Source organism: Saccharopolyspora shandongensis (genome assembly GCF_900106995.1).
Lineage (GTDB): Bacteria > Actinomycetota > Actinomycetes > Mycobacteriales > Pseudonocardiaceae > Saccharopolyspora > Saccharopolyspora shandongensis.
Window position 1 is genome coordinate 1 of record NZ_FNOK01000045.1, and the last position, 57,671, is coordinate 57,671.

Here is a 57,671-nt window from a genome sequence, read left to right on the forward strand (position 1 = left end):
ACCTGGCGAAACGGCTGAAGATCAGCTCCACCACGGCATCCAACGACGCCACTCACCTTGCAAGATCCACCACGCGGTGATCATCACCGCCGACAGCTCTCAGCATCCCACGTCACGCCGTCGTTGCAGTACTCCCTGCTCAAGGCCCCGGATGTGTCCGTGGAACGGATTGGCCCTTGCTCATGCGCAGGATCAAGGCGACCGCGTCCTCCGAGTGGACTGCCGGAGTCAGGACCTCCTGGAGGAGCAGGCCACGAATCGCGGCGATGGTGACGGAGGCCGTGGTCAGCGCTTCCTTGGCGTCGAGCCCTTCGCGTTCCGTACTCGATAACTGCGAACACGTGCTCGACAGCTGTGCAACCTCGCTGACTGTCTGCTGCGGGCGGCTCCCCGCCTTACGATCCTCGCGACGAGCCGGGAAGCGCTCGCTGTCACCGGCGAGGCCCTCTACCCGGTCCTGCCGATGTCACTGCCCGATCCGGAACGTCCCCTGCCTCCCGTCGAAGCCCTCACCCAGTACGAAGCGGTCACCCTGTTCATGGAACGGGCGGCGGCCATCCGACCAGGATTTACGATCACCGACGACAACGCAGCCGCCGTTGTGCGGTTGTGCCAACGACTCGAAGGAATGCCGCTAGCGATCGAATTGGCTGCCGCACGGCTGCAGGCCCTGTCGGTGGAGCAGATCGTCCAACGGCTCGACGACCGCTACCGACTACTCTCTGCCGGTAGGCGGACGGTGCTACCGCAGCAACAGACCCTCCGAGCCCTGATCGACTGGAGCTACAAACTGTGCAGCACTACCGAACGCGTCGTGTGGGCGCGTCTGTCGGTCTTTGCGGGCACGTTCGATCTCACCGCGGCCGAAAACGTGTGCGCCGGTGACGGCATCGACCCCGACGACATCGCCGACCTCGTGGCCGGACTGGTCGCCAAGTCCGTGCTCCTCCTGGACAGCGACTCACCGCAGCCCGGATACCGACTTCTGGAGACCATCCGCCAGTACGGTTCCGAACAACTTGCCTCCCTCAACGAGGCTGCCGCACCTCGTCGTCACCGCGACTACTACGCACACCTCGTCGCCGAAGCCGAGCACAAGCTGTTCACACCCGAGCAAACACGACTGCTGACACAGCTCCGAAGCGAATACCCCAACGTCAGAGCTGCCTTGGAATTCTGCGCCAGCACCCCAGGAGAAACCCACACCGGACTCGTCATGGCGACCGCTCTCTGGCAGTACTGGGCCGCCTCCGGCGCGGTGAGCGAAGGACGACGCTGGCTCGACCGCACGCTGGCACTCGCCCCAGAGCCTACGAACCAACGCGCACGAGGCCTGTGCGTCGCGGCATGGATGGCCATTCTGCAAGGCGACCTCACCAGCGCCGCAGACCGACTGAACCAGGCCCAGACGATCAGCCGGCACCTCGACGACGAAAAAGCGCTGGGCTACGTGGCGCTGTTCTCCGGCATCATCGAAGCTCTGCAGGGACACCTGAAGCAAGCGATGTCGTCGTACGAGCAAACCGTCGCGCACCACCAAGCAGTCCACGAGCCAATCGGCATTGCCATCGCCTCTCGCCTCGTCATCTCCCAACGCACGGCAGAAGCCCACATCGAGCACATCCTCGTCAAACTCGGATTCACTTCCCGGCACCAAATCGCAGCCTGGGCAACAGAACACCACCCAAACTGACCGATCACGGCACCTCAACAGGGGATGGCCGCCTCTGCGCGACCGGCAGAAATAACGAGTCCACCGTCACCCACGAGGCGCCCACGGCCGCGCCACCGCCTCCGCCTCCGCCTCCGCCTCCGCCTCCGAGATGAACTCCGCGCCGGGGTGCGCACCGCCACCTTTGCCGTCACCACGAACTGCCCGGCCTGCTCGGACTCGGCCACATACACCGCAGGGTGTCCCGACGTGTGCCCATACAGCCCTCGTGGCGCAAAGTCTTCGGCCGTCGGCCGCAAAGCGGGAGCAGCTCGATTCGCTCATCGAGGACCGATTCCGGGCACATCACCAAGCCGACGTGATCAAGAGCCTGCCCAGATTTGGCTCACTACTGGTAGCTGAATTCATCGCCGCAACCGGCGGTGATGTGATCTCCTTCGGTACCGCAGACCGTCTCGCCGGAGTCTCTGGACTTGCGCCCGCACCGCGCGATTCAGGCCGCATCACTGGAAACCTGTACCGCCCACAACGCTACAGTCGGCGGCTTCTGCGGATCTTCTACCTATCCGCACAACTCGGCATCCAGCACTGCGCTGCCTCGAAGACGTACTACGACCGCAAGCGTGCTGAAGGGAAACGTCATATTCAAGCCGTACTCGCACTTGCCCGACGACGCCTCAACGTCTTGTGGGCCCTCTTACGGGACAACCGCATGTACCAACCGGTGATACAGCCGGCTGTGTAATCCCACCAGGCATGTCGGGGGTGTCGGTGCTTGCACGTGTGCCAGGGGTTCTCAACGCTCTGCGTTGAGAGCTGCTGTTAGGGCCTTGTACGTCTGCTCAACTGCTCCTGCCACGCTCGGTACGACGATGGCTGCCCGCCTCATTCGGAGCACCTCGGTCAGCTGATCGTGCATGCCCGCGAGCAGCGACGGTCCACCGCTACGAGCCACGATCTCTTTGACCTGTTGGTGCCATGGAAGGTCGTCGTCCTCGCCGCGGCGGGCGAAGCGGTCCACCGACCGTTCCTTGGTATCCATCAACACAATCTCACAGAACTCGGCGCCATTGTCGTGCGCTACGGCCTCGAAGCGCTCAATCTCGCTCAACCGCCCCAGGAACTGCGGCATGACTATGTCGCGTCCAGCGCGCAGGTGCGTGCCGGCCATGCTCAGCGCAATCGGTCGCACGATCTCCCCGGTCTCCTCGAACCGATCGCGCCAACCACCAATCAAGCCTCGCAACTGATCGATGTCTAGATTGAGCACACCGACATGGTCGTTCACGTAAAGCTGCGCAAGCGTCGACTTGCCAATACCCGGCGGACCGTTGAGGTGGATGAGGCGAGGCACGCTGCGCAGTCTATGTGCGTTCGGGAATCGAACGCCACGCAGTTGACAACAGGATTGGGATTCCCCTACCTCGGAAACGATCGCGTGCTGTCAGGGCACACAAGAGTCATACTAGACCATGTGTTCGAACGGTCGGCTCGACCGCCAAGGAGTCCGGCGGCAACCGGTGCCGGAAGCCGCATGTTCCGGCCCGGGTCGACCTGGCGAAAGCGTTCCTGTATCCGGAGCCGGACGAGCCCGACGAGCCGGTAGAGCCGCTGCCGGATGGTTGGGATCTTGATGCTGCTGTCGAGGGCAAACTGCTCTGCTGGTGACGCGACACCCGGCGCCGCTGGTGGGGGAAGTGCACCTGCGCGCACGACGCGGCAAAGGTAGCGGCGGCATCTGGCACACGTGGTGGCTACTCGAACCCGCCATCACGCAGATCTTCGACCCACCAGAGCGCTGCGGCTGATCTGCATCTGACCGTGAGCGGGGGACGTTGTGCCCTCCTGTGCTCCCGGCGGGATGTCGCAGGATCGGCGTGCCGGGACACAACCCGCTGCGAGGCTCGTCCGGGGCGGAAGGGCTCAACCGCAGGTGCCCAAGGTCCGTCAGTTCACTGCCATCGACGATGACCCGCTCCGGCAAGCCCTCGATCAGAACCGCCGAACTCGGCAGGTGGGGCACGGTTGCCGTCTGGACAGGAGCGATCACCCTCGTTATCTGGAGGTCCGTTCTGGCCTCAGACACACGAGAGATCTTAGTTTCAGGTCGTGTGGCTGGTGAGTATCCGGCAGCTCTAAGGCACTGATCGCGCGGTAGATCTGGTTGTCACCCGCACCAGCCTCCGGCGGATGATCCGTTCTGAGAACAAGGCCTACTGGCCGGCCACCAGCTCGACTAGACCGTCCTTCAACGAGGACTAAAGTCCCAGGTTGGCGCCCTGCCGCCAACGGCATGCTGAGCCGTGTGGGAGGGGGTGCTCGCATGCCGTCGGCCATCTGGACCGGATACATCGCCTTCGGATTGGTCTCGATCGCCGTCCAAGTCGTAGCCGCCACCGAAAGCCGGTCAGTGACGTTTCGCCAAATCCACCAGCGCCGAACGCAAGATGCGCGACGCGCTCGCCGAGCGCGGCAAGGCCGGCGAGGACCGGCAGGCGCTGCTGGACGACCTGCTGACCATCATCACCGACACCGGAATCCCCGACGACCAGATCGGCGGCCTGATCCGGGGCGAGCGGATCGGGTGGCCACGCCTGCGGTCCGCGGTCGCACAGGCCGCGCCGCGGCTGCCGCGCGATCACGGGCATCTGGCCGCGCTCGACGGCTCCTACGGATACCTGCGCCAGTTCACCCCGCAGGTGCTGGACGCGGTGCGACTACATGCGCTCCGGCGACATGCTCACCCTCCAGGAGGCCGACCGGCTCGGCCGCAACCTTCTGGAGGGCCTGATCATGCTCAACGAACTGTTCGAGCAGGGCGTCGCGGTCAAGATCCTCGACGGCATCGCCGCCGGGGAGCACACCGAACGCAGCCTGATCCTCGACCTGGCGCTCGCACTCGCCGAGGACCGACGCCGCGACATCGTCCGCAAGACCCGCAACGGCCTCGAATCCGCCGCCCGACAGGGCCGCACCGGTGGCTGACCACGAGTCGTCGACGCCGACAAACGCTGCGCGATCCTGGCCCGCCGCGCCGAAGGCCAGTCCCTGCGCGAGATCGCCCGCGGCGTCGGCGTCAGCCTCGCCGTGGTGCACGGCGAGGTCACCGCCGCGGAAGCCGCAATCCGGCAGACGTCCTGACCGCGAAGCCTCTCGTCCGTCGTATCCACCCGATTCCCGGCGAGTACCGCGACGGCCTGGACCTCGCTGTCACATGCCTGTGGTGACGGTGACGCCCGAGGACACGCGGCGTGGTGTGGTCACGCCGGTCACCAGGTTGCCGGTGGAGGCGATCGTCGCCGTCGTGCCGGTGCCGGCCTGGTAGTCCAGCCCGATCCCGGTGCCGCTGCCGCGGATGGTGTTGGCCACCACGGCCACCGCCGCCGCGCCGTAGTTGACGCGCACCGACACGAAGGCCGACACCCCGCCCGAAGGGCCCACGACCCGGTTGTGCGCGACGGTCGACGCCGCCTCGCCCTGCGCGGAGGCCCGGATGCCGAAGCCGGCGAAGCCCTCGAGGTAGTTGTCGGAGACGCTGCTGCCGAACAGACGCTCCGCGGCGATGGCCCCGCCTGCGACGTCGTAGACGTGGTTGCGTTCGACGTACCAGCCCGCGGTGTTGTCCAGGCTGATCCCGGCGGCGCCTGCGCCGGCGATCCAGTTGTCGGTCAACTGCCAGTCGGTGACCGCGTTGCCCGGGTCCTCGACCCGGATGCCACTGCCTCCGGACTCGGCGACGTGGCACGCCGAGATCCGGCCGTTGACCTGACTGTTGCCCAACAGGGTCCCGTTCGCGGAGGGATTGGTCACCCGGATCCCGTGCCGGTTCGTCCCGAGCACCAGGACGTCCTCCACCACCGACGCCCACGACCGCAGCACAAGCCCGTCCCCGGCGCGGGGGTTGGCCTCCCGATTCCCCTCCAACGTCAACGAGCGGAGTGTGACGGGGGCACCGGTGAAGTCCGTGTCATCGAGGTAGGAATCGCTGGCCACCAACGCGGCCAGGTTCGCCCCGTCCGCCTGACGGATCACCGTCCCGGTACGGGACGTCCCGCGATAGGAGCGGTCACCGAGCAGACGAATCGTGCCGTCGATCAAACACCGCCCGGAAATCACGATCTCCGCACCGACCGGGCTGGCCCCGATCGCCGCGTTGATCCGCTCGTCGTCCGACACCATGTCCGAACACTCCACCAACACTGTGCCCGAATCGACTGGCGCGGCGGCCGCGACCGCCGGCACCGACAGGGTGAGCGCCGCCAATAGCGCCATTCTGCGCATCGAATCTCCTGGTTCCGCTGAGGTCGCCCGATGCCGAATTCGACCCGGGCAAGTCCGGACGAGCACGACGCTGCGGGTGTGCGGGCTTTCTCGACACATCCGCAGCGTCGGTTTCGGTAAATGATCACCGCTCGCCCATCGGCGTCCTAGATCGGATCAGCCGAAGGGGCATTTCCTTCATGTGCGCATCCCCCCGGGAAGCTCACCCTGGCGGCCAATCTGCCCGTCCCGCATCCCTCGAAGGCTTGGGAACATGATTCAGGGCCGCGTTCAGCAGTTGCGAATCGTCCCTGAAACGTCCTTGACGTTGCCGGAATAGATCCAGCCAGGGTCCCAACTCTCCTCACCGACCGCTTTGACGTAGTACCAGGTGTTGCCCGAATCGGGGTTGCGGTACTTGCAGATGGCCTTCAGCGTCGTGGGCACCGGCATGTCGTTCCACCCGATGAAGTTGCAGCCTGCGGCCGGCCCGAACCTGAGTCTGATCGATTTGGTGGTCGTCATCGTCACGCTGGTGGGGTCGCCCCCGGGGGTCCAGGTGCAGTCCACGCCTGCGGGGGCCTGTGGGGCGGAGACGGTATCCGGCTGAGCGGTCGCCGACGCTGACAGCAGCGTCGCGAGGGCTGCCGCGGTCGCAGCGACGGCAATCCCGAGTCTCTGGAACAGTCGCAAGGTTTCCTCCTTCATAGTCCTGCCGAAGCGTCTGCGGAGCAGGACAAACGGATGTCATCCACACATCGCGATCGACGGTGGTGGTTCACGATCAGCTCGCCGTGTGGAGAGCGCGTCATCGACTTCCATGACGCTTCGCCAGCCTGGCAAGACGGTGGGCGTGTGGCCAAGCCCTTCAGTGTGTCCCGGACGGCGATGCCAGGTCTTGCCTGGTCAGCTGGAGGTTGTCCGGTGACCCGGACAACCTCCGAACGGCCGATTCCCTCGGACTCGGATGATCCACCAAGATGAGTCGGTGAGTCGTGACCGGATCCGACCGGAATCAGCGCAGGACGCCGAGGAGTTCTCCGCGCTTCTGCGGTCGCTCAAAAAGAATTCGGGCCGCACCTTACGCCAATTGGAAGAACAAGCCGCCATACAGGGCGCGGTTCTGCCCCGCAGTACTGTCGCGGACATGCTGCGTCGTGGCGCGCTTCCCCGACCGGAATTGCTGGCGGTGTTCGTGCGCGCGTGCGGCGATGGGCAGTATTTGGCGGAATGGCTCAGCGTTCGTGAACGCTTGGCCGTGGGGCCGCATCTCGACCAGGCGCCGGCCGCACCGGCAACCGAACCTGATGCCGACCCCATCCCGCACGGGACGGAGCGACGGCGTACCTGGGTGATCACGGCGGTGCTGACGGCCGTGGCGGCGGCAGTGGCAGCCGTGGCGTGGTGGCCGAGGACCGGAATCGACAGAGGAGTCACCTCCACTTCCGTCGACACCCCCGTCCACCCCGAGGTGCTGCCGCTGCCGTCCGCGGGCAGCTGGGTCCGGATACGCCCCGCAAAGGCACCCGACCTGTGCCTGACCGAAGGCCGCGAGCACACCGGACGCTACGACTCCGCCGTGGCGGTCCTGCGCCCCTGCGCCGAGCCCGCAGGACCACGGGTGTTCCTCCAACCCGACGGCACGGAACTGGCCACAATCAAATGGGAAAGCCCCATCAACCACGTCATGGGCTGTCTCACCGTCGTGGAGACCGGCTTCATCAACGACATGCTCGAACCACAGGACAACTGCATCGCGGGCAAATCCGGGCAACTGTTCCACATCGAGCACGTCGGCGACCGGCACTACCGACTGCGTACCCCGGGCAGCGACCTGTGTATCGGGCTACGCGAGAACCTCACCGTGGTCGACACCGAAGCCCTCCGCCAACCGTGCGCCCCCCAGCCTGACCAGGAATTTCTGATCGACCTCACCTCTGGCGACCAGCCGAACCGCCCAGCGGTTCGGCTGCCTCAACTCCAACACGGAAAGTGATCAGCAGATTCCTCGCACATTCTGACCCTGTCGGGGGCAGCACCTACCCGCGCCACCACCCGCATCCTCGGCCGCTTGCGTCGAACAGCAGCTCGACGTGACCCATCGAACGAGCGGTGCTCAAAACGTTATAAATCGATCTTCGTGCGCAAGAGGTAGCCGTCTGAACAGCACGATCAGTGCTTAGCGCTGGTTTTCGTTCCGATGTTCCTCCTCATACACCGTCCAGCACTGACCGCGGCGATCGACTACATGCGGACCGGGGACATGCTCACCGTGCAGGAAGTCGACCGGCTCGGCCGCAACCTTCTCGAAGGCCTGCTCGTGCTCAGCGACCTGTTCTCCCGCGGCGATGCCGTCAAAGTCCTCGACGGCATCGCCGCCGGCGAGCACACCGAACCAACCTCATCCTCATCCTCGACCTCGACCTCGACCTCGACCTCGACCTCGACCTCGACCTCGCGCTCGCCCTGGCCGAAAACGCCGCCGCGACATCGTCCGCAAAACCCGCAACGGCCTCGACGCCGCCCGCGCCCGCACCGGCGGCCGGCCCCGCGTCGTCGACGCCGACAAGCGCCGCATCATCCTCGCCCGGCACGCCGACGGCGAGTCCATCCGCACCATCGCCCGCGCTACCAAGGTGTCCATCGGCACCGTCATCGCCGAGAAGCGCACCGCCAACGGCTGATCACCACTGGTCAGGCATATCCGCCCGATTTTCGGCGAGTACTACGGCGACGCCCACTACTAGAAACTCCGGGACCACTGCCCCACCTGATCGCTGGTCACGCTGGAGCGGTCAACGGTCATCCTCAAACCGGGCGGACAACCCAACCACTGCCCGCGATCGGACCGCAGCCACGCGAGCTGCATGCCCGCCACCAAGCGGTCGAGCTCCACCCCATGGGCATGAACGACCATCGGCACCTTGTCCGCACCCGGCCCCAGGCCCCGCTTGTACGACACCAAGGCGTCCAAGTCGATCCAGACCGGCCGCGGTGGGCTGATGCGGCGAGCCAGCATCCGATGAACACCTTCGAACACACGTTCAGTATGTATCCGGCCTGCTCCTGATCACCAGCGTCTCAGCGGCCAAGATGGCGATCTCGCTGCTTCGCTTGCGCACCGCAACCACGGAGGATTTGGATGCGAGCCCAACCGGTCCACTACGCGGCGCGCAGGTGAAGTAAAAACTTGACGTCCAGGGGTTTGTCTGGCCATGTCGTGTGGTCCGCGGTTCACGGGGACGGTAAACCAGGCTGAAGCCGGTACATTCTAACCCGTTTCGCAGGGCCGACGAGGGGCCTCCGCTTCGGCGGGGGTCCCTCGTTTAGTGCATGCGAACGAACGCTGTTTATGGCGCTGGTAGTCGTCAGTTCGTATTCACCTGAAAGTGCTTGCGTGTCACTCTGTGCAGTCATACGATCACAAGATTGTGCGAGCATAGGGACAACGAAGGGGACTTGTGGCGACTGGGGCTGGCGAGACTGATCAGGGTAGGAATATGCCCACAGGAAGCGGTGGGGTTAATTCTGAGGAGGCCGAGAGGAGGCTTCAAGAGGAGTATCGGGAGAAGGTAAAGAAGTTTGACGAAATCGAAGATGACCTGAGGGCTGCTCGGACCTTTCAGAGAATTTTCACTCTTTGCTTAGCGGGTGCAATCGTCCTGGCTTTCTTGCTGGGATATACGGTTATCGTTGGCCTATGGCGGGCGCAGCCTGAATTTACCAGATGGGCTGGCCTGGTCATTGTTATCGGGCTATGGATAGCGATGACCGTGATAATCTGGAAGAATCGAAAGAAAATAGTTGCGAAAGCAGGTGATCTTCGCAACGCACTCCAAGATCGCCAGACGGCGGCTGCTAACCTGCCTCTAGATTCGCCGTCTGCATTGCGAATCTACCGGGAGGCGTCGCTAGACCTCCCTTGTAACTGCCATGATCAAATGGCGGTTTCCTGGCGACGGGAACGCGCGGGAACGCGTGACAACCCGTCGTAACGAGGAGGAACAAGAGCCGCTGACCTGCAGGGATGCGCGAAACAGCTGGTCGGCCGCAGCGGGCCACTACCTTGACACGGTAGTGCTCACTCGTGACGTTTGTGCTGGTGACGGCATAGCGCTAGCGGGCATGGCTGTGGTGCGTTCGGTTGTCTGCCTCTGCCAGCCCAACCGGTCGACCGCTCCAGAAGCGGCCGGCGAGCCAAGGCGGTCGCGCGCCAGGTCTGTTCTTCGTGCTCCGCCTCTCGCTGATGGTGATGGGGTCTTCGCGACGTTGGGTTCTTCAGGTAGCCGGTCATGGGAGCGTGGTGCTCGAAGATCAACGTGAGGAAGCCGTAGTTGGTGCCTTTTCAGCAGAGATCGTCTGCGGACGATGGAATGCGGTGGGCTGCCTGAGGTGCGGCAGCCCACCGCGGGGCCCGGCTCTCACTGCGCTGGCTTCAACGACACCGCCCCGGGTTGGCGATGTTGCCGGACGTGGCGGGTCAAGGCGCGGGCGCGGCGCGAACCGATGCCAAGGCGTCGGCGGAGTGTGTCGGCCGAGATCGGACGGTGGTGCGAGTTCCAATGCTCGGCGTCGAGCTGACATGCCTGCTCGACCAACGGATCGTCTTCATTGCCATGCGATGTCTCCGGGCCTGCGTCTTCGCTGCAAGTGTGCTGACCAGGCATCTTGTTGACGGCCGTGCGCGGCGCTGGCACATCGTCCGGATCTGCCGGCCTTGCATCTCTTGATCGGGTCTCTTCAGCCTCGGCGCTGGTCTCGTTGGCAGTCTGGACCCGATGCCGCTTCAACGCCTGGTTCAACAGTTCGACCGACAGCAGCAACGCCAGCGGCGGGCAGGCCGCCACCGCGATCGCGAAGGCACTCAGCTCAGGAGCGGAAGCCACGTTCGCGCACAATATGACAGTTCAATTCCGAGGCTGAACGACAGCCACGCTTTCCACTGCCCGCCGTCGCGTCGGCTGTGGTCGTACTTCCATAGCTCGACCGTGGCCATTGTCAAGGCGAAGTCGGCCCGGAGCGCCCTGCCGGTGTTTCCACCGGTGGGTTTCTCCGGGCCGCTTCCCGAACCCGGCGTGCCTGTTACCAGGCACCGGGCTCTCCACACATCCCAGAGGGCGTTGGGTGTTCTCAGGCCGTGCTCGGCCAGGGCGAAGGGATCTTGGTTCCCCGGTAGGAGTAGTAACGGATCTTCACTCCTGCCGGGTTGAACAAGGTCATCTCGCCGGTGGCGGGCCACCATCCGTCGCAGGTGAATTGGCGGCGGAGTTCCTTCCAGTTGGTGCGCCGATGCTTGCGGCGAAGCCATAACCTTGCGTCTCGTCTTTGGCCGCGTCGATGAAGGCCTGTGCCATGACTGACAGGGTCCGGCGGCTGTGCCAACCCACGCCGATGACGCGGGGGTGGATCCCGCTCAGGCGCCGCGCGTGTACGTCGGCCCGCTCGGGGAGAACGGCGAGTTGCGAAACTACCGCAGCGGCGTAGCCGTGCGCTGCCAGGTCAAGCAGAGTGGCGTTGTGGTTGCTGCGGAAAACCACCCTGGACCTGTAACCGGGGCGTCCCGAGCGCGCCTCCAGGGTGTGCGGCGTCCGCAGGTGCGCATACGACATGAGCGGTAGGTCGGGGTAATCGTCCAGATTCACCGGGCCGTCCTCGCGGGCAAGTGGTGACTGCTTTGACACCGCCAGCACATAGGGGTCCTCGATCAATGTCTCGGTGGCGAATGGTCCGTCTGGCATCGGGAAGACGACGAAGGTCAGATCCAGTTGGTCGGACTCGACCAGCTGAAGCAGATCGCCGTCATCAGGCAGTTCGGTCAGGACAACTTGTGCCTTCGGAAGTACGTCCCGCAGCTTCGCCAGGATCGGCGCGAGCAGACTCGATCCGACGCTCTCGAAGCAGCCGACCCGAAGAATCCCGGCGGCGCCCCTGGACAGCGCCCCAGCGTCCACCGCAACCCGCTGCATGGCGCCAGTGATCGTTTCTGCGTGCTGTAGCAAGAGCCGGCCCGCTGGCGTGAGTGTCACCGACTTGCCACCGGCTGAGCGCTCGAGGAGCTGGCTGCCGATCAGTGACTCGAGCCGCTGGACGTGCTGGCTGACCGCCGACTGCGTGTACCCGAGTTGCGTCGCAGCCTCGGTGAACGAGCCGAAACGGGCTACATACGTCAAGGACACGAAGTGCCGAAGATCCAGCTTCATGTACGAGGGCAGAGCGTCCATGCCCCGACTCTCCCATAAGCAAGTCGAATATTTGTCAGTATTTTTTGTCGCTGGATGTAATGGGAACCTTCGAGCAATGTGGTGCGCACAACACCATCTCCGAAGGAGTTACACCATGACCACCACCAAGGTTACCCTCGGCGACGTCATCGATCTGGAGCGATACCCGATCGATCAGCTGAACAGCCGGAAGGGTCGCGCGCTGATCGACTTCTGTCACGCGTCGCTCGCCTTCGAAGGAGCATGCCAATTGGCTGGCTTCTTCCGTCCGGAAGCGGTCGATCGTCTGGTCGCGGAGGCCCAGGAGAAGCAGAGCGCGGCATACCGCACCGACGACACTCACAACGTCTACTTCGAGCAGGTGCCGTCAGAGAGCGCCGCCGACAACCCGGCCGCGGTCTTGCAGCACAGTTCTAAGCTGACGATTGCTTGGGACCTGGTCGGCGAAGACTCCCCGCTCCGGGTGGCCTACGAGTCTGACGAATTGACGACATTCCTGGGTCAGGCACTCGGGATGGAGACCTTCTACCGCTATGCAGATCCGCTCGGTGCCGCGTCTTTGATGATTTTCAACGAGGGCGACGAACTCGGCTGGCATTTCGACCGTTCACCCTTCGCGGTCACGGTCATGCTCCACCCAGTGGTTTTCGGCGGTGAGTACCAGTATTTCCACAACCTCCGCACGGCCGACAACCAGAACTCGTCCGGAGTGCTAGCTGCTCTTCGGGGCGAGCAGCCCGGGCGCATCACTTTGGCCGGGGAGCCTGGCGCTCTGACCATGTTCCGTGGGCAACACTCGCTGCACCGCGTCACCCCGGTTGAAGGCGCCGAACCTCGCATCAACGCAGTCCTCTCCTACTCAGAGCGCCCCGGCGACAAGCTGAATGCCTTGACGCAACAGCTCTTCTACGGCCGCACGGCCTGACTTCGGGCCAGGCTTCGGGGCAGTGGTTCCAATGCGGAAGCTGGTGCTGAAGGAGATCTCGTGGTCACCCTTCTAGACGGCTCCTCACTCACGGTCGACGAACTGCTCCGGCTTGGCGTCCAGGAGCACCCCGAGATCACCATCGACGCGCAGGCCCGAGCCCGGGTGGCCGATTCTGCTGTCCTGGTCAACCAAGTGGTTCGACGTCGAGCGGTGTACGGCCGGACCACCGGTGTTGGTGCCAACCGCGACACCACAATTAGCGGCAACATCACCCACGACCTGCGGCTCCTGCGTAGTCACGCGACCAGCTCCGGGGAAGTGCTCGACCCGGTCACGACCCGGATGGCGATGATCGTGCGGCTCAACCAACTGCTGCACGGCGGCTCGGGAATGCACCCGGGCATTCTCGATGCTCTTGCCATCGCCATCCGGGAAAACCGGATCCCGGTGGTGCACGCCGCCGGTGCCATCGGCACCGGAGACCTGTCCGCGATGGCCGAGATCGCTCTCGGCCTGGCTGGCGAGACCACCCTCCGCGATGGCAGCCGAAGACCCTTGTGGAGGCCAACACCCGGTGATTCGTTACCGATCATTTCAACCAACGCGGTCACGATCGCCAGCACCTGTCAGGTACTCGGGCAACTCCGTCGCTGGATCACCCATCACACTGTGGCGGCCGGGCTCTCGTTCATCGCCGTTCGGGCGTCCGCGGAACCCTTGCAACCCTCGGTTCAGGAAGCCCGACCCCATCCTGGACAAGTCCGGGCGGCGGCCGAACTACGTACCCTCCTGAGCGGGATTGAGTTCCGGGCAGCACGTGTCCAGGACTCCTACGGGTTTCGCGCCTATCCGCAGGTGGCCGGCGCCCTGCTGGACAGCCTGGACGGCCTGGAGCGGGTACTCGTCACCGAGGCGAATGCAGCCGCGGAGAATCCACTGATCGACCTGGCCGCCCACGATGTCTTCCACAACGGCAACTTCCACGGGATATCGGTCGCCCTCGCCGTCGACCACGTCAAGCTCGCCCTCTCCTCACTAGCCCAGCTGTCGGTAGCCAGAGTCACCGACCTGTCATCGCCGGAGATGACGGGCCTGCCAGCCTTCCTCGCCGATGGCACTCCCGGCAGCAGCGGAATGATGCTGCTGGAGTACAACCAAGCCGCCGCACAGGCCGCCCTGCGGCAAAGCGCGCAACCGGCCACCCTGGGATCGGTCGTCATCTCTCGAGGCACCGAGAACCACTCCAGCTTCTCGACCCAGGCCGCACGGCAACTACACCAGTGCCTGGAGTCGGCAACCGATGTGCTCGCCTGCGAACTCCTGGCCGCGATCCGAGCGCTCGACCTGCGCAACGAGCGACTCCCTGGCACCGGCCACCTGAGCGCCTATCTGCGGCGGATCGGCCGGGAACTCAACCACGATCTCGCCGATCGATCACTCACCACCGACCTCGCCACGGTCCGCCACTTCCTGACCGCCGACCAATAGGATCCCCGATGAACCAGCCCACCCCAACGGACGAAACGGGGACGGCCGAGGGCTCGATCGCCCTGGACCAAGTGCCCTTCGGACGATTCCACCTGAAAGTCACCGCCATGACCTTCGGAGCCAACTTCTCCGACGGTTACGCACTCGGAATCATCGGCAGCGCGCTCCCGCTGCTCACCGACCAATGGAACGTCAACGGGTTCTGGCAGGGAATGCTGGCCAGTTCCGCGCTGATCGGGCTGTTCTTCGGCTCGCTGATACTCGGGCCGATCGCCGACAAGATCGGCCGCCAACGCGTCTACGTGCTCAACTTCATCCTCATCGCCATCGCCTCACTGCTGCAGTTCTGGGCACCGAACGTAGAGACGATCTTCATCCTGCGATTGCTTATCGGGTTCGGCCTCGGCGCCGACTATGCCGTCGGGCCGACGCTGCTGTCAGAATTCGCGCCACGCAAATCCCGCGGCCTCATGCTCTCGTCCCTCACCGTGCTGTGGACGGTGGGCTATGTCATCGCCAACATCCTCGGCACCTACGTGACCGTCGGGTCCGACACCTGGCGCTGGCTGCTCGCCTCCGGTTGCATCCCTGCCGCCATCGTGCTGGTCATCCGGATCGGCAGCCCGGAATCCCCAGGATGGCTGATGAGCAAAGGCCGTGCCGAGGAAGCCCGCGCCATCGTCACCAAATATCTGAAGGCCGAAAACGTCCGGATCCCCAAAACCCACACCGAGGACGCCGGTCAGTTCTCGGAACTGTTCAGCCCAGCACTGCGTAAGAACACCTGGTTCGGCATCTTGTTCTTCTCGGCACAGGTCCTGCCCTACTTCGCGATCTACACCTTCGTGTCGACGATTCTCGGGGCGATGAATGTGTCGAACGAAAACACCCAGAACGTGCTGATCAATTTATTCCTGCTCGTCGGCGGCGTCGTCGGCGTGTACTTCATCGACAAGATGCCGCGCCGCGGGTTCACCCTGTGGACCTTCGTGATCCTGGCAGGGTCACTGCTGGTGCTGGGCATCGTCGCACATGCGAACCCGTGGCTGATGATGATCCCCTTCATCATCTACTCGTTCGTCATGTCGGGCGCCTCCAACATCACTCAGGTATATCCACCCGAGTTGTTTCCCACCAGGCTCCGCGGGACCGGTGTCGGCCTGCTCAACGCGACCAGCCGGATCAGCTCGGCCATCGGCACCTTCCTGCTCCCGATCAGCATCACCCATTGGGGCGTCAGCAACTCGATGTACTGGCTGGCCGCAGTGCTCGCCTTCGGTGCCGTGATCACCTACTTCTGGGCCCCGAACACCGAGTCCCAGAAACTCGTCTGATTCCCCGTCGCTAACCTGAGCCACGTCGCTTCCGAGAGATACGTCCATGATCAGTTCCGTCACACTCGGGTCCGCGCCGATCTCGTTCGAGGAGTTCGTCGCGGTCGCCCGCCACCACGCGACAGTGGAGTTCTCATCCGAATACCGAGAACGGGTCATCGGATCAGCGACTTTGATCGATCGTTTCCTCGCCGAGAACCGACTCATCTACGGGGTGAATGCCGAACAGCTCCAGGAAAACATCGTGATGTCGCACGCGGTTTCCGTCGGGGAGCCGCTCTCCGAAGAACTTGTGCGCGCCATCCAGCTGATGACACTGATCAGTCTCGGCCAGGGCTTCTCCGGGACCCGTCTGGAGACTCTGGACCTGATCCGCGAGCTTTTAAACCGCCGCGTCACGCCTGTCGCTCCTGGCAACGGATCGGTCGGGTATCTCGCCATCGAGGCGCATCTAGCTCTGGTGCTCATCGGCAGGGGCCGCGCCACCGTCGAAGGGCACACCGTCGACGGTGCCGAAGCACTGCGACAGGCCGGACTCGCCCCGCGTCGGCTGCAGGCGAAGGAGGGCCTGACCCTTACCAACGGCTGCCACTCAGTCACCGGAATTTCAGTTCTGGCGGCCCACGACATCGCACACCAATCGCGCTTGGCTGACCTGCTCGCCGCGCTGGGTTACGAGGCGCTGAAGTGCACCACCCGATCCCTTGACCCGCGGCTACACGCTCTGCGCAAGCACCCCGAGCAAGCTGCCTGCGCGCGGAACCTGGAACGACTCCTAGACGGCAGCCAGATCGCTAAACGATTCCGGGACTACCGCGTTCAGGACCCGTACATGTTCCGAGCACTCGCGCAGACCCATGGCGCAGCGCGACGGTTCATCACTGACACCAGCAGGGTCCTCGCCGAGGCACTCGCGTCGGTCGGGGACAACCCCGTGCTGGTCCCCGACGGAGCCGGCGATGGTACCGCCATCATGGGCGGAAACTTCGACGGTACGTACATCGCCATGGCTGCTGACACGATCACCACAGACGCCGCGGTACTGGCGAAGGTCTCGGAACGGCGGACCGATCGGATGGTCAACAGTGCGTTCAGTGAGCTGCCAGCCTTCCTGGCGCCGACACCCGGCCTGAATAACGGCCTGATGATCCCGCAGTACACGGCTGCCGGGCTGCTGATGGAGATGCGCGCTGACTCTGCACCGGCTTCGGTCGACTCAGTACCAACCTCCGCCAACCAAGAGGACCCGGTCAGCAATGCCTATCTTGCCGCTCAGCAGTCCTATCGAGTAGCCGGCAAACTCCGCTACGTGCACGCGATCGAACTGCTCACCGCGACTCAGGCGCTCGATCTACTCGATGTCCCAGAACACAGTGCTCCGGCTGTACGGGCCATCCACGACATGGTCCGGCAACGGGTTCCCTTCGCTGCCACCGACCGACTGTTCGGACTCGACATCGAAGCCACAGGCGAACTACTCAGAGGCGACGAGCTTCTCAACGCTGCCGAAGGCGTGGCTGGCCCGCTGGAGTTCTGAGCTCATACGCCGACGCCGGACGCCGGCTCTTCGACCTTCACCTCAATTACGAGACCGCAGCCCCCTACCCGCTCGACGGTCGCGACGTGGAGCCCGTGGGCGATGAGTACGACTTCTTCGCGGTAGGGCGAGCGCAAGATGAGTTTCGGCAAGGCCACGCCCGAGCAGAAGGCCGCCGGGGAGAAGGTGGACCGGGCGACGGCCAACTACAACAACCGGATCACCTTGCGAGGCATCCCCGACCGAGCCCACCGCTACACGCTCGGCTCTCGCTCGACTGTCGAGTGGATCACCGAGCGGTAGCCGAACGAGTGGTCAGGCGAACTTGGGAACCCTCGGTCCATCTTCGATCTCCTCGCCCGTGTCGTGACGGTCTCGGTGGAGACGATGGACATCGTCGACCAACTGCCGGCGCTTGAGGTCATCCCTGGCTGAACTGGTCAGCTGCTGTGTCCTCGGGTACGTCGGTCTCGGCCTGCCGGTCGCCTGTGGGGTTCCAGAATCGGCTCCCCATGCCTGACCTGCGACGTTAAGCTATGCGCTCGTACTCGTTGATCAAGCCGCCAAGCACCGGTCGACGTTTGATCCGCTCACTGTCGAGGTCTGCAACTGGGTAACTCGGCCGTGGTGGCCGAAGCTCGCGGGCACGGTGCGGCCGGCGCCCGTTGTAGTGTCGGATGTACTCCGTAAGCACTGCACGCAGGTGCCGTTCACCAAAGATCAACAGGCGGTCGGTGAGTTCGGCTCGGACAGTGCGCACGAACCGTTCAGCAAAACAGTTCGCCCGCGGGCAGCGTGGGGGAGTCTTGACGACGCGGATACCTACATCAGCAAGGACCGCATCGAACGACGTGGTGAACTGGCCGGCTCGGTCCCGGACGAGGAATCGGAAGTCGGTGATGTCATCGCCGAGGTCCATCAGCAGGTTGCGGACCTGCTGAGTGGTCCACGCCCCGTCTGGGTTCGTGGTCGTGACCAGCAGGTGCACACACCGGCTGCCGACCTCCATCACGAAGAACACGTAGACCCGTTTGAGGGTGACCGCGCAGTCCACGTGAAAGAAGTCGCACGCCAGCATGGTCGAGGCCTGCATGCGCAGGAACTGTCGCCAGGTCGTGTCGGTGCACCGGGTCGGTGCTGGAGGGATGCGCAATCGCTTGAGAACGCGGCGGATCGTCGAGGCGCCCACTCGATAGCCGAGCTTGAGTAGCTCACCCTGGATCCTCTGGTATCCCCAGGTGTGATTCTCCTTGGCCATGCGCTCGATCAACACGGCGACATCGTCATCGACGGGCGGGCGGCCGATGCGGTGTGGATATGTCCACTTCCTGGCAAGCAGACGACGATGCCAGCGCAGCATCGTGCCTGGCGTGACCAACCGGTTCGCTCGCAGCACCTTCGGTAACAACCGGATTAGCGCGGCGAAGACCGCCCGGTCGGCCCAGTCCATCCGGGGTTTCGGGTTGGTTCTGCGCAGCACCTCGTGACGCAGCACCAGCAGTTCGACGTCCTTCGACACCGACGAGCGGCCGAGCAACACCAGCCAGCCCACAAGCCGTATGAAGATCAGATAAACCAGACGCAGGGACACGGTTCGCGATCACGCCCTGCCCGGCGAGCGCAGCGATAGCCGCAGGTCGGACACGCGGGCCAACTTCTGGAACCCCACAGGTGTGGTTCCGACGCGGTGGAGCTCACCGAGCGCGAGGTCGATGTGCTGCGGTTGATGGCCGACGGCTGGTGCACTGCGGAGATCGCCGGCGGGCTCGGCTACTCGGAGCGGACGGTGAAGAACGCGCTCTCTTCGGTGACGAGTCGGCTCAAGCTGCGGAATCGTGCACACGCGGTCGCCTACGCCCTGCGGGCCGGGATCATCTGAGCGCGATTCGTGCCCGGCATCTCGGCGAGCCGGCGGGCGATCTGTCGTCGCTCGAACCGGCCACGCCCATCGACGACATCCCACGGGGATGACTGCGGGTTTATCTGAATTTGTAAGGGAATGTAGCCATGCGTGAGGCAGTGATCTGTGAGCCGTTGCGGACGCCGGTGGGGCGTTACGGCGGCGTGTTCAGCAACGTCCCGGCGGCCGACCTTGCGGCCGGCGTGCTGCGGGAGTTGTTGCACCGCACTAAAATCGACGGGTCCGATGTGGACGATGTGATCTTCGGGCAGTGCTACCCGAACGGGGAGGCGCCGGCGATCGGGCGGGTCGCCGCGCTGGACGCGGGCCTGCCGGTGACGGTGCCGGGCCAGCAGCTGGACCGGCGGTGCGGGTCCGGGCTGCAGGCGGTCATCGACGCGGCGATGCGGGTGCAGACCGGCATCTGCGACCTGGTCATCGCCGGTGGTGCGGAGAGTATGAGCCAGGCCGAGCATTACGCGCTGGGTCTGCGTTTCGGGTTCAAGGGCGACTCGACGCCGTTGTCGGACCGGATCGGGCGCGGCCGGGTTACCGCCGGTGGCAAGCACTACCTGGTGCCGGGCGGGATGCTGGAGACCGCCGAGAACTTGCGTAAGGAGTACTCGGTCAGTCGCAGAGCGCAGGACTGGCTTGCGTTCGACTCGCACCAGCGTGCCGTCGCCGCGCAGGCGGAGGGCCGCTTCGCCGACGAGGTGCTGGTTGACCAGGACGAACACCCGAGTGCTGACATCTCGCTGGAGGCGCTGGCCGTGTTGCGGCCGGTGCGGTGGTCAGTCGATCCGGGAGCCACCGTCACTGCCGGCAACGCCAGCGGGCAGAGCGACGGCGGCGCCGCCTGCATCGTGACCACGCGCGAGCGCGCGGACGAGCTGGGGCTGCGGCCGCTGGCGCGGCTGGTGACGTGGGCGGCGGCCGGGGTCGAGCAGTCCCGGACGGGCATCGGCCCGGTGCCCGCGACCGCGGTGGCGCTGGAGCGCGCGGGACTGGAACTGGGGGACCTGGACCTCATCGAGCTCAATGAGGCGTTCGCGCGCAGGCATTGGCGGTGACGACGGCCTGGAAGCTGGCGGAAGCCGATTTCGAGCGGGTGAACGTCAACGGCTCGGGTATCTCGCTGGGCCACCCGGTGGGTGCCACCGGTGTGCGGATTCTGGCCACGATGCTCCGCGAGCTCGACCGCCGTCAGGGCCGCTATGCGCTGGAGACGATGTGCATCGGCGGCCAGGGTCTGTCGGCAGTCTTCGAACGAATCGCCTGACCACACAACGATTTCGTAATCGCGTGACTCCGACACGCCGACGTCGTGCCGCGGGCGAGACAGTCGACGTTGGGGTCTCGACTGTTCGAGAGAGGCGGTGTGGGCAACGATTTTCGGCCACCTGTTGACCTTCCACGCTGCAGCAGTCATTGAGTTCGTGGTCGGCACCCAGCAATCTGGTCAAGGAACGGGTACGGGTGTGGTAGCGGCGTCGAAGGAGTCTGGGCGTCGGGACGCTGCGCAGGTCGGCCCAGACGGTCACCAGCCGTCCGGCCATGGTCTCGTGGAGCGAGATCGTCTGTAGACCAGAACGGACGGGGAGTTGCCCGCTGGGCGGCATTCGCGCGGAAAACCCCACCGCCGCGCCCTCACCGCCTTCCTGATCCACCGCTGCCGGTGGTTCGATCCCGTCGACCAGCAGCGTGGGTGCCGCTGACCGGGGTTCCGGCCAGCAAGTCACCGGTAAGGAAACTGCCGGGCGGTTCTGCCGCCTGTTCTGCGTGGTAATCGGTGGATCGATGCGCTGTGCTGGTGGAGCAGACCACGATGGATCACGTGCCTAGACGGGGCGGACAACCGAATGAAGACGACATATGACTCATGTCTCAGCTGTTAAGACAGAGATCGCGTTCGAGCGGGCGAGCAACGCTGCCCCCTGGCGTCACGAGTGCAGTAACGACGCGGACACTGCACTAAAAGGACTCTACGACGCCTACTACTCAAGACTGCTGGCATACGTCACGCGAATCCTCGCCGATCAGCACCATGCCGAAGACGTGGTGCAGGAAACAATGCTGCGTGCCTGGTGTCACGCAGACCCCCTGACACCCGACCGCGGCTCGGTGTGGGGCTGGCTGACCCGCGTCGCCCACAACCTCGCGATCGACCGGATCCGAGCGCGCCGCGCACGGCCCGTCGAGGTCGAGGTCGAGGAAACGGTGGAGGGAGCAACGCACGGCCGCAACACCGACCATTCCGACACCGTGATCAACATGATGTTCGTCGCCACCATGGTGAACAAACTGGTACCCGCGCACCGATCTGTGCTCCACGCGGTGTACTACGCCGACCGCACCGCCTCGGACGCAGCCAGCGCACTCGGCGTCCCGGTCGGCACCGTCAAATCACGATTGCACCACGCACTGCGCAACCTCAAACAGACACTGGAACACCAACGCTGACCGCCACGCCGGCTAGCGGATCTTCCGCCTCCCGAGAACGGCACTTCTATTTCTGCCGATGGTTCTTCATGGCGGTAGGCGTGTCAGGCGCGCATTCTTGATCCAGGTTCCCGAATCGCTCAAACTCGAGGAGTTGACGTGGGCGTCCGACCATTTCACACCGCCAGTTCCGCCCGCCGCACCGCACGGCATGACGAAGAAACCGTTGTGATCAACCTGTCCCAGATCACCGCCGAGCCGTCCAACCAGAACACCATCGCCGAGCCGGAGCCGGAGCCGGAGCCGGAGCCGGAGCCCGAACCTGCGCCTGCGCTCCCGCACACCATTCAGGACGTGCTACTCGGCAAGATCACGTTGGAGGAACTCTCTGGCAGCGAGATGGCCTGACACCGACGGGTTCCGGGTCAACTTATCCGGCGGATGTTCTCCGTAAGATCAACTCCCAGTTGAGCGTAGTTTCTCGCGCATCTTGACGGCTTCCTCACTGTCGAGCATGTCGCATAGGGGCAGCGCCCGTTCCCGTTCGCCGCGTGCCGCGACGGGGTCGCCCAACTCGTCCGACAATGACGCAAGTTCGCAGAGCGTCTCGACCTGGGGCAATGGTTGGGCGACACGCTCGAACAGTGCGAGCGCATCGGTCAACCGGGCACGTGCATCTGGTTGATTCCCCTTCTCGCGCAAGAACTTCCCGCAGGCATGGAGCGCGCGGGCCTGACCCATCACAGAGCCGTGTGCCCGGAACAGCTCCAACGCCTCCTCGCACTGGCGGAGCGCCACGTCGAGCGAGCCGAGTGCGGCCAGATTCTTCGCCGAGCGCAGCAGTAGATAGGAATAATTGGTGTCGTCCACGGGGATACGCGGGCCGTCCGGTGATCGCCTGAAGTAGTTCACGCAGACGTCGAACTCTTCAGCTGCATCGAGAAGCCGGCCCTCCGAGTGCCAAGACGTGGCCCGCATCGTTCGTGCGATGTGGAGGCCAAGCGGGTATTCGGCCTCGCTGAACAGCATCACCGCTTCGTCGAGCATTGTGCGGGCGGTAGTCGGGTGGCCCATACCGAGTTCGATGTTGGCCATGTAGGTCTTTGCCCAGCCCTGTTCACGCAGGTCACCTGCGTCAACAGCGGCCTGCCGCGCCTGCTGGGTCAACCGGACGGCATCATTCGGACGGCCCAGCAGCGTGAACAGAACCCAGGACAGGTAGTTGCGTTGAGCAGCCTCGTCGCGCTTGCTGTCGATCGCGAGGGCCGACCTCAAGCCGAGATCGAACACCTCGTGCCAGATAGTCGCGGTGCCGCCGATCTCGGAAAACCAATGCATGGCTTCAGCCAAGTCCAGGACCTGCTGGTGTTCGGCCCGTGCCGCGGCGCCCTTCAACGCGGCCAGCCAGTTCTCCGTCTCCACCTCGAGCCACCGGCCCGCACCGGCGTGGTCGGCGAACGACGAGGTCGCCGTCGGGGATACCCCCTCACAAGACGGCTTGAAGTACCGGCCCGCCGCCGTCGCCGTCGTCACCAGCCAATTCACCAGGCGGTCCTCTGCCGCCCGCACGGCCTCGGGAGCCTCCTCCTGGGCGAGCCGCTCTGTCGCGAACACCCTGAGAAGGTCGTGGAACTGGTACCGGCCTTCCTCGGGAGACAGCTGTAACAAGCTCGCATCGGCCAGTTCTTCCAGGAAGAGGTCCGCCTCGTCCTCGTCTGGCGCTTCGACGAGCGCCACGACGGCGCCCGCCGAGAAATCGGCTGGCACCAGAGCGAGCCGACGGAACACCATGGCCGCGGTCGGACTGAGCTGACGGTACGACAGTTCGAATACCCTGCGGAGGTTGAGGTCGCCGGCGGTGAGCGCTGTCAAGCGCCTGCCATGATCCCGTAGCTGGTCGACGAGTCGGCTGAGCGGCCGCGAGGGACGACTCGCGAGGCGGTTTCCCGCAATGCGGAGCGCGAGGGGCAGCCGCCCGCACAACTCGACCAACTCGACTGACGCGCCACATTCCCGCGACACGCGCTCCGCCCCGACGATGGCCGACAGCAGCGCGACGGCGTCGTCCCGGCCCAACACGTCCAGGCTGAACCGGCTGGCCCCTTCGATGCCCACCAGCATTTGGCGACTGGTGATCAGGGTGAGGCACTGCGGCCCGCCGACCAGGAGTGGGCGCACCTGTGCCTCATCGGCGGCGTCGTCGAGGACGATCAGAGTGGCGCGTTTGCGAAGCAGGGACCGGCACATGCTTGCCCGGTGTTCCATCTCGGCTGGGATCTGGACAGCGTCTACACCGAGCGATCTCAACACCAGGTGCAGCACGTCCGCGGGTTCGCTCGGTTCGGGCGACATCCCGCGCAACTTCAGGAAGAGTTGACCGTCGGGAAAGAGCTCGGCGAGTTCGTGCGCGGTCCTGACCGAAACGCTCGTCTTGCCGGTGCCGGGAGGCCCGCTCAACACCGCGATGTGGCCCGATCGCCGGTGGCCGCCAGCCAGCTCCTCGGCGAGAGCGCGCAACGCATCGACATCGTTCTCGCGCCCCACGAGGTCGTCGACGTCGGGTGGCAGCACGCTCATGACGGCTGGCCCGTGAACAGGGGCTGGTAAAGCGATGGGCACGGCGTGAGCGCGGCCCTGCTTGGCGACCTCTTGCAGATGGGCCAGCTCTGCATCGGTCAATTCCAATGGGCTGGCGAGCGCCTCGACCGTGCGTCGCTGGGGGCCCTTGGCGATTCCTCGCTCCATGTCGCTGATGGCCCGGACGCTGACACCGGACCCTTCGGCCAGCTCCTCTTGAGTAAGTTTGGCGCGTGCGCGGTACCGCCTCAACAGCGTGTTGAAACTTGCGGGAGCGTGTTCGAAAGCCGCGTCCGACATTCCCGAATTATCCATGCCGGCTCAGCACGGACAAGCCTTGGCCCCGGAAGAGATGCGTGGTCGGCGGCTCGGCGGGATCGCGGCGGCAGACACTCCCGCCGCTTGCCGAGATCGTAGGTGAGCAGGTGATCGAGTGTTTAGTATTGATCACTGGGCGCGATGGGCATCTGTCGTGCCGGGGTGGCTTGGTTGAGGAGGTACGAGTGCGCGTGATGGCGAACCAGTTGCAGCCGCCGCCGTATCCGTTCATCGATCGTGATGACGTTCTGGCTGCGTTGGCTGTGCAGGTCGAACGGGCCACGCGTGACGACCGCCCCGCCTTGGTGGCGCTGGATGGTCTCGGGGGAATCGGCGTTACCTCCACTGCGCTGCAGTTCTATGCGAAGCACAAGTCGTGGTTCCCGGACGGCGCTTTGCAGGTCAAGCTGAGCGATCCGCAATGAGATGGTGCCGGTCGGTGAGGCGCTCAACGGGACGTTGCAGAAGCTGGGAGAGGCACCTGGCGATCTCCCGGCGACGGTGGCGGACCGCTCGGATCTGCTTCGTGGCCTGTTTGCGGACAAACGGGTCTTTCTGCTGCTCAATGATGCGGTGACCGTTGCTCAGGTGAACGCGTTTCTGATCAACTCGGCGGGATCGGTCGTGGTCGCGACGAGCAGGGACGAATTGCCGGGGTTGCGTCGGCTGGGATTCACCAGGGTCCGGGTACGTCCGCCCGATGACGAACACAGCGTGGCGCTTTTGGACGCGTCGGCCGGGCGCGCGTGGGATTGCGATGCCCAGACCAAAGCGCATCTCATCGCGGTCTGCGGCGTTTACCCTCTGGCCTTGCACGCGGTCGCGTCGCTGGCCGAAGAGCCGTCGCCGGGTTGGCTTATCAAGCGCCGGCTTGAACGGGGTGGGCTTGCGCTGTTCCAGGTCGACGAGGAGAAACCGGTGCGGGGTCCGCTAGATCTGGTTTACGAGAATCTCCCCGCCGATGCCGCTGAGGCATATCGGATGCTGGCGTTGCACCCGGGCACGTAGTTCACTCTGGCGGCGGCAGCGGTGGTTCTCGGTACCAGTCTGGATGACGCTGGCCGCGGATAGCGGGCAGCAGGCGTTGGTGCTGTTCAGCCGTGACGGTTCGTCGCGCCGGAAGGGCGAAGTCTGCCGGCTGCTCGCCTCGATCGTGGAGCGGCGGGGGACCACGTCGCTGTGATCGAATACCTGGGGCAGGCCGCGGAACATTACGCACTGTGTGATCCAGGCGAGGCCGAGGCGATCCGTCAGCGGCTGGCCGAACTAGATGGGGATTCTTCCGGCGAACACGGTTCCTGACGCACTCGGTACTCGCCCGACGCCGTCCGCACGACCAGGACTGCCGGTATCTGGTGATGCCGGCCGGTGGAGGTCATCCAGAGATAGTACGCGGAAGCCCAGATGACCGGGTCCGGCGCACCTCCGTGACCGACCGGCATGACCCGGACCGGGTTGATGCCGCGGCGGCGACTAGGCAGTCCTGCCCGTGGTGATCGCGGCGGCCAGGGTTGTTCCGGGAGATTCGCGCAGCGTTTCGTCCCACCACAGGCGCACTGAGGTTGTCAGCTCTCGTTCGTGGCAGAACAGGATGTCGGCGTTGGTGCGCAAGCTTCGGATCGGGTGCTGGAAGCCGACGACCAAGTGGGCACCACCAGGCGGCGCCGGGCCATCGGTCCGTCCGATGAGGACATCCGCCGGTAACCGCCGCACCCGGGCAACGGATTCGTCCATCGACGTTGCCCTTGCCGAAAACCTCATCCGTGCAGGCCATGTGGCATGCTCGTACTCGTGGAGGATGCCGCCGAGGCGATCGCGTCGGCGTATGTTCAGGCGAGCGATCTTGTCGGGATCTGCGATAGGCGTGGGTAAGGGGTTCAACGAGCGGATGTTGGCCATGCCCCGATGCGGGCGGTGTTCGTTGTAGAACTGTTCGAACTCGCGCAGGACGTGGAGCAGGTGACGCTGGTTCCAGATCAAGGCGCGATCCAGAAGCTCCGCCGGCAGGTCTGCACTCACCTCTCCATGATTGAGTTCATCGTCGGTATCTGGACGCCGCTGAGCACGACCTCGATCCCGGTATCCGACAGAACCGTATCGAAGAGGGCAGGGAACTTTCCGTCGCGGTCCCGGATCAGGAACCGTGCCTGGCGGGGCATACGGATCCCGGTGAGCACGACCTCGATGTCCGAGTCTTTCAGGATCGCGTCGAACAGCGCGGGGAACTTCCCGTCCCGATCTCTGATCATGTATCGCGCCCGGCAGCTGGCGTCTTCGAGGTCCATGACGAGATTCCTGGCGGCTTGTGTCGCCCAGGATGCGGTCGGGTGCGTGGTGGCGCCCAGGATCCGGATTCGCTGGGTGGTGTGCTCGATGACGGCGAGCACATACAGTCTCGTTCCGGGTAGGGTGACGGTTTCGAAGAAGTCGCAAGCTAGCAGGGCGTCGGCCTGGGAGCGCAGGAACTCCGCCCAGGTGCTGGAGTTCCGTTCGGGTGCCGGGTCGATCCCCGTTTCCTTGAGGATTTCCCAGACGGTCGAGGCGGCTACTTTCACGCCCAGGATGAGCAATTCACAGTGCGGTCGGCGGTATCCCCGGCTGGGTTCTCTTTTGCCAGGCGCAGCACCAAAGCACGGACGGTGCGTGGCCGGCCAGGGCGCTTTGGTTGGGAAAGGGCAGCGTGGCGGTGTGCGGCGAGGTCGCGGTGCCAGCGCGGCACGGTGTCCGGGCGTACCAGCAGCCGCAGCTTGCCCAGCACGTTCCGTGGCAGCTGGTGCAGGAGCGCAGCCATAAACGCTCGATCAGCCGGGGTGAAGCGCGCACCCTATTCTTTCCGAGTTACCGCTCCAGCACCGTGATCTGATGGCGCAAGGCGAGGATCTCGATGTCCTTGTCACAGTCGTTCATCGGCAGCAGGCGCAGCATGGCGAACGCGTTCGTCATACCGAGGTAGGCCAGTCGCAGCTGCACAGTCGATCACCATGCCGTGGCGCTTGACAGCAGCGAAAGCGTCCGGTCGAGCGACTACTCGACTTCCCTGGACGTACTGCCCACCGCCTCGCACCAGGGCGGATGAGGTTATCGGCAAGGGCAGCGCCGCCGCCCTACCGCTCGCCTCCTCCTCTCACCTCAGGCGCGACGATTGGCGCGATCCCCACCGCGTGTTGAAGTGCCGTCCGGGCCAGTCCCCGCCCTCGTGAGCAGTCGACATCCTTGCGAGGACAGCCGGCCTTGCGGGGTCGGTGGTCGTCCTGCTGCGGTATGACTCATGTCGCCGGCCAAGGCGGCACCGTGTTGCCGGCCTAGCCTGCACGCGGTTTTCGATACGTCGGCGATATCCGCCCGCTCCTACGATTGAGAGCATGCGTGTGCTGGTTGTCGAGGATGAGCCCTACATGGCCGAGGCCATCCGCGATGGACTGCGCCTGGCGGCGATCGCGGCCGACATCGCCGGAGACGGCGACACCGCTCTGGAGATGCTGAGTATCAACGCCTACGACATCGCCGTCCTCGACCGCGACATCCCCGGGCCTTCCGGCGACGAGGTTGCCGAACGCATCGTCGCTTCAGGCAGCGGCATGCCGATCCTGATGCTCACCGCTGCGGACCGGCTGGACGACAAGGCTTCCGGGTTCGAGCTAGGCGCCGATGACTACCTCACCAAGCCGTTCGAGCTGCAAGAACTCGTGCTCCGTCTCAGAGCCCTCGACCGCAGGCGTGCCCACAACAGGCCGCCAGTGCGGGAGCTCGCCGGCCTGCGGCTGGACCCGTTCCGCCGCGAGGTCTACCGGGACGGCCGGTACGTCGCGCTCACCCGGAAGCAGTTCGCGGTGCTCGAAGTCCTCGTGGCCGCCGAAGGCGGTGTCATCAGCGCCGAAGAGCTCCTGGAACGGGCTTGGGATGAGAATGCCGACCCGTTCACCAACGCCGTGCGCATCACGGTATCCGCACTGCGCAAGCGGCTCGGCGAACCCTGGCTGATCGCCACGGTGCCTGGCGTCGGCTACCGCATCGACACGGGACCGGACGCCGGGAGGGAGGGAGGCGAATGTGGATAGGGCGCCTGGGTTGAGCGTTCGTCTCAAGCTCACCTTCAGCTATGCCGGCTTCCTCATGCTGGCCGGCGCCGTGCTGCTCGGGGCGTTTGCGGGGTTCCTGGGCGACTACCGGGAGAGGGCACAGGACGCTGGCGAGGTTGTGATCGCGCCTTCGGGCACCGAGCTACTGCGTGACTTCGCACCGGCGGCCGCCGGCGCGATTGTGTTCCTCCTGGTGTTCGGTCTCGCCGGAGGGTGGATTCTCGCTGGGCGGATGCTGGCCCCGCTGACCCGCCTCGCCGATGCCACGCGCACGGCTGCGAGGGGTTCGCTCTCTCACCGGATCGAGTTGGAGGGGCGCCAGGACGAGTTCCGAGAGCTCGCTGACGCCTTCGACGGCATGCTCGCGCGGCTCGAAGCGCATGTCGCCGAACAGCAGCGCTTCGCAGCCAACGCTTCCCACGAGCTGCGTACTCCACTTGCGATCACGCAGACCCTGCTCGACGTCGCTCGCAACGATCCGAACCGGGAAAGCAGCGAGCTCGATGAACGCCTCCGCGTCGTCAACGCCCGAGCGATCGACCTCACCGAAGCACTGCTGCTGCTCAGCCGCACTGACCAGCGCTCCTTTTCCCGAGATGACGTTGATTTGTCGCTCATCGCGGAAGAAGCCACCGAAACACTCCTCCCGCTTGCCGAGAAACATGACGTCGTCATTGAAACCTCCGGAGACATCACCCCGACCATCGGGTCCCATGCGCTCCTGCTGCAGTTGACCACGAACCTCCTGCACAACGCGATCGTCCACAACCTGCCCGAATACGGCACCGTTGAGGTCAGCACCGCTGTCGGTCCCGAGGACGCCGTGCTCACGGTCGAGAACACCGGCGACAAGCTCAGCCCGCACGTGGTCGCCACGCTCACCGAACCGTTCCAGCGCGGCACCGGACGCGTCCGCAGCGACCATGTAGGTGCCGGCCTCGGTCTGGCGATCGCCAAGAGCATCACCCAAGCGCACGACGGAACGCTCTCGCTCAGCCCGCGCGCCGGCGGCGGGCTCTGCGTCACGGTACGACTACCCACGACAGCTCGGCAGGTCACGTAGGCAGCGGGACGAGATTCCAGCTTGGCCGGTGTACCCGCGTCGCTCGTAGAACCTGTGCGCGTCCGGCCGGCGATCATTGCTGGTGACCTCCATCCGAACGCATCCCCGCATGGTTCACTCCAAGCCTCGTGAGTCGATACTTCGTTGCTCCGCGACCGCGGTGAGCACGTGCCGGGCCAGGATGACGTCCGCGTCCGGTGCGCCAGCCGCCGACGCGTGGGCTGACATCTTCGCGATCCGCTCGGGATCGGTGAGCACCGGGATGAGCGTGGTTTCGATCCAAGTCGGATTAAGGTCAGCGTTGTCGACGAGCAGTGCCCCACCGGCAGCGACGACCGGCTCGGCGTTCAACCGCTGATCAGCGCCGCGCAGCGGCAACGGGACATACGCGGCAGGCAATCCGACGGCGGCCAGTTCGGCGCACGTCATCGCCCCGGAGCGGCAGATCACGAAGTCGGCCGCGGCGTAGGCGTACTGCATTTCGTCGACGTAGGGGACGGCGACGTAGGGCGGGTCGGCGGGGCGGCCGGACGGCACGTCGACCGTGTGCCGCGGCCCGGTGATATGAAGGACCTGCACGCTGGCCGCCCGTAACGCCGCCGCGGCGCCGGACACTGCAGTGTTGATCGCTCCCGCACCCTGCGAACCGCCGGTGACCAGCACTACCGGCCCATCGCGGCGCAGCCCGAACCGTTGCCGAGCCGCGTCGCGCAGCGCGGCCCGGTCGAGCCCGGCGATCGCGGGCCGCAGCGGGATGCCGATCGCGGTGGCATGGGCGAGACGAACACCTGGCGCAGCGGCGAACACATGCCTCGTCATCCGAGCCGCCACTCGGTTGGCCACTCCGGGCCGCGCGTTCGCTTCGTGGACGACGATCGGCAGGCCACGTCGTCGGGCGGCGAGATAGGCCGGCATAGCTACGTAACCGCCGAAGCCCACCACGACCTCGGCTCGCACACGGTCGAGCACTGCACCGGCTACCCGGACCGAGTCGCGGAGCCTGGTCGGCGTCTGTAACAGGTCGCTGCTCAGCCTGCGCGACAGCGGCACCGGCGGGATGAGTTCGAGCGGGTAGCCGCGAGCGGGGATGAGCGTCGTGTCCAGTCCGCGGACAGTGCCGAGAGCGGTGATCTCGGCAGTGGGCTCCAGACGGCGCAGCGCGTCGGCGAAGTTCATCGCGGGCTCGATGTGCCCTGCCGAATGGCCACCAGCGACAACGACGCGCGGTGGCGGCTCGCCTGGCATCACGATGTCCCTCCGATCAAGATTCCTCGGTTCGCGTGAAACCGCTCGAATACATGCATGGGTAGCGCTGCAGAGTCTGAATTGTGGGAGTAGCCCGACGGATTGTGGAACCGCACTACACCGTCATCGACCGCATAGACCAGCACGAGGTGGCCTCCACGTTGGGGCTCGTGGGTGTTCGGGTCGCGAATCTCAGGTGATACTGACGCGATCATGACCTGTCCGGGTCGCACCTCTCGGCTGGATACATGAATGGGCGTGTGCTCGACCAGTTCGCAGTGAAATCCGAACTGTGAGCTGACCCAGGCCATGAACGGCCGGTAGATGAGTCCTTGGACCTTGCCGGAGGGCTCCACCACGTAGCAGCCCAAGTCGAGGGCCAGCGCGAGGAGTTCGCCCATCGGCAGCCGGATGTCGGTCCATCCCTGGAGCAGCGACTGCAGGCACGCTAGACCGCAGACCTTGCGGGACCAGAACAGGTATTCCTCGCTTGAGCGGTATCCGTCGGAGGCCCAGTCGTGCAGTCGCGATGGATCGGTGCCACCCAAGAAGACCTCCAGCCCCGATAGGTCGGTGCGCCGCATGACGACCTCGTCGTTGCGTTCCAAATGTCCCCACTGCGAGATGCAATGGAGACTCCGATCACGTGATGGGAAAGTCGAAGTAGACATCAGGATGGGGCTCGTTTCTCAGCGTGTAGTGCCACCATTCGCAGTCGTACCGATCGAATCCGCAGTCCTCCATGATGGAACGGAGATGCTCACGGTTTTGGGCCTCGGTTGGCGTGATTCCTCGGGCTCGATGATGTGAGATCGGGTCCATGAGGTCGTGGCCGCCACCCATGGGAGCAAGCTCACCGGTGGCAAGGTGATAGAGGGTCAGATCGACGGCGCTGCCCCTGCTGTGGCCCGACTTCGCGGCCACATATCCGTTCTTGAACATCTGGGGCCGGTCGATGTTCGGGTAGTGCCGCAGTTTGGTCCGGCCGTCCTCGGGCTGTTCCGACCAGCGTAGGAAGCAGTCGACGGCGCGTTGGGGGCGATACCCGTCCCAGAGAAGCAGCCCGAAGCCAAGGGAGGCTGCCTTCTCGCGTGCTTGCTCCAGGGCCGCGCACAGGGACCGGGTGCCGACGATGCGATTCGCGAGATAGCCGTCTACGGGTTTGCCGGTGAAGTTGTCCCAGGTGGCGTACTTGGCATCCCAGCGGACGCCCGGCACCCGATCGTCAACGTAGACGAAGTCGTCGTTCATCGCTTCTTCCCGTGCAGTGTCATCGAGATGAGCCGGTCGATCAGATCGGACAGCGGCACCCCTGCGGCGGCCATCATCCGCGGGTAGCGGCTGTAAGACGTCATGCCGGGCATGGTGTTGACCTCGTTGAGGACCACCCGCCCGTCGTCGGTGAGGAACATGTCGACGCGGGCAAGTCCCTTGCAGCCCAGGGTGCGGTAGATGGTCTTGGCGGTCTCTTGGACGAGCTGGCGCGATTCGTCGGAGATGTCGGCGGGAACGATGAAGGTCGAGTTCTCCGATCCGGTCTCTGGGGAGTCCTCCTGGTGGATTCTGAAGAATCCGTGCGAGAGGTCAACGCGGTCCACCTCGCCCACGATCAGGCCGAACTGTTCCCCGAGGACCGCGCAGCCGATCTCGCCGCCGGCCACCGCCTCCTCGATCAGAACCCTCGAGTCGTACTGTCGCGCTGCGCTCAGCGCACTCGGCAACTCGTCTTTGTCGGTGACTTTGCTGACGCCGAACGATGAACCTGATCGAGCCGGCTTCACGAAGACGGGATAAGGGAGACGGTCGGGGTCGACCTTCTCGTTCTCCGCGACGACCCAGAAGTTCGGCGTGGCGATTCCTGCGCTCTTGGCGACGGTGTAAGCCAGGGACTTGTCCATGCACACGGCCGAGCCCTGGACGTCGCAGCCGACGTAGGGGATGCCGGAGAGGTCCAACAAGCCCTGGATCGCGCCGTCCTCGCCGAGCTTGCCGTGAAGCACGGGAAAGACGACGTCGAGACGTCTCGCCTCATAGCCCTCCTGCCCCATGACCAGCAGGCCGTGCACACTTCGGGCGGGTGACAGCATGGCTGGGCGAGCGCTGCCATTCTCCCAATCCGCGCCTGGGCCGTCACAGAGCTTCCAATCGCCGCCCGTGGTGATGCCGATCCAGAACGGTTCGTACTTCTCGGTGTCGAGGTTCCTGGCGACCTCTTGCGCCGATTTGACGGAGACGGGATGCTCTTCGGACGCGCCACCAAAGATGATTCCGACCTTCAATCTGCTCATGTTGTTTTCCCACTCTCAAAGTTCAGGCAGTTGATGAGACTGTTCTCGACGGTGTCTTGCAGGGCGTGGTCCGTGTAATAGGCGGAGTGCGGGCTGATCAGCACATTCGGCAGGCGCTGCAGCCGCACCAAGGCCTCGTTCTCGATATGCCTGTTTCGGCAGTCGGCGTAGAAGATGCCTTCCTCGCCTTCGAGGACATCCAGCGCCGCACCGCCCAACCTGCCGCTCTCCAACGCCGACAGGAGAGCCTCGGTATCGAGCAGCGGGCCGCGCCCTGTGTTGACGACGTACGCGCCGGGCTTCATCCGCTCGATGCGATGACGATCGAGGAGATGATGGGTGTCCGCGGTGAGCGGGGTATGGAGCGTGACAATGTCGCTCTGCTCGATCAGTTCATCGAGCGGTACGTAGTCGACCGAGGCTTGATGTCGGCTGTCGTGGGCCAGCACGCGGCAGCCGAAGCCTCGCAGTCGGTCGATAACCGCTGTGCCGATGCGGCCTGTTCCGATCACCCCGACGGTCAGGTCTCGCAGCTCCTTGCCGCGAGTGTCGCTCAGCCGATAGTCGTGAGCGTCGGTGCGGCGGATGGTGGATTTCGCGTGGCGCACGGCCATCAGCATCAACATCAACGTGTAGTCGGCCACGCTGTCCGGTGAGTAGGCGACGTTGCCCACCGAGATGCCGACGCGCTCGGCGTACTCCAGGTCGATGTGGTTGTAGCCGATGCTTCTGGTGGAGATGTATTCCACACCGGCCTTGCTGAGCGCCAGAAGCGTGGGATTGGTGATCTGAGTCTTGTGGTTCACGCTGATGCATCGGTTGCCACGTGCCAGTTCAGCGTTGGTCTCGCAGACGGCGTCCTCGGTGATGGTGGGCGACAATCCGAGGCGTGCCCCTATCTCCTGGAACAAGGTGGCTTCGTCCTGGCCGCATCCGAAGACCGCGAGTCCTGTCGTCGGGATGGACGAGGGAGATGGCTCGGCCATCGTTCGGGCGCGACGGTCCGTGGTCGCTTCGCTGTAGATCGAACCCAATTCGCTGGAGGCCATGTCTCAAGTCAAGACAGCGCCGTGTTGTCAGCACGTATGCGATTTTCGATACGCGGACGATATGCCGCCCCAAGCTGCCGGGTCACGTGAGCGCAGCGGCGATCTCGTCGAGGCGCGCCGCGCGGGAGGCCTTGACGAGCACCACATCGCCCGCGGCGAGATGGCCGCGAGCCATTCAACGGCCGTCTTGTTGTCAGCCAGACGAGTACGTGACTACCAGGGACCTGGACCCGTCAAGAAACACGACCTCCACTGGGGGCACGAGAAATACATGGACGGGCTGAAACGGAACCTCGGCGAAACGATCGTCTGCTACCAGCGCACAGCCGAATAGCCCACACGGTTCCTCTCCCGGAGCCTGTGGGGTTCCAGAAGTCGGCTACCAGCGCTGGTCAGTAATTTTATGCTGTGCGCTCATATTCGTTGATCAAGCCACCCAAGGCCGGTCGGCGCTTGATCTGCTCATGGCGGAGGTCCGCAGCGGGGTGGATTGGCCGTGGCGGGCGAAGTTCGCGGGCACGGTGCGGCCGACGACCGTTGTAGTGCCGGACGTACTCCGCAAGCACCGCACGCGCGTGTCGTTCACCGAAAATCAACAGGCGGTCGGTGAGTTCGGCTCTGACAGTGCGTACGAACCGTTCGGCGAAACGGTTCGCCAGCGGGCACCGCGGGGGAGTCTTGACTACGCGGATGTCCACATCGGCAAGGACCCATCGAACGATGCGGTGAACTGGCCTGCCCGATCCCGGACGAGAAACCGGAATTCGGTGGCGCGATCGCCGAGGTCCATCAGCAGGTTGCGTGCCTGCTGAGTGGTCCACGCCCGTCTGGATTCGTCGTCGCGCCGAGCAGGTGTGCGTATCGGCTGCCGACTTCCAGTACGAAGAACACGTAGACCCGTTTGAGGGTGACCGCGCAGTCGACGTGGAAGAAGTCGCATGCCGGCATGGTCGACGTCTGGGTGCGCAGGAACTGCTGCCAGGTCGTGTCGGCGCACCGGATCGGTGCTGGCGGTATGCGCAAACGCTTGAGAACGCGGCGGATCGTCGACGCCCCCACTCGATGGCCGAGTTTGAACAACTCACCCTGGATCCGTTGATATCCCCAGGTGTGATTCTCCTTGGCCAAGCGCTCGATCAACACGGCAACGGCGTTGTCTACGGGCGGGCGCCCGATGCGGTTCGGATAGGTCCGCTTCCTGGTAACCAGGCGATGATGCCAGCGCAGCACCGTGCCGGGTGTGACCAATCGGTGCGCCCGCAGCGCCTTCGGCAGCAACCGGATCAGCGCGGCGAATAGTGCCCGGTCGGCCTAGTTCATCCGGGGTTTCGGGTTGGTTCTGCGCAGTACGGTCACCTCGTGACGCAGTACCAGGAGTTCGATGTCCTTGGACGCCGACGAACGGCCGAGCAGCCACAGCCAGCCCCCAATCCGCACGAAGATCAGGTAAAGCAGACGTAGTGACATGACCTGCGATCATGCCCTGTCTGCCGGGAGCGCCGAAAGGTGCAGGTCGCAGCACGCGGACCGACTTGTGGAACCCCACACGCGGAGATGCGGGTCTGGCCCTCGATGATCACCGACCGGGCGAGTTGGATCATCAGGTTTTTGGCCATCGGTACACCTTCCCATCGGGTGTGGTGAACGCTGGCCTTGGACAAGCTCCACGGTTGCAGCCGAGTGACCGACTGTGTCTGAGGGGCGAGTTGCACGCTAACTGCACGCCTTCTGCTTCCCGAAATCGGTTGAGGCAGGGGGCTTTTTGCTGTCCCGCCTGTCCCACCTGGAGTCCACCTGGGACACCTTGGCGGGACAGGCGGATTTACTTTGTGAACTGCGAGAATGTCGGCTGGTGCACGACCGGGACAGTGCCCCTGCCGAAAACCTCATCCTCCCTTGTCATGCGGTATGCGGGTACTCGTGGAGGATGCCGCGGCGCGGGCATCGGTTCCTCGTCACAAGGGGTTGTTCTTCGGAAGGCGACAAGTCCACATCAGAGGTCCTTCCAGTGCACCCCGTCCACCTTGAAGTCCAGTTCGATGGGAGGGGCGTCCTCCGTGACGAACCCGATCTCCTTGATCTGCGACAGTGCCGCCCTGGCCTGGTACTTGACCCGGGCCATGTAGTCGTTCTCCGTCGGTACAGGGTCGGGCGCATCGCCCCGCTGCGTGTAGAGAGCGGCGTTCTTGCCGATCTCCTCGAAGATCGTCGGGGTCATCACCGGTGCCTGGGGGAAGAGTTCCAGGTTCTGCAACCGCCGTAGGTCCGCGTGGTGAATGACGGTGGTACCGCGGGACAGGATGCCCACACCGATCTTCGATCCGGAGTGCTTGGCCGCCGTGTGTGCCACGGCAGCGACATCGGCGCTGTGCAGGCAGCGAATGAACCGGGGGGTGCCGCGACCGGTCTTGATGCCTGCGATCAGCGCCTTCAGGATGTCGGCGAAAGCGTACTCGCCGGTGATGGTCGTGCCGCTGAAGCGGCCGAAGCCCGGGGAGAGTGCGATGACGACTTCGTGGGGATCGTCTCGCTTCTCTGCGGGATTCCCCTCCTCGAAGGTGAGTCGGCGCATCGCCTGTTCGTCCGCTTTTTTCTTCTTGGCTTCAGGGGTGTCAGCGTCATCTTCTCCCGCGTCGTCGACACGTCGGTGGGGGTGGGTCTCGATCAGGTGCCGGAGGACCTTCATCTCCTCCCAGCGTTGTCCGCTGGGGCGGTATCCGGTGCCGGGTCCGGCGTAGTCGTTGGGGTCGTTGACCGCCGAGCGCGGAGTCATTCCGGGATCTGGGTCCAGGATGGCCGAGGTCTGCAGCAGATCACCGGAGACCCGTTGCCGCAGCATGGTCAGCATGTTGCTGACAGTCTCCGCATGCTGGGGGTCCTTGTCCAAGGCCCGCACCACTTCCAACCCGGAGATTCGCTTCTTGTCGATATAGTCGGCGGCCTTGAGGTCCTGGTGGATGTCCCGTTTTGGCATGTCGGCGCTGGAGAAGGCGTTTATTGCGGCCTGGATCTCGTCTTCGAGGACCGTGATAGGCGGGTCGAGCTCCAGGCCGGCGAGCACGGTCTGCAGAGCGCGTGCGGCACTTTCACGGACCGTGCTGATCTCCTTATCGGTCACGTGGCGCAGGCCACCGTCGACTTGGAAGTCACGTTGGAGGGTGTTCCAGTCGTCGTAGTCCAGCACGTCCTCGTTGGAGCCGGCGAACATGTTGTCCTCGTTGGGGACACTGGAGTATCCACCGGTCACCAGGTCTGACCCGGCCAGCAGTTGCGGCAGGAACCGGGCGGTGGAACGCATCTTCGAATGCGAGAACGCCTGGTCGTTGCCTGCCGAGCATTCCAGATCGACCATCGCGGTGATCATGTTCTCGGCCACCACGGCACGCATGCCGGCGGGCACGGCTCCGGGCAGACCGATGCAGCTGATCGAGCCGTTCTGCAGGCCCTGCACGCCTGCGCCCTTGGTCACCAGGATGCATCGTATTTCCAGGTAGAGCATGGACTTGCCGTCGGCGTGGCCCATGAGGACCTCTGAGCCGGTACCGGAGGTGAACCGGGCCTTGATGCCGCGGGAGGCGTAGGCAGAGGCAAGGAATGCCTTGGACCATGGGGTGTCGTCCCCGTCCTCGAAGACCTGCTCCGTGCCGTAGACCGAGACCGTCTCGGCGTAGGTGGTCAGTCCGCGCATACCCAGCTTGAGTGTCGTGGCTTCCTCGAGGGCGCACTGGGTGAGCACTCCTCCTCGCCCCGTCTGTGAACCGATCAGTAGGGCAATCGCGACCAACGGCGCGTATCTCACCACGCCGAGTGTGGTCTCCAGTTCGCGGAATCCCCGTAGCGCCGCCTCGGCGGCGTCGGCGGCGATCAGGACTGGGTTCTCCAGTTTGTTCGTGGTGTGCGCCTGGTTGGCGGGGGTGCGCCGGGCACGCATCTTCTGAAACGCCATCATCAGCTCGACCACGTTCATGGTCTTGGCGACTTCCAGCAGCTTCGCCGGGGTCAGCCCGCGGGAGACCGTGAGTACCTCTTGGCGGGAGATCGTCGGGGAAACGAGCATGTGTGCGATCTCTGTTGCCGAGAGGGCCATTGCCTTCTCGGTCACCGAGGGGTCGATGACCTTGTCGGCGATGAACCTGTCGATGAAGTCGAAATCCGCGCGTTTCCTGCCGTCCATTTCGACAATCTGGCCGTGGTCCACACGCACGCTGGGTTTCGGGTCGGCTGGACTGTCCATCGCGACCAGGCCCATCGACGGCCATTCCTTGATGAACCCGTCCTTGTTGACCTCGCGCTGCTCCAGTGCCAATGTCCGTCGGAGCTTGCCGTCCGGCGTCGTAACCGGTCTGGTGGGGCTGCCATCGTGGGCGGGGGTGCTGTCGTCTGCGTTCCCGGTCCTGGACTGGGTGGGTACGGCGAGATCTGTGGTGGGGTGGGTCCGAGGCTGTGGCGAGCTGGTCACGGCTGGTCCTCATCAGTGCTCGTCGGGTGCTGTCCGGCGCCGTTCTGGTGCCGGAACAGATTGCGCTCCTCGTACACCTCGATCGCTTCACGGACCAGTTGGGCGCAGAGCGGCGCGTCCTTTTCCTCCAGTTCGGCGGCGACCTTCGTCATCTGCTCGCGATTTGCGAGGCTCGGCCGCATAGCATCGTAGAACTCCAGAATTTTCTTCTCGTCATCGAATTGAGTCAATTCCGCGGCGCGGCGCAGGTTATCCGCAAGTTCGGGGCGGCCCGCGTCCTTGGCTATCTGCGCCTGCAAAATCAGGCTTTGCGGGTGAATTCTCAGGTCATCGTTTACCAGGTCGCCCTCCCGCATCTTCGCGAGGGTGATTTCAGTGAAAGCCTTATCGCTCTTGGTGCGCAACAACTCGGGACGCTCGGTGGACAGGGGATAGTCATACCTGCTGACCGTTGGCACGTGCGTTCCCGTTCGATCCATAATCTGTTTCCTCTCCGAAGGAGTGTCGACCGTTTTGGGCCACAGGTGACCAAACGTCCTCGCGGGACGTCAAACGAGGAGACACCAACGAGCCTCGCCGTGCAGAACCACCGTTCAGAGAACCGGAAGCAGGAAGCTCTGTGTGGCCGGATACAGGCCGTAGTCGAGAACGCTAGAATGGTGGAGAATCTCACCATTGGTACGGCAATTCGTGGTCAACAACTCATGTCGTGACATAAAGCCAGGAGTCGAAGACGTACCGCTCCGGGTGAGAACCAGGTCATTCCTGGATGCGGGTACACGTACTTGCTACCGTCAGGTGGTTCCAGTCGGAAACCCTGCCGCGGTGCAGGAGAATGCGCGCCGGGAAGCCGAAGCGCCCGCTGTCCGCGGATCAGGAATCCAGTGTGCCTATGGAGACGCAGATGAGCGCGACCCAGACGTTGGATACGATTCAGGTTTTCCGTCGGCTGCGCGATCAGAGCAGTGGCGTGAATACCGACGAGTTGGATGCACTGTTCCAGAAGTTGGAGTCGGTCTCCTTCGGCAACCTGATCGGCGGCCGTTGGAAGGGGGGCGTGTTCCAGACTGGACACAAAGCGATCAAATGGCTCGACGAGATCAAATGGTACGGCAAGCAGTTCAATTCGCAGCTCGACGTGAAACCCCTGCTGTGTCGCGAGGAAGATGGGGAAATCTATTCCCGGCGGCAGAATGATGGCGAGGCCAGTATCTGGAGGATTGAGTTCAGGGAAGAGCTGTCGGCCGCGATGGTGTACGACAAGGTCGCGATCGTCGATCACTTCCGTTTGGTGGACTCGGCGACCGTGATGGGGATCATGACCGGCAAGGACGATATGGTCTACGACAACGGTAAATACTGCTACTTCTATCTTGAGCGGGACCGCCACGCCGGTGGCACCGAAGGAATGTGAGAAGTGGCTGGCTGTGAATAGGTGCAAGCGTCACCAACCGCTGTTCGCGGTCCAGGGGCGAATGCCTGCGATGTAATCGTGTTCCATTCGCTGGCGACGTCGCCCGCCCTGCCGAGCCCTGGCGGCTAATCGCCTCCCGCACCGGGTCTCGGCGCCTCGTGCTCGAGGAAACCAGGACCGCACTGCACCCCGTCCCCTTGGCCCCGGTGCAGGGGTGGAAGTAGATGACCTGGTCGTTGAGTGCGGTGGTGGAGATCGCGGAGAGCACTGTCTTGCTGCGGTGTGGGCCGAGGCGCCGTTGGTCTGGAGGCGGTGGAGGAAGCCGCGGATGTGGTCGGGCAGGATCTCGTTCATCCGCATTGGCCCGAACTCGGCCAGCAGGTACTTCTGGGTGACCTGTTGGTAGCCCTGGCGGGTGTTGAGTTCCATGACGTGGTTTGGGCAGCCATACCTCGGCGACGTAGCGGGCGAAGCGTTGACGTCCGCTTGCGAGGTTGACGAGCCGGGTGAAGGTGCCGGCGGAACGTTGTCGGCCGCGGAGGTCCCAGTAGTAGGCGGTGTAGCAGCGTCGCCGTATGGACAGGGCCTGCTCGACCGCCACGTGATCACCGGATCTTGGTCGGTCGACGGGCGTGATCATGATCTGTGATGGACGAGCTGTCGTTGCGGTTGGTGCCGGATGAGTTGTGGGGCCTGGTTGAACCGTTGGTTCCGCCGGCGAAGGAACGACCGCAGGGCGGATGGATGTCGCGTGTGGATGACCGGAAAGTGTTCACTGCGATCGTGTTCGTGCTGACCGGCGGATGCGCCTGGCCTCCCAGCGTCAGGGTGAAAGTCCCTACCGCGCACCGGCGCTTCAGTGAGTGGACCGAAGCGGATCTGTGGCGGCGACTGCACCAAGCTGTTCTCGACGAGTTCGGAAGCTGAGGGATGATCGACTGATCCCTGGCGATGCTGGATGGTGCATCGCTTCGCGGGAAAAGGGGGATCTGTAACCGGTTCGAACCGGGTCGATCGAGGCGGCGGCTCCAAGATCCACGCCCTGTCCGGCTGCTTGGGCATCCCGCTCGCGGTTGGTATTTCCGTGGCCAACACCCACGACAACGCAGCGCTCAAGCCGCTCGTGTTGGCCATTCCCGCGATCCGGTCCGGTGAAGGCCATGCCGCTTCCGTCGCGCGAAACTCCATGCGGACAAGGCATACGACGAACACGGCTACACATAACCCCCACTGAGATCACCTCAGTGGAAAGAACCCGGGACACATCAGAGCCTCCATCACCCCGGGACGGTTCACCTCAGCATCTGACGTCGTCGTGCGCCGTGTCCGTTCAACCTGTGCGCGCGACGGTGGACGATGGTGCCTGGGTTTGACGCTTCTTGGCTGCGAGCCACATGCCCGTGATGAGGACGGCTACGAACAGCGTGCAGAGGACGAGTGAGACGGGGCGGGTCACGAAGATCGTGGGGTCCCCATCGGACATGGTGAGCGAGCTCCGCAGGTTGGATTCCAGGGTGCCGCCGAGGATCGCGGACAGCACGAGGGGGCCTGGTTCGAAGCTGGTCTTGCGCATGGCGTAGCCGAGGAGTCCGGCGACCACAGCGACGACCATGTCGAAGGTGCTGTTGTTCAGTGAGTAGACGCCGACCATGGTGACCATGACGGTCACGGCGCTGATCACGCTCATGCGGATCTTCAGCAACTGCACGAATGCGCCGACCAGTGGGATGTTGAGCACCAGCAGCATCAGGTTGCCGATGAACATGGAGGCCATGATCCCCCAGAACACGTCCGGGTGTTCGCTGACGAGCGTGGGTCCAGGTGTGATGCCTTGTAGCAGCAGGGCGCCGAACATCAGGGCCATCACGCTGCCGGTGGGCAGGCCTAAGGTGAGCAGGGGCAGGAAACTGGCCGTCGAACCGGCGTTGTTCGCCGTTTCAGGTCCGGCGACTCCTTCGATGGCACCGTTGCCGAATCGGGTCGGGTCCTTTGCGCGGCGGCGTTCGACGGCGTAGGACGTCATCGAGGAGAGCACGCTGCCACCACCGGGAACCAGACCGAGCACTGAGCCGATGAGGGTGCCGCGTGCGATGGGCCCCGCAGAGGCGCGCAGGTCCTGGCTGCTTGGCCACACCTTGCCGGTCTTGGCGGCCAGCGGTTTCTGGTTGGAGCCGTGGTGGAGGTTGTGGAGGACTTCGCCGATGCCGAACATGCCCATGGCGATGGCGACGACTTCAAGGCCGCCGAGCAGGTCCAGGGAGCCGAAGGTGAACCGTGCTACGCCGTCGACGGGATCCTGGCCCACCGTCCCGATGAGCAGCCCGAGCCCGAGCATCGCGAGTGCTTTAATCAGCGATCCTCGCGCGATGGCCAATACCAGCAGGAGGCCCAGCAGTGCCACTGCGAACAGTTCAGGTGGTCCGAACTTGCCGGCGAGTGCGGCCAGTGGCGCCGCTATGGCGACGAGCATGACCGTGGCCACGACTCCGCCGACGAACGACCCGATCGCTGCGGTCCCGAGCGCTGTGCCGGCACGTCCTTGCCGGGCCATCTCGTAGCCGTCGAAAGTGGTGACGATCGAGGCGACCTCACCTGGAACTCGGACGAGCACGGCTGTGATGGTTCCGCCGTACATCGCACCGTAGTAGATCCCGGCGAGCAGGATGATCGCGCCGGATGGTTCGAGTGCGTAGGTGACCGGTAACAGCATCGCGATGGTCGCTGTCGGCCCCAAACCTGGGAGGACACCGATCACCATGCCAATGACGACGCCGAGCAGCACCATCAGGAGGTTCGTGCCGCTGAGCGCGACGCCGAACCCGTTGAGCAGTCCATCGAGCTGGGGCATCGCGATCACCTCGGGAGGAAGGCGTCGACGGGCAACGGCACGTCGAGCAGCTTGACGAACACGACGTAGATCACCAGGCCGACGCCAGTCGGCACCAACGCCGAAACGAGCCAGGATTCCTTGGCGAGGAAACGGAGCCAGACCATCCCGGTCACGACGCATGAGGTGACGATCCCGGTTGCCTTCAGCAGTGCGATGAACGCGGCGAGCAGGAGCACGCCCCACAGGATCAGGTGGAATTCGGCACGGCTGATGTGCTCGACCGTCCGAAGAGGACGTTTGAACAACATGGCCGCGGATGTCGCCACGAGGAGGATTCCGGCGAACACCGGCCACAGGCCAGGCCCTGCAGGTTCGCCGTTGCGCTGTTCCAGCAGGATGCCACTGATCGCCGCCGCAACTCCAATGGCCAACAGCGCGACGCTCGGCACGACGCTGGTCCTTGAAGGTCCTCGGCGCTCGTCCGCATTCTCCGGTGCCTGTTTCTTCGTCGTCATCGCCGCACCAGGTCAACGAGCGCTTTCTCAGTCTCAGCCAGCAGTTCGGCGACGTGCGGGCCGTCCAGGTCGGGGTCGGGGGAGTTGTCGCCCACCACGGAGAGGACCTGTTCGTCGGTGGTGCAGGTGGTCAGCGTCCGGCTGAGCTTGTCGAGCACCATCGGGTGGGTGCGGGAAGGGGCAGCCCAGTACGTCACGATCCCCGGTCCTGGGAGTTGTCCTGCCCCGTATCCCAGTTCGGCCAGGGTTGGTACTTCGGCGAGGTAATCGGGTCGGTGGTCGGCGGTCACTGCGAGTACTCGGACCTCTCCGGAGCGGATCGCCTTCACGACGGGCTTTCCGCTGGGTGCGACTAGGAGGTCGTAGTCGCCGTGGGCGAGCCCGCGTTGACCTTCGCCGAGGCTGCCGTAAGCGATCTGGTCCGCCTTGAGCCCGTAGTTGTCCACTAGTCCCTTGACGTTGAGGCCCGAGGATGTCGCCGGCCCCGAGGTTGCGACCACTACGTGATCGTCGGCGCTGATGAGCTGGCTCAGCGAGGTGATCGGACTGGTCGGGGAGACGAGGAGGACCGACGGAGTGGTGCTCGTGGCGCCAATCGGCACCAGTGATTTCGCGTTGTAACCGGCGTCCGGGGTGAGCATCGGAGCGATCACACCGGTGCTGGTGGTGGCCTGCGCCAGCGTGTAGCCGTCGGGTTTGGCGCGGATGACTTCGTTCATGCCGATCGTGCCGTTGCCGCCGCCGCGGTTTTCCACCAGAACAGACTGACCAAGTTTCGTTTCGACGCACTTGCCGTAGAGCCTGGCCAAGGTGTCATTCGACGATCCCGCTGGAAACGGGCTGATGAGTCGAATGCTGCGGCTTGGGTAGTCCTCCGGGTTCCCGGTGGATTCTTGCGCACATGCGGCCAACAGCATCGCAGCTGCACCGACCGCCAGCGCCGTTGCTGGCCTGCTCATGATGTCCTCTCGAAGACTGGAGATCCTGACCGCGGATCGTTCATGCCGGGATTCGTATGCCGAGAGTGCGCGAGCAGTGTTGTCAGGCGAGTCGAAGGAAGTCAACTATCGCGGCGATACCCTGCCGATCGCCGATGAACAAGATCGGCGATCACGATGTGAGCCGCACCGGATTTCCTTCGGTTTCTCTGTTCTCGCAGCGAGCTGTCTCTTGTGGACTGTGTTTTGGGAACAAGGGGTCGCAGGTCCAAATCCTGTCGTCCCAACAGAGTGACAGGCCCGCTGACCAGTACGTGAGTGCTGGTCAGCGGGACTTTTGAACGTCGCCGATCGGTAAACGTAGACGTACTGATCGAGGACGATGACCGAAGGCGACGGATGGCTCTCAGTGGTGCCGTTGGGGTGCACCCGACGCGACAGATGTGTCGCAGGCGTGGGGCCCACTTGGATGTACCGAGGTAACGATCACTCCGCTGATCTGGGGTTTTTGCGCTGGTTGGCCCTGAAGCGCGCTTTCTTCTGACGATTCCCGCACGTGTTCATGTCACACCATTTGCGGGTGCGACTTTGGCTGGTGTCGAAGAAGGCGGCTTGGCAGGTTGGTGATGCGCACAGGGCCAATTTTCCGTCTCGTTCGCCTGCGATGATGCTGATCGCGTCGGCGGCGATCACGCTGAGGGCATCCTCCACGCAGGAAGCCGAGCTGAGCCGCCATCGCCGCTTGCCCTCGGGCGTCAGGATAGCCGCGGCCCGACCCTGAGCGCTGCAGTCATTGATGACTTGGACAGCGGACGCAGGGAGAGCGTCCTGGATCGCGGCCGCTGTCGCGGCGGCGTGAATCGACTCCCTCAGTTCCCGGGCGAGGTCGAGCTGGGCAGTGGTGCAGGAGTCCACGGCGAGGCCGCTCACTGCCAGCCAGTCGATGAGTCGGTGCGGCGTGGGAATGCGCTCCACAGCGTCGCCACGACGCTCCGTCAGTGTCGCCGTGAAGCTGGTCGCTAGCACGTTACCGAGGCGAAAGTCGGGGAACTCGGCACGCATGGAACCACCTTAGCAGGTTGCACGAAGGCAAGGAGGTCTGCTAGAACCGTCTAAGCCGGTTCCACGATGGCCAGGAGGTCTCATGCCCCGTCTGACCAGCGACGTGCAAGCATTTGAAGCCCGCGCAACTGACGCTGACCTCGACGATCTGCGCGCGCGACTGGCCGCCGCGCGGCTGCCGGAGGCTGAGACGGTCTATCGCGCCGCGCCCGACCCTCGCCGATGGGAACAGGGCGTTCCTCTCGCCGACCTCGTCGATGTCGTGAACTACTGGCGCACCGGGTACAACTGGCGGTCGTTCGAAGAGCGCCTCAACCGCATCGGCCAGTTCCGCACGACCATTGATGATCTGGGAATCCACTTCTTGCACCGCCGATCCGCGCGCGCAGATGCCACTCCGCTGATCTTGACGCACGGCTGGCCGGGCAGCATTGCTGAGTTCATCGATGTAGTAGACGAGCTAGCAGATCCGAAAGATGCAGACGCGCCGGCGTTCCACGTCGTGGTCCCGTCGCTACCAGGCTTTGGTTACAGCGACAAGCCGGCCACCACCGGGTGGGGAACCGAAAAGATCGCGGCCGCATGGGTGGAACTGATGGGAAGGCTCGGCTACAGCAAGTTCGCAGCCCACGGCGGCGACTGGGGAGGTAATATCACCACGGTTCTCGGCGGCAGGTTCCCGGCGCACGTTCTCGGCATCCACACAACGTTCGCGGAGGGACCGCCCGGGTTGACAACGGACGGGCTGACGGCGGTCGAGCGCAAGTGGGCCGAGGAAACCCGCGATTTCTGGCGCCACCGCGCGGCGTACGCGAAGCAGCAGGCGACCCGACCGCAGACCATCGGCTATTCGCTCGTCGACTCACCGGTCGGGCTTCTTGCCTGGATCCTTGACAAGTTCGCCGAGTGGACAGACACCGAAGATAGCCCGTTCGAGACGATTTCCAGAGACCGCGTTCTTGACGACGTCACCCTGTATTGGCTGACGCGGACCGGCGCATCGTCGGCCCGCATCTACTACGAAAGCCACAACTCGCTGGATCCCGAACTCCGGGTCGACGTCCCGGCAGCGATCAGCATGTATCCCCGCGACATCGAGAAGTGTCCGCGCGCCTGGGCACAGGAGCGGTACCGGCAGATCGTCCGATGGAGGTCTCCCGAAATCGGGGGACATTTCCCGTCGCTGGAGGTTCCCGAGTATTTCGTCAAAGATCTGCAAGAGGGCCTCGCGGCAGTGCTGGCCGCTAATCGGTGAACGCGGCTGGGTGCCGGCGCTCGATCACCGCCTGATCCGGCTCAAGGCGTTGCCCGACGGCTTCCAGACCGAGTTCGTCGAGACGGCAGAACGTGGTCGGACAGGGCGCGGCGAAGATGGCGTGGAGCATGTCGAGATCTTTCGGATGGCAGACCTCGACGCCTAGCCGCCAACACCCCCGACTACACCCTCAACTGCGAAGAGCCTTTGCGGCACATTGTGGATCTTGCCGGATCGCTTCGGTGGTCGACTCATCGTCGTGACCATGCCGCGACGATACGGCGGATCGTCGTCGACCTAATTGATCATTGCGGACGGGCCTTGGTCAGCGTCCTCGACATGGTCGAGGCGATCGCCCCGCCCTGGCGGGTCCGGGTTTAGGCGACGGGACTGGTGCTACGGCTCGACTGGCCGGTGAGGTTCTCCGGGCGCAGCAAGTCGTCCAGCTGATGTCGGTCCAGTTGGCCGTGTCGCAACACGAGGTCGTACACGCTCTCCCCGGATTCCAGGGCTTGTTGCGCGATCCTGGTCGCCACGTCGTATCCGAGGATGGGATTCAAGACCGTGACTAGGCCGATCGAGTATTCGACCGTTCGGCGGAGATGTTCGCGATTGGCGCTAATGCCGCATATGCAGCGATCGGCCAGTGTTTGGCAGGCGACGGCGAGATGTTCGATGCTCTGGAAGAGGCTGTGCATGATGATCGGTTCGAATGCGTTGAGCTGCAGCTGGCCACCTTCGGCAGCGAGGCTGATGGTGACGTCGTTTCCGATGACCTCGTAGGCGATCTGGTTGACGACTTCGGGGATTACCGGGTTCACCTTGCCGGGCATGATGCTGGACCCGGCCTGGACCGGTGGCAGGCTGATCTCGGTGAGTCCGGCGCGTGGACCGGACGACAGCAGTCGAAGGTCGTTGCAGATTTTGGAGAGCTTGACCGAGACTCGCTTGAGCACACCGGAGAGCTGGACGAAGGCGCCGGCGTCTTGTGTTGCCTCGACCAGGTCGGCCGCAGTCACGAGATCGATCCCGGTGGCGGCGGCCAAGTGGTCACGTACCCGACGGGCATATTCCGGAGGGGCCGTGATGCCAGTCCCGATCGCAGTTGCGCCCAGGTTGATTTCCCGAATCAGCGTGCGAGCCTCGGCTACCCGGTCGATGTCCTCGCTGAGCATGACCGCGTACGTTGCGAACTCCTGGCCCAAGGTCATCGGCACGGCGTCCTGCAGTTGGGTGCGCCCCATCTTGAGCACGTCGGCGAACTCATCAGCCTTGTCCGCGAAGGCTTGCCGTAGGACGGTCATGCTGTCAAGCAGTCGCCCGATCGCGAAGTAGGCTGCCACCTTGATCGCGGTGGGGTACACGTCGTTGGTGCTTTGGCTTCGGTTCACGTCCTCGAGGGGATGCAGGTACGCGTACTCCCCGCGCTGATGCCCTAGCTTTTCCAGCGCGCGGTTGGCAATGACCTCATTGGCGTTCATGTTTGTGGAGGTTCCCGCGCCGCCCTGGATGACGTCGACCACGAACTGGTCGTGGAACTGGCCGGTCCGGATCTCGTCACAGGCGTCGCTGATCGCCTTGGCCTTATCAGCGGCAAGCACACCGAGGTCGGAGTTAGCGCGAGCCGCGGCCTGCTTGACGCATGCGAGCGCGACCACCAGATCTGGGTAAGTCGAGATCGGAATGCGGCTGATGGCAAAGTTCTCGCACGCTCGCAGCGTGTGCACGCCCCAGTACGCCGATGCCGGTACGGCGCGGTCGCCGATCAGGTCGTGTTCGAGTCGGGTGGCACCGGTCTCGGATCGCGAGGGGTCGAGGGCGGTCACGGGAACCTCCAGGGTTGGTGGCAGCGGCCTCAGCGAGCCAGCGGTTCTTCGTGCGTTCGGTCGTTGCGCTGCAGGTATGGCGCACTGTCGGCGACCCGTGCCATGAACTCCAAAGCGAGTTGAGCCCCGAGTAGCGACGTGTTGTTGGAACGTACGTCGATCATCGGGTTTATCTCGACGATGTCGAATCCGATGACGTTGGTGTGCCGGGCGATCGCAAAGAGGGTCTGCTTGAGCTCCTCGTAGGCGAACCCATCAGGTTCGGCAGACGCGCAGCCCGGAACGAGCGGCATATCCAGCACATCGATGTCCATGCTGACGTAAACCGCGGCACCGGACGGAATCTTGTCCAGCACCCGCTCCATACCGTGCCTCCGGAACTGCTTCATCGTGATCACGTCGTTGCCGTTGCGCTTGGCGTCTGACAGGTCGTCCTGGCTCATCCGCATGCTCCGCATCCCGACCTGAACCATCTGACCGACGTGCGGCAGTGACGACATCTTCCGGATGGGGCTGCCGTTGCCGTACTCGGCGCCGTGCACGAACGGGCGGAAGTCGAGGTGCGCATCGAAATGCAGCAGGACGACCGGCTGCTCATACGCCCGGACCACCCCCCAGGAGATCGCGTGGTCACCACCGAACACCACGGGCAGCGCGCCGGCATCGAGGATCTTGCGCACAGACCGCGTGACGTTGTTCATGGTCTGCTCGGGGTTGGTGTACACGACATCGACATCGCCGCAGTCGACGATTCGGTTGTTCTTGGTCTCGTGGACCAAGTAGCGGCGGTCCTCGTCGAGATCGTAGTAACCGCCATGCCGCTGGGTCGGACCGTACTCGGCATAACGCACCGACATCTCCCGGATCTGGCGCGGTGCCATGCGTGCTCCGGGGTACCACGGTGATCCCTCATCGCTGGGCACGCCCAGGATCGCGATATCGGCGTCGAGTTCGTCGAGGTCGGTAGCGATCGGAGCGCGCAGGTAAGAAGGGATGCCGACGAATGGCAGGTTGAGCTTGGGCTCGGACATGCTTGATATTCCTTAGATTGTCGAGTGGATTAGTTGCTGATGGTCAGGGCGCTGTTGCCGTAGTAGAGCTTTTGACCTCGAGCGGCGCGATCTCGCCGACGACGAAGATGTACACAAGGCAGCCGAGCAGCGCGACCGCACCAGCGACGATCAGTCCGATGACGAACGACCCGGTCGATCCGTAGATCAGCCCGATCAGGACGGGACTCACGACCCCGGCCAGGTTGGACACCGCGTTCTGGATGCCTTGGATCGAGGACGCCCACGAGCGAGCAGCTCGTGGTGCGATATCCGCTGGCAGCGTGACGATGCTCGACGTCGCGAAGGTGACACCCCCGAATGACACGGAGAGCAGCAGAAGCGCCACCGTGCTGCTCTCCACCACGGCTGCGAGGCCGATCAGCGAAGACACGAGCATTCCCCCGACAATGCAGGACTTACGGGCGAAGGTCAGCGAGTGCCCGCGACGCACGAGTGCGTCCGATGCCCAGCCGCCGACGAAGTTCCCGATGAAAGCCACGATCGCAGGAACTGTGCCGAGCAAGCCCAGTTTGAGGAGCGAGAACCCGCGTTCATCAACCAGGTACGAGGGGAACCACGTGATGAAGAAGTAGATGACGAAGGACTGGCAGGAGAACCCGAGCGCCATTCCCCACACCGTGCGGTAGCGGAAGAGGTCGCGCCAGCGTAGTTGCGGCGCGTTCTGGTCAGGATCGGTGTCGGCGGCCGTGTGCTGGAACTGCCCGGCCTCGATGTGGGCCAACTCGGCGGCGTTCACTTTGGGGTGCCGGCGCGGGTCGCGGTACATCTTCAGCCAGAACGCGACCCAGATCAATCCCAGCAGGCCGGTCACGAGAAACGAGCCACGCCAGCCCAGCCACGCGATCAACGCCGTGACCAGAGGTGTCGCGAGCAATGTGCCGCCGCGCGCACCGCTGTCGTAGATACCGGATGCCGTGCCGCGCTCGTGGCTGGGGAACCACCGCTCGACCAACTTCGTGCACGCGGGGAAGGCGGCGGCCTCACCAACTCCGAGCATCATCCGGAGTCCGATGAGCGAACCCGCACCGCGGACGAACATGGTCGCCGCCGTGCACACGGACCACCATGCCACGGCTGCGGCGTACATGATCCGACTGCCGAATCGGTCGACCATCCATCCCATCGGGATCTGGAAAAGGGAGTAGGTCCAGAAGAAGGAGCCCAAGATCAACCCGGTCAGCGCGGGATCGATGTTCAGTTCCTTGGTCATGTACGGCATGGCGACCGACAAGTTCGCCCTGTCGACGTAAGCAATGGTCAAACCGGCGAATGCCAGCCACGCCATCACCCATCTGACTCGTGTGCGCCGCTGGCTTCGTTGCTCCGCGGCCGCTTTCGCAGTCATGTTCGATTGCCCTTCGCGCTCAGCAGACAAGGGACACCTCGGGGTCTCCGGGAGGTCGGCGGTTAATCCAGCTTCGAGGCTCGTAGGCCGTGGGGTCATCGACCGATCGCCGGCGACTGGAGCGCCACGCAGCAAGAGTGCATCTTCGGCAGATGCCTGTCAATATTGACAGGCCACTGTCGTTAGTGATCGCGATGCGGAAGATTTGACAGAACGAGGCCGATCGCTCGATCATGTGGGCACGAGACTTCTGCCTACGAAGGAGCACGACCGACCCATGCCGCGCTGGCTAGACGACGGAGTGGCCGACGCGATCCTGACCGCCATCGACGAAGCCGACGGACCGGTCGGGGCACGACAGGTCCGCATCGGACTCGCCGGACGGGGGCACCAACTCTCGGAGTCGAGCATCGCCCGCCGGCTACGGGATCTCGATGCCCAAGGCCTCACCCAACCGGTCGGGTCTAAAGGTCGGACTGTGACCGCCCGCGGCGCGGAAGTCGTTCGTCGTTCCCGCCGCACCGCCAGTGGAGCCGACCTTGCGGCCGCCACCGAGATCAAAACAGCCGAGGATCTACTGAACCTGCTCAGGGCACGCCGAGCAATCGAGCCGGAAGCCCTGCGCGACGCCACCCGGAACACCACGCCAGCTCACGTCGAGCAGTTGCGCGGGATCGTTGAAGCACATCGTCAACAGCTGGCAGCCAGCGAGGCAGTCCCTCGCGATGTCGCGCTGCGCTTTCATCGTGAGGCGACGACACCAACGCAGAACCCGCTCGTGCAAGCGATGCTGAGAATCGTCCTCGACAACACCCTCGATCGCGTCGAAGAAGCACTCGACGTCATCCTTGAAGCCCACCACCACGCTGACATCAGCGTCTCCGAGCACGAGGCAATAGTCGATGCCATCGCAGACGGCGACGAAGAACGTGCAAGCGAGCTGATGCGCGCGCACCTCGACCGACTACTCAACGAGGTGGAGAAGTTCCTCGTCATGCACGACTCAGGCCTGGTCGAACGCATGCTCCGGCGCCGCTGAACCAAGAACTCCGATCGGCACCTCCGTTACGTTTTCGGCTCTGATCAAGAATCCTGATCGGTGTCAAGCCCCTCAAACCGTAGAGACCTGAGTTGTGGGGATCTTGAGGTTTGTGATCGCGTCGCGCGCTGCGGCGGGTCTCGATCCAGGACACGATCGCCAGATGCAGTTCCTCGCGGGTGCGCCACCGCCTGGTGTCGAGAACGTTCTTTTGCAGCAAGGAAAGAGCGATTCCATCGCGGCGTTGTCCCCACACGCGCCGACCCTGCCCATGGATCCGGCCAGCTGGTGGCGGCGCAGTAGTCGCCGGAACTTCTTCGACCGGAACTGGCTACCGCGATCCGAGCGGACGATCATGCCGCGCGGGTTCCGGAGTGCGATGGCGTTGCGTAACGCCGCGACGGCGAGTGAGGACTTCATCCGGTGGCTGATCGAGTAGCCGACGATGCGGTTGGAGTAGCAGTTCTTGACCGCACACAAGGGATCCGGGTTTTTCACGGAGGTCGCGAGTATCCCGATGGGCGTGTCGTGCGGTATCGCCAAGATCAGGTACTGGCCGGCGTGACATCACCTCGGGTGGCCGCTGTCCACGGCGGGCGGGCTTCTTCATGTGGCGAATGCGTGCCTTGGCGGAACTCCGCCATCGTCAGCCGATCATCCGGCCGGATCGCGATGTTAGAACACCCGCATGTCATCTTCCTCACGGCCCATTTCGTCCTGTACAAGGCGGCGATTGATCGCCGCGGCAGCAACGGCCGTACTGATCGCGACCGGATTCACCACGGTCCAGATGCCGGTGGCGGCGGCCGACCCGCCGACGGCCGCCAAGGCCGCAGCCCCCTACAAGCAGACCGTCACTCTGATCACCGGCGACGTGGTCACCGTCACCACTTCCGGCGACGGCGCGGAGACGGTTGACGTCGACCGGCCGGACGACGCTACCGGCGGCGTGCACGTCCAGGAGAGCGGCGGCGATCTGTACGTCCTGCCAGACGAGGCGATGCCGTTGCTGGCCGCCGACGAACTGGACCGACGGCTGTTCAACGTCACCGACCTCATCGAGATGGGGTATGACGACGCGAAGGCCCCGAGTGTGCCACTGATCAGCACCTACGCACCGGTCCGGACCGCCGAGCCGGTCACGCCGAAGGGTGCGAAGCTGGTCCGCGACCTGCGCGGGGTCGGTGCCGCAGCGCTGGCGGTGGACAAGAAGCAGACCCGCGCCTTCTGGACCAGCGTCGCGCCGGTCGCCACCGGCTCCAAGCCGGCGCTCGGCAGCGGAATCGCGAAGCTCTGGCTGGACGGCCGGGTCACCGCCAACCTCAAGGAGAGCGTGCCGCAGATCGGCGCGCCGGAGGCGTGGGCCGCCGGCTACGACGGCAGCGGTGTCAAGGTCGCGGTGCTGGACACCGGGATCGACGCCAGCCACCCTGACCTGGTCAACCAGATCGACGACAAGGTCAGTTTCGCGCCGGACGAGGACACCTCCGACGTCAATGGGCACGGCACCCACGTGGCCTCGACGATCGTGGGCACCGGCGCGGCCTCCGACGGCACGTACAAGGGTGTCGCGCCCGGCGCGGATCTCATCGTCGGCAAGGTCCTCAGCAACGACGGTTTCGGCCAGGACTCCTGGGTGCTCGCAGGCATGCAGTGGGCAGCCGAATCCGGGGCGGACGTGGTCAGCATGAGCCTGAGCGACCCGACGCTCTCCGACGGGACCGACCCGATGGCGGTCGCGGTGGACACGCTGTCCGCGCAGTACGGCACGCTGTTCGTCATCGCCTCCGGCAACGCCGGGCCGCAGAGCATCGGCACGCCCAGCTCGGCCGCCAGCGCGCTGACTGTCGGCGCGGTCGACAAGCAGGACCGGTTGGCGGGCTTCTCCAGCACCGGTCCGCTGGTGCGCAGCGGCGCGCTCAAGCCGGACATCACCGCCCCCGGCGTCGACATCACCGCCGCCCGCTCGCAGCAGATGACCACCGGCACCGGCCCGTACCGGACCATCAGCGGCACCTCGATGGCCACCCCGCACGTGTCGGGCGCAGCAGCGATCCTGGCCCAGCGGCACCCGGACTGGTCCGGCGCGCAGCTCAAGGAAGCGCTTATGAGCAGTGCGAAGGGTCTGGACGCCAGCTACACGGCGTACGCGGTGGGCACCGGCCGGGTCGACGTCGCCGCCGCCGTACGCGAGAACGTCCGGGCGACCGGCTCGGTCTTCTTCGGCAACTTCGACTGGCCGCACGAGCCCACCGACGCCCCGGTGACCAAGCCGGTGACGTTCACCAACTCGGGCAGCGACGCCGTGACCCTGAACCTCGCCACCACCGGTTCGGGCCCGTTCTCGCTGGGCGCCGACTCCGTGACGGTGCCCGCCGGCGGGAGCGTCGACGTTCCCGTCACCGGTGATCCGACCAAGCCCGGCACCGGCCAGTTCACCGGCTACCTCGTCGGCACCGACGCCGCCACGGGTAAGGCGGTCACGCGTACCTCGCTCGGTTTACTCAAGGAGGACGAGCGCTTCGACCTGAAGATCAGGCTCATCGGCCGGGACGGCAAGCCCGCCACCTCGACGGTCGTGGTCAAGAAGGACGATGGGTCCGACCCGTTCATCTACACCATCACCGGTGAGATGACGCTGCGGATGCCGCCGGGCACCTACACCGTCGATTCGTCGCTGGACGTCCCGGGCGAGCGGCCCGACTCGCTCGGCCGCGCCCTGCTGGTGGCCCCGGAGACCGTCCTCGCCAACTCCGGAGCCGAAGTGGTGCTGGACGCGAGCAAGGCGCGCTTGCTGGACACCACCGCCCCGCAGCGGAGCGAGGACCGGCAGCGCAAGCTCGACTACACAGTCAATTTCGCCAACGGCGACAGCTACCGCAACGGGTTCATCGTGCCGGTGAAGTACGACGACCTCTACGTCACCCCGACCAAGCAGCTCAGCCACGGATCGTTCACGATGGTCACCCGGTGGCGCAAGGGCGAGCCGCACCTGAGCGTGGACGTCCCCGGCCTGCCGCCCGTGGACGTCACGGTCCAGCCGGGCAGCACATTCGCCGCCGGCAACGACACCCTGCCTGCGGTCTACGCGGGCACCGGTGCAGCCGACGAGTACGCCACGCTCGACGCGAAGGGCAAGGCCGCGGTGGTCACCCGCAGCGATGCGGTCAGCGCCCAGGATCGTGCCGCCGCCGCCGTGGCCGCCGGGGCGAAGCTCCTGCTGGTGGTCAACGACGGCGTCGGCGTGCTCAACGAGTCCGTTGGCCAGTCGCCGATCCCCGTCGCCACCGTGCACCGCGACGCCGGAGCGCAACTGATCGACCTGGCCAAGACCGGCACGCTGAAGCTGATCACCAACCAGGTCCCGTACGCGGGCTACGTCTACGACCTGACCCGCGACTACACCGGCCAGGTACCGGACAAGGCGCTCATGTACCACCCGAGCCAGCAGGATCTCGCCCGGATCGACGCGGGCTACAACAACATCACGAAGCCGATGGAGGGCGGCGGCTACCGCTTCGACCTGACCTTCGTCCCGTCGATCGGCTTCTCGGAACGGGAGTGGCACCCCGGCACCCGCACCGAGTGGGTCACCCCGGATCAGGTCTGGAGCGAGTCGCACGTTCAGGGCACCTGGACGGACGTGGCCAACCGCTACGCGTACGCCAAGGGCACCACCACCCGGCTGGACTGGTTCGCCCCCGCGATCCGGCCGGCGTTCAACCGGGCGTTCGCGGTGCAGAACAGCCGCTGGGGCGACTTCATGACCATCAACGTGCAGGCGTGGAGCCCGTCGGCCGACGAGCTGGAGCACGGCGGATACCTGGACTACGGTTCGGTGCCGGTCAACATGAAGCTCTACCAGGGCGACCAGCTGCTGTACGAGAAGAAGAACTCGTCCGACCTGCAGTGGAAGTCGGTGCCGACTGGGACGCTGCCCTACCACCTGGTGCTGGACGCGTCCCGCCCGGCCGAACAGTGGCGGCTGTCGACCCGTACGCACACCGAGTGGGACTTCGTCTCCAGCACCAACGATGCGGACTTCTTCGAGCCGTTCGCGCTGCTGCAGATGGAGTACCGTCTCGACACCGACCTGCACGGTGACGTGAAGGCGGGCACCACCGAGGAAATCCGCGTCAAGCCGATTCCCCAGGCCGGCGGCGGCCCCAGCACCGGCAACGTCACCTCAACGACGCTGGAGGTGTCGTACGACGACGGCGCCACCTGGCAGCAGGTGACCTTGAACAAGGGCGCCGACGACTGGTGGAACGGCGAGCTAAAGCTGGCGAAGCAGCCGGGCGGCTTCGTGTCGGTCCGAGCCACCGGTACGACCGACGCCGGCTTCAGCATCAATCAGGAGATCATCCGGGCCTACGGCCTTCGATGAGACCGTTCGAAGGGCCCCGGGGCGGCGACGTTCCGGGGCCTGTCTCGTCTGACCTCCCGCCATTTGGGGCTGGGCAAGATCCATCGCCGCGCATAGTCTCCCCGCAGCGACGGGTGGAGGGAAGGCGGCCGCCGATGCTGGGCGCGTTGGGCCTGAGCCCCGAAGACGAAGCGGTCTACGGCGTGCTCGCTGGACGTGCCGAGGCGAACTCGGCAGAGCTGGCAGACGCCCTGCACCTGCCCGTACCGGTGGTCGAGGCGGCGCTGTCGCATCTGTTGGCGTGCGGTCTGGTGAAGTCCACCCCCGACGGCGAATTCACCGCGGCGCCGCCCGCGGTCGCGCTCGGGGCGTTGATCAGTGAACGGCGGGCGGCCCTGCGGAGCGCCGAGCTGGCGCTCGTCGAGCTCGCCGAGGAGCATCGCAAGGCGACGGCGGGCCGCACCATCAGCGAGCTGATCGAGGTGGTCACCGGCGTCGAGGCGGTCCGGCACCGGTTCGCACAGGTGCAGCACGCCGCCCGCACAGAGGTTCGCAGCTTCGTCACCGCGCCTGTCGTTGTCGTACCCATAGGTTCCAATTCGGCCGAGTCGCAGCTGGTGGCCCAAGGCGTGCGCTACCGGGTCGTGATCGAACGGGCGGTGCTCGCCGAACCCGGCGCAGTCGACGAGGCCATCGAGTCACTGCGCAAGGGCGTCGAGGTGCGGGTGGTCGAGTCGCTACCGATCAAGCTCATGCTGGCCGACACCGAGCTGGGCCTGGTGCCACTGACCGTCGCGCCTGGGGACGAGCCCGGTGCGGTGCTGCTGCACCGCGCCGGGCTGCTCACTGCGATGGACGCACTGTTCGAGATCGTATGGCGGTACGCCCATCCGCTCAACGTTTCCACATTCGGCGAGCTGACCGCCGAGGAAACTCACGGTGGAGACGCGGACGCCCCGACCGGGCTGGACCGAAGGATCCTGGCTCTGCTGTTGGCCGGGCTCACGGATCACGCGGTCGCCGCCCAGCTCGACCTCTCCCTGCGAACCCTGCAACGCCGCCTACGACATCTGATGGATCTCGCCGGGGTCGACACCCGGATGCAGCTGGGCTGGCACGCGGCACGCCACGACTGGGCCTGATCGAAGGGC

51 protein-coding genes and 5 pseudogenes are annotated in these 57,671 nt (G+C 64.7%); 26 read left to right on the forward strand and 30 right to left on the reverse strand.

Annotation, left to right across the window (positions count from 1 at the left end; genetic code table 11):
* Window positions 1-463: 463 nt before the first annotated feature.
* A complete protein-coding gene (locus BLW84_RS33625) occupies window positions 464-1,693 on the forward strand; it encodes an ATP-binding protein (protein WP_143061185.1) in 1,230 nt (409 codons plus the stop codon).
* Between the two features lie 337 nt (window positions 1,694-2,030).
* Entirely contained in the window at window positions 2,031-2,417 is a 387-nt protein-coding gene (locus tag BLW84_RS33630; RefSeq protein ID WP_218157573.1) for a transposase, read from the forward strand.
* Window positions 2,418-2,468: 51 nt separating this feature from the next.
* On the opposite strand, the gene BLW84_RS33635 is transcribed toward BLW84_RS33630, so the two are convergent.
* Window positions 2,469-3,026 (reverse strand): AAA family ATPase, encoded by a 558-nt coding sequence (locus BLW84_RS33635; protein WP_245761562.1) that lies wholly within the window; start codon window positions 3,024-3,026, stop codon window positions 2,469-2,471.
* Window positions 3,027-4,393: 1,367 nt separating this feature from the next.
* Here BLW84_RS33635 and BLW84_RS48555 point away from each other — a divergent pair.
* On the forward strand, window positions 4,394-4,657 hold the full coding sequence (locus BLW84_RS48555) for a recombinase family protein (protein WP_093273862.1): 264 nt from the start codon (window positions 4,394-4,396) through the stop codon (window positions 4,655-4,657).
* 225 nt (window positions 4,658-4,882) lie between these two features.
* On the opposite strand, the gene BLW84_RS33655 is transcribed toward BLW84_RS48555, so the two are convergent.
* Window positions 4,883-5,953, reverse strand: coding sequence for a right-handed parallel beta-helix repeat-containing protein (locus tag BLW84_RS33655; RefSeq protein WP_093273864.1), 1,071 nt, complete (start codon window positions 5,951-5,953; stop codon window positions 4,883-4,885).
* A gap of 270 nt (window positions 5,954-6,223) precedes the next feature.
* Entirely contained in the window at window positions 6,224-6,625 is a 402-nt protein-coding gene (locus BLW84_RS46640) for a hypothetical protein (RefSeq protein WP_143061186.1), read from the reverse strand.
* A gap of 274 nt (window positions 6,626-6,899) precedes the next feature.
* On the opposite strand from BLW84_RS46640, the gene BLW84_RS46645 reads away from it, so the two are divergent.
* The gene (locus BLW84_RS46645) at window positions 6,900-7,928 is read left to right on the forward strand and encodes an RICIN domain-containing protein (protein ID WP_143061187.1); all 1,029 of its coding nucleotides are present in this window, start codon (window positions 6,900-6,902) and stop codon (window positions 7,926-7,928) included.
* 267 nt (window positions 7,929-8,195) lie between these two features.
* A pseudogene (locus tag BLW84_RS50480) lies at window positions 8,196-8,243 on the forward strand (hypothetical protein); the annotation flags it as partial.
* 432 nt (window positions 8,244-8,675) lie between these two features.
* Here BLW84_RS50480 and BLW84_RS49440 read toward each other — a convergent pair.
* From BLW84_RS49440 to BLW84_RS33690, 3 genes are all read right to left on the reverse strand, one after another.
* Window positions 8,676-8,951, reverse strand: a complete 276-nt coding sequence (locus BLW84_RS49440; protein ID WP_093273875.1) for a hypothetical protein — start codon at window positions 8,949-8,951, stop codon at window positions 8,676-8,678.
* Window positions 8,952-10,353: 1,402 nt separating this feature from the next.
* Window positions 10,354-10,818, reverse strand: a complete 465-nt coding sequence (locus BLW84_RS49445; RefSeq protein ID WP_425441797.1) for a hypothetical protein — start codon at window positions 10,816-10,818, stop codon at window positions 10,354-10,356.
* A 330-nt stretch (window positions 10,819-11,148) separates the two neighbouring features.
* Window positions 11,149-12,153 carry a LysR family transcriptional regulator gene (locus tag BLW84_RS33690; protein WP_093273878.1) on the reverse strand — a complete coding sequence of 335 codons (1,005 nt, stop codon included), beginning with the start codon at window positions 12,151-12,153 and terminating at the stop codon, window positions 11,149-11,151.
* A gap of 115 nt (window positions 12,154-12,268) precedes the next feature.
* Between BLW84_RS33690 and BLW84_RS33695 the strand changes: the two genes are divergently transcribed.
* From BLW84_RS33695 to BLW84_RS48565, 5 genes are all read left to right on the forward strand, one after another.
* The gene (locus BLW84_RS33695; RefSeq protein WP_093273881.1) at window positions 12,269-13,078 is read left to right on the forward strand and encodes a HalD/BesD family halogenase; all 810 of its coding nucleotides are present in this window, start codon (window positions 12,269-12,271) and stop codon (window positions 13,076-13,078) included.
* A 60-nt stretch (window positions 13,079-13,138) separates the two neighbouring features.
* Window positions 13,139-14,569 (forward strand): aromatic amino acid ammonia-lyase, encoded by a 1,431-nt coding sequence (locus BLW84_RS33700; protein ID WP_093273883.1) that lies wholly within the window; start codon window positions 13,139-13,141, stop codon window positions 14,567-14,569.
* Window positions 14,570-14,577: 8 nt separating this feature from the next.
* The gene (locus tag BLW84_RS33705; protein WP_093273884.1) at window positions 14,578-15,903 is read left to right on the forward strand and encodes an MFS transporter; all 1,326 of its coding nucleotides are present in this window, start codon (window positions 14,578-14,580) and stop codon (window positions 15,901-15,903) included.
* A 46-nt stretch (window positions 15,904-15,949) separates the two neighbouring features.
* The gene (locus BLW84_RS33710) at window positions 15,950-17,440 is read left to right on the forward strand and encodes an HAL/PAL/TAL family ammonia-lyase (RefSeq protein WP_093273887.1); all 1,491 of its coding nucleotides are present in this window, start codon (window positions 15,950-15,952) and stop codon (window positions 17,438-17,440) included.
* A gap of 138 nt (window positions 17,441-17,578) precedes the next feature.
* Window positions 17,579-17,743: a type ISP restriction/modification enzyme gene (locus BLW84_RS48565; RefSeq protein ID WP_218157575.1), complete on the forward strand. Its 165-nt coding sequence runs from the start codon at window positions 17,579-17,581 to the stop codon at window positions 17,741-17,743.
* 226 nt (window positions 17,744-17,969) lie between these two features.
* On the opposite strand, the gene BLW84_RS49450 is transcribed toward BLW84_RS48565, so the two are convergent.
* Window positions 17,970-19,031, reverse strand: coding sequence for an integrase core domain-containing protein (locus tag BLW84_RS49450; protein ID WP_093273889.1), 1,062 nt, complete (start codon window positions 19,029-19,031; stop codon window positions 17,970-17,972).
* 102 nt (window positions 19,032-19,133) lie between these two features.
* Here BLW84_RS49450 and BLW84_RS33720 point away from each other — a divergent pair.
* The 4 genes and pseudogenes from BLW84_RS33720 to BLW84_RS33735 all read left to right on the forward strand — a co-directional run.
* Window positions 19,134-19,319 (forward strand): annotated as a pseudogene (locus BLW84_RS33720) (response regulator transcription factor); the annotation flags it as partial.
* 128 nt (window positions 19,320-19,447) lie between these two features.
* A pseudogene (locus tag BLW84_RS33725) lies at window positions 19,448-20,619 on the forward strand (acetyl-CoA C-acetyltransferase).
* 593 nt (window positions 20,620-21,212) lie between these two features.
* Window positions 21,213-21,800, forward strand: a complete 588-nt coding sequence (locus BLW84_RS33730) for a sigma-70 family RNA polymerase sigma factor (protein ID WP_093273891.1) — start codon at window positions 21,213-21,215, stop codon at window positions 21,798-21,800.
* Window positions 21,801-22,007: 207 nt separating this feature from the next.
* The gene (locus tag BLW84_RS33735; protein WP_093273892.1) at window positions 22,008-22,187 is read left to right on the forward strand and encodes a hypothetical protein; all 180 of its coding nucleotides are present in this window, start codon (window positions 22,008-22,010) and stop codon (window positions 22,185-22,187) included.
* A 48-nt stretch (window positions 22,188-22,235) separates the two neighbouring features.
* Here BLW84_RS33735 and BLW84_RS33740 read toward each other — a convergent pair whose 3' ends face one another.
* Window positions 22,236-24,656, reverse strand: a complete 2,421-nt coding sequence (locus tag BLW84_RS33740; RefSeq protein ID WP_093273894.1) for an ATP-binding protein — start codon at window positions 24,654-24,656, stop codon at window positions 22,236-22,238.
* A gap of 203 nt (window positions 24,657-24,859) precedes the next feature.
* On the opposite strand from BLW84_RS33740, the gene BLW84_RS33745 reads away from it, so the two are divergent.
* Genes BLW84_RS33745 through BLW84_RS50010 form a run of 3 tightly spaced genes read left to right on the forward strand, consistent with a single transcriptional unit; the run spans window position 24,860 to window position 25,857 of the window.
* Complete coding sequence (locus BLW84_RS33745) at window positions 24,860-25,099, forward strand: hypothetical protein (RefSeq protein ID WP_093273897.1); 240 nt, start codon at window positions 24,860-24,862, stop codon at window positions 25,097-25,099.
* Window position 25,100: 1 nt separating this feature from the next.
* The gene (locus BLW84_RS33750; RefSeq protein ID WP_093273902.1) at window positions 25,101-25,682 is read left to right on the forward strand and encodes a hypothetical protein; all 582 of its coding nucleotides are present in this window, start codon (window positions 25,101-25,103) and stop codon (window positions 25,680-25,682) included.
* A gap of 43 nt (window positions 25,683-25,725) precedes the next feature.
* Window positions 25,726-25,857 carry a hypothetical protein gene (locus BLW84_RS50010; protein ID WP_281247474.1) on the forward strand — a complete coding sequence of 44 codons (132 nt, stop codon included), beginning with the start codon at window positions 25,726-25,728 and terminating at the stop codon, window positions 25,855-25,857.
* A 290-nt stretch (window positions 25,858-26,147) separates the two neighbouring features.
* Here the strand turns inward: BLW84_RS50010 and BLW84_RS49455 are convergent, their stop codons facing one another.
* The 3 genes from BLW84_RS49455 to BLW84_RS50015 form a co-directional block, all read right to left on the reverse strand.
* The gene (locus tag BLW84_RS49455) at window positions 26,148-26,693 is read right to left on the reverse strand and encodes a hypothetical protein (protein WP_245761564.1); all 546 of its coding nucleotides are present in this window, start codon (window positions 26,691-26,693) and stop codon (window positions 26,148-26,150) included.
* A complete protein-coding gene (locus tag BLW84_RS49460; protein ID WP_245761565.1) occupies window positions 26,690-27,229 on the reverse strand; it encodes a hypothetical protein in 540 nt (179 codons plus the stop codon). Before BLW84_RS49460 ends, BLW84_RS49455 begins: the two co-directional genes overlap by 4 nt.
* 283 nt (window positions 27,230-27,512) lie before the next feature.
* Window positions 27,513-27,644 (reverse strand): hypothetical protein, encoded by a 132-nt coding sequence (locus BLW84_RS50015; protein ID WP_281247475.1) that lies wholly within the window; start codon window positions 27,642-27,644, stop codon window positions 27,513-27,515.
* A gap of 392 nt (window positions 27,645-28,036) precedes the next feature.
* On the opposite strand from BLW84_RS50015, the gene BLW84_RS33770 reads away from it, so the two are divergent.
* The gene (locus tag BLW84_RS33770) at window positions 28,037-28,732 is read left to right on the forward strand and encodes a response regulator transcription factor (RefSeq protein ID WP_093273906.1); all 696 of its coding nucleotides are present in this window, start codon (window positions 28,037-28,039) and stop codon (window positions 28,730-28,732) included.
* Window positions 28,725-29,816 (forward strand): sensor histidine kinase, encoded by a 1,092-nt coding sequence (locus tag BLW84_RS33775; protein WP_093273910.1) that lies wholly within the window; start codon window positions 28,725-28,727, stop codon window positions 29,814-29,816. Before BLW84_RS33770 ends, BLW84_RS33775 begins: the two co-directional genes overlap by 8 nt.
* A 114-nt stretch (window positions 29,817-29,930) precedes the next feature.
* On the opposite strand, the gene BLW84_RS33780 is transcribed toward BLW84_RS33775, so the two are convergent.
* The 10 genes from BLW84_RS33780 to BLW84_RS33820 all read right to left on the reverse strand — a co-directional run bounded on the left by BLW84_RS33780 (window position 29,931) and on the right by BLW84_RS33820 (window position 39,315).
* Window positions 29,931-31,061: a UDP-N-acetylglucosamine--N-acetylmuramyl-(pentapeptide) pyrophosphoryl-undecaprenol N-acetylglucosamine transferase gene (locus BLW84_RS33780; protein ID WP_093273913.1), complete on the reverse strand. Its 1,131-nt coding sequence runs from the start codon at window positions 31,059-31,061 to the stop codon at window positions 29,931-29,933.
* A complete protein-coding gene (locus BLW84_RS33785; RefSeq protein ID WP_093273918.1) occupies window positions 31,061-31,645 on the reverse strand; it encodes a hypothetical protein in 585 nt (194 codons plus the stop codon). Before BLW84_RS33785 ends, BLW84_RS33780 begins: the two co-directional genes overlap by 1 nt.
* A gap of 58 nt (window positions 31,646-31,703) precedes the next feature.
* Window positions 31,704-32,312, reverse strand: coding sequence for a D-Ala-D-Ala dipeptidase VanX (gene vanX, locus BLW84_RS33790; RefSeq protein ID WP_093273923.1), 609 nt, complete (start codon window positions 32,310-32,312; stop codon window positions 31,704-31,706).
* Window positions 32,309-33,349: a D-alanine--(R)-lactate ligase gene (gene vanA, locus BLW84_RS33795; RefSeq protein ID WP_093273930.1), complete on the reverse strand. Its 1,041-nt coding sequence runs from the start codon at window positions 33,347-33,349 to the stop codon at window positions 32,309-32,311. The genes vanX and vanA overlap by 4 nt, the downstream gene beginning before the upstream one ends.
* Window positions 33,346-34,335 (reverse strand): D-lactate dehydrogenase VanH, encoded by a 990-nt coding sequence (vanH, locus tag BLW84_RS33800; RefSeq protein ID WP_093274006.1) that lies wholly within the window; start codon window positions 34,333-34,335, stop codon window positions 33,346-33,348. The genes vanA and vanH overlap by 4 nt, the downstream gene beginning before the upstream one ends.
* A gap of 464 nt (window positions 34,336-34,799) precedes the next feature.
* A complete protein-coding gene (locus BLW84_RS49465) occupies window positions 34,800-35,219 on the reverse strand; it encodes an integrase core domain-containing protein (protein WP_342743200.1) in 420 nt (139 codons plus the stop codon).
* Window positions 35,188-35,676 carry a helix-turn-helix domain-containing protein gene (locus tag BLW84_RS49470; protein ID WP_245761567.1) on the reverse strand — a complete coding sequence of 163 codons (489 nt, stop codon included), beginning with the start codon at window positions 35,674-35,676 and terminating at the stop codon, window positions 35,188-35,190. Before BLW84_RS49470 ends, BLW84_RS49465 begins: the two co-directional genes overlap by 32 nt.
* A gap of 33 nt (window positions 35,677-35,709) precedes the next feature.
* Window positions 35,710-35,865 carry a hypothetical protein gene (locus BLW84_RS49475; RefSeq protein WP_245761568.1) on the reverse strand — a complete coding sequence of 52 codons (156 nt, stop codon included), beginning with the start codon at window positions 35,863-35,865 and terminating at the stop codon, window positions 35,710-35,712.
* A 526-nt stretch (window positions 35,866-36,391) separates the two neighbouring features.
* Entirely contained in the window at window positions 36,392-38,857 is a 2,466-nt protein-coding gene (locus BLW84_RS50020) for a propanediol/glycerol family dehydratase large subunit (RefSeq protein WP_281247477.1), read from the reverse strand.
* Entirely contained in the window at window positions 38,854-39,315 is a 462-nt protein-coding gene (locus BLW84_RS33820) for a diol dehydratase small subunit (protein ID WP_177226835.1), read from the reverse strand. Before BLW84_RS33820 ends, BLW84_RS50020 begins: the two co-directional genes overlap by 4 nt.
* A 446-nt stretch (window positions 39,316-39,761) precedes the next feature.
* Here BLW84_RS33820 and BLW84_RS33825 point away from each other — a divergent pair, with 446 nt between their 5' ends.
* Window positions 39,762-40,271 carry a DUF4334 domain-containing protein gene (locus BLW84_RS33825; protein WP_093274008.1) on the forward strand — a complete coding sequence of 170 codons (510 nt, stop codon included), beginning with the start codon at window positions 39,762-39,764 and terminating at the stop codon, window positions 40,269-40,271.
* A gap of 30 nt (window positions 40,272-40,301) precedes the next feature.
* Here BLW84_RS33825 and BLW84_RS50665 read toward each other — a convergent pair whose 3' ends face one another.
* On the reverse strand, window positions 40,302-40,700 hold the full coding sequence (locus BLW84_RS50665) for a tyrosine-type recombinase/integrase (protein WP_483880106.1): 399 nt from the start codon (window positions 40,698-40,700) through the stop codon (window positions 40,302-40,304).
* Window positions 40,701-40,916: 216 nt separating this feature from the next.
* Between BLW84_RS50665 and BLW84_RS33830 the strand changes: the two are divergent.
* Window positions 40,917-41,480, forward strand: a pseudogene (locus BLW84_RS33830) (IS5 family transposase); the annotation flags it as partial.
* A 121-nt stretch (window positions 41,481-41,601) separates the two neighbouring features.
* Here the strand turns inward: BLW84_RS33830 and BLW84_RS33835 are convergent.
* The 4 genes from BLW84_RS33835 to BLW84_RS33850 all read right to left on the reverse strand — a co-directional run bounded on the left by BLW84_RS33835 (window position 41,602) and on the right by BLW84_RS33850 (window position 45,616).
* The gene (locus tag BLW84_RS33835) at window positions 41,602-43,119 is read right to left on the reverse strand and encodes a tripartite tricarboxylate transporter permease (protein WP_093274010.1); all 1,518 of its coding nucleotides are present in this window, start codon (window positions 43,117-43,119) and stop codon (window positions 41,602-41,604) included.
* A gap of 5 nt (window positions 43,120-43,124) precedes the next feature.
* Window positions 43,125-43,616, reverse strand: a complete 492-nt coding sequence (locus tag BLW84_RS33840; RefSeq protein WP_093273939.1) for a tripartite tricarboxylate transporter TctB family protein — start codon at window positions 43,614-43,616, stop codon at window positions 43,125-43,127.
* Window positions 43,613-44,533, reverse strand: a complete 921-nt coding sequence (locus BLW84_RS33845; protein WP_177226836.1) for a tripartite tricarboxylate transporter substrate binding protein — start codon at window positions 44,531-44,533, stop codon at window positions 43,613-43,615. Before BLW84_RS33845 ends, BLW84_RS33840 begins: the two co-directional genes overlap by 4 nt.
* Before the next feature lie 507 nt (window positions 44,534-45,040).
* Window positions 45,041-45,616 carry a CGNR zinc finger domain-containing protein gene (locus tag BLW84_RS33850; protein WP_093273944.1) on the reverse strand — a complete coding sequence of 192 codons (576 nt, stop codon included), beginning with the start codon at window positions 45,614-45,616 and terminating at the stop codon, window positions 45,041-45,043.
* Window positions 45,617-45,698: 82 nt separating this feature from the next.
* Between BLW84_RS33850 and BLW84_RS33855 the strand changes: the two genes are divergently transcribed.
* Both BLW84_RS33855 and BLW84_RS47900 read left to right on the forward strand, forming a co-directional pair.
* Complete coding sequence (locus BLW84_RS33855; protein WP_093273947.1) at window positions 45,699-46,871, forward strand: epoxide hydrolase family protein; 1,173 nt, start codon at window positions 45,699-45,701, stop codon at window positions 46,869-46,871.
* Window positions 46,872-46,881: 10 nt separating this feature from the next.
* Window positions 46,882-47,037, forward strand: a complete 156-nt coding sequence (locus BLW84_RS47900) for a hypothetical protein (protein ID WP_177226833.1) — start codon at window positions 46,882-46,884, stop codon at window positions 47,035-47,037.
* A gap of 211 nt (window positions 47,038-47,248) precedes the next feature.
* Here the strand turns inward: BLW84_RS47900 and aspA are convergent, their stop codons facing one another.
* Genes aspA through BLW84_RS33870 form a run of 3 tightly spaced genes read right to left on the reverse strand, consistent with a single transcriptional unit; the run spans window position 47,249 to window position 51,145 of the window.
* Complete coding sequence (gene aspA, locus BLW84_RS33860; protein ID WP_093273950.1) at window positions 47,249-48,697, reverse strand: aspartate ammonia-lyase; 1,449 nt, start codon at window positions 48,695-48,697, stop codon at window positions 47,249-47,251.
* Between the two features lie 29 nt (window positions 48,698-48,726).
* Entirely contained in the window at window positions 48,727-49,728 is a 1,002-nt protein-coding gene (locus BLW84_RS33865) for an arginase family protein (RefSeq protein ID WP_093273953.1), read from the reverse strand.
* A 43-nt stretch (window positions 49,729-49,771) separates the two neighbouring features.
* Complete coding sequence (locus BLW84_RS33870; protein ID WP_245761569.1) at window positions 49,772-51,145, reverse strand: MFS transporter; 1,374 nt, start codon at window positions 51,143-51,145, stop codon at window positions 49,772-49,774.
* 247 nt (window positions 51,146-51,392) lie between these two features.
* Between BLW84_RS33870 and BLW84_RS33875 the strand changes: the two genes are divergently transcribed.
* Window positions 51,393-52,154: an FCD domain-containing protein gene (locus BLW84_RS33875; protein WP_093273958.1), complete on the forward strand. Its 762-nt coding sequence runs from the start codon at window positions 51,393-51,395 to the stop codon at window positions 52,152-52,154.
* 118 nt (window positions 52,155-52,272) lie between these two features.
* Here BLW84_RS33875 and BLW84_RS33880 read toward each other — a convergent pair.
* A pseudogene (locus tag BLW84_RS33880) lies at window positions 52,273-52,634 on the reverse strand (DDE-type integrase/transposase/recombinase); the annotation flags it as partial.
* A gap of 253 nt (window positions 52,635-52,887) precedes the next feature.
* Here BLW84_RS33880 and BLW84_RS33885 point away from each other — a divergent pair.
* Complete coding sequence (locus tag BLW84_RS33885; protein WP_218157577.1) at window positions 52,888-56,541, forward strand: S8 family peptidase; 3,654 nt, start codon at window positions 52,888-52,890, stop codon at window positions 56,539-56,541.
* Between the two features lie 134 nt (window positions 56,542-56,675).
* On the forward strand, window positions 56,676-57,662 hold the full coding sequence (locus tag BLW84_RS33890; protein ID WP_093273963.1) for a TrmB family transcriptional regulator: 987 nt from the start codon (window positions 56,676-56,678) through the stop codon (window positions 57,660-57,662).
* Window positions 57,663-57,671 lie beyond the last annotated feature (9 nt).

Bases quoted from the DNA above. Each gene is read 5' to 3' on its own strand.
- BLW84_RS33625 (WP_143061185.1), top strand. From the start codon at position 464: ATGTCACTGCCCGATCCGGAACGTCCCCTGCCTCCCGTCGAAGCCCTC.
- BLW84_RS48555 (WP_093273862.1), top strand. From the start codon at position 4,394: ATGCGCTCCGGCGACATGCTCACCCTCCAGGAGGCCGACCGGCTCGGC.
- BLW84_RS33655 (WP_093273864.1), bottom strand. From the start codon at position 5,953: ATGCGCAGAATGGCGCTATTGGCGGCGCTCACCCTGTCGGTGCCGGCG.
- BLW84_RS46645 (WP_143061187.1), top strand. From the start codon at position 6,900: ATGATCCACCAAGATGAGTCGGTGAGTCGTGACCGGATCCGACCGGAA.
- BLW84_RS49440 (WP_093273875.1), bottom strand. From the start codon at position 8,951: ATGCTGGCTCGCCGCATCAGCCCACCGCGGCCGGTCTGGATCGACTTG.
- BLW84_RS33690 (WP_093273878.1), bottom strand. From the start codon at position 12,153: ATGGACGCTCTGCCCTCGTACATGAAGCTGGATCTTCGGCACTTCGTG.
- BLW84_RS33695 (WP_093273881.1), top strand. From the start codon at position 12,269: ATGACCACCACCAAGGTTACCCTCGGCGACGTCATCGATCTGGAGCGA.
- BLW84_RS33705 (WP_093273884.1), top strand. From the start codon at position 14,578: ATGAACCAGCCCACCCCAACGGACGAAACGGGGACGGCCGAGGGCTCG.
- BLW84_RS33710 (WP_093273887.1), top strand. From the start codon at position 15,950: ATGATCAGTTCCGTCACACTCGGGTCCGCGCCGATCTCGTTCGAGGAG.
- BLW84_RS48565 (WP_218157575.1), top strand. From the start codon at position 17,579: ATGAGTTTCGGCAAGGCCACGCCCGAGCAGAAGGCCGCCGGGGAGAAG.
- BLW84_RS33730 (WP_093273891.1), top strand. From the start codon at position 21,213: ATGACTCATGTCTCAGCTGTTAAGACAGAGATCGCGTTCGAGCGGGCG.
- BLW84_RS33740 (WP_093273894.1), bottom strand. From the start codon at position 24,656: ATGTCGGACGCGGCTTTCGAACACGCTCCCGCAAGTTTCAACACGCTG.
- BLW84_RS33750 (WP_093273902.1), top strand. From the start codon at position 25,101: ATGGTGCCGGTCGGTGAGGCGCTCAACGGGACGTTGCAGAAGCTGGGA.
- BLW84_RS50010 (WP_281247474.1), top strand. From the start codon at position 25,726: ATGACGCTGGCCGCGGATAGCGGGCAGCAGGCGTTGGTGCTGTTCAGC.
- BLW84_RS33770 (WP_093273906.1), top strand. From the start codon at position 28,037: ATGCGTGTGCTGGTTGTCGAGGATGAGCCCTACATGGCCGAGGCCATC.
- BLW84_RS33780 (WP_093273913.1), bottom strand. From the start codon at position 31,061: ATGCCAGGCGAGCCGCCACCGCGCGTCGTTGTCGCTGGTGGCCATTCG.
- BLW84_RS33785 (WP_093273918.1), bottom strand. From the start codon at position 31,645: ATGCGGCGCACCGACCTATCGGGGCTGGAGGTCTTCTTGGGTGGCACC.
- vanX (WP_093273923.1), bottom strand. From the start codon at position 32,312: ATGAACGACGACTTCGTCTACGTTGACGATCGGGTGCCGGGCGTCCGC.
- vanA (WP_093273930.1), bottom strand. From the start codon at position 33,349: ATGAGCAGATTGAAGGTCGGAATCATCTTTGGTGGCGCGTCCGAAGAG.
- vanH (WP_093274006.1), bottom strand. From the start codon at position 34,335: ATGGCCGAGCCATCTCCCTCGTCCATCCCGACGACAGGACTCGCGGTC.
- BLW84_RS49475 (WP_245761568.1), bottom strand. From the start codon at position 35,865: ATGTCACTACGTCTGCTTTACCTGATCTTCGTGCGGATTGGGGGCTGG.
- BLW84_RS33825 (WP_093274008.1), top strand. From the start codon at position 39,762: ATGAGCGCGACCCAGACGTTGGATACGATTCAGGTTTTCCGTCGGCTG.
- BLW84_RS50665 (WP_483880106.1), bottom strand. From the start codon at position 40,700: ATGGAACTCAACACCCGCCAGGGCTACCAACAGGTCACCCAGAAGTAC.
- BLW84_RS33835 (WP_093274010.1), bottom strand. From the start codon at position 43,119: ATGCCCCAGCTCGATGGACTGCTCAACGGGTTCGGCGTCGCGCTCAGC.
- BLW84_RS33840 (WP_093273939.1), bottom strand. From the start codon at position 43,616: ATGACGACGAAGAAACAGGCACCGGAGAATGCGGACGAGCGCCGAGGA.
- BLW84_RS33845 (WP_177226836.1), bottom strand. From the start codon at position 44,533: ATGCTGTTGGCCGCATGTGCGCAAGAATCCACCGGGAACCCGGAGGAC.
- BLW84_RS33850 (WP_093273944.1), bottom strand. From the start codon at position 45,616: ATGCGTGCCGAGTTCCCCGACTTTCGCCTCGGTAACGTGCTAGCGACC.
- BLW84_RS33855 (WP_093273947.1), top strand. From the start codon at position 45,699: ATGCCCCGTCTGACCAGCGACGTGCAAGCATTTGAAGCCCGCGCAACT.
- BLW84_RS33865 (WP_093273953.1), bottom strand. From the start codon at position 49,728: ATGTCCGAGCCCAAGCTCAACCTGCCATTCGTCGGCATCCCTTCTTAC.
- BLW84_RS33875 (WP_093273958.1), top strand. From the start codon at position 51,393: ATGCCGCGCTGGCTAGACGACGGAGTGGCCGACGCGATCCTGACCGCC.
- BLW84_RS33890 (WP_093273963.1), top strand. From the start codon at position 56,676: ATGCTGGGCGCGTTGGGCCTGAGCCCCGAAGACGAAGCGGTCTACGGC.